At 56.1% G+C, this 57,671-nt stretch carries 48 protein-coding genes and 2 pseudogenes (1 of these 50 running past the window's edge); 10 read left to right on the top strand and 40 right to left on the bottom strand.

All coding sequences use genetic code 11. The annotated features are described in order from the left end of the window. The 6 genes from AC2LB6_RS17925 to AC2LB6_RS17950 form a co-directional block, all read right to left on the bottom strand. The coding region (locus tag AC2LB6_RS17925; protein WP_490094517.1) for a lytic murein transglycosylase at nucleotides 1–399 on the bottom strand (399 nt) is incomplete at its 3' end. Nucleotides 400–551: 152 nt separating this feature from the next. Next, complete coding sequence (gene narI, locus AC2LB6_RS17930; protein ID WP_490094518.1) at nucleotides 552–1,229, bottom strand: respiratory nitrate reductase subunit gamma; 678 nt, start codon at nucleotides 1,227–1,229, stop codon at nucleotides 552–554. Then, nucleotides 1,226–1,954, bottom strand: a complete 729-nt coding sequence (gene narJ / locus AC2LB6_RS17935; RefSeq protein ID WP_490094519.1) for a nitrate reductase molybdenum cofactor assembly chaperone — start codon at nucleotides 1,952–1,954, stop codon at nucleotides 1,226–1,228. Before narJ ends, narI begins: the two co-directional genes overlap by 4 nt. Further along, entirely contained in the window at nucleotides 1,951–3,495 is a 1,545-nt protein-coding gene (gene narH / locus AC2LB6_RS17940; protein ID WP_490094520.1) for a nitrate reductase subunit beta, read from the bottom strand. Before narH ends, narJ begins: the two co-directional genes overlap by 4 nt. Further along, nucleotides 3,492–7,253, bottom strand: coding sequence for a nitrate reductase subunit alpha (locus AC2LB6_RS17945; protein WP_490094521.1), 3,762 nt, complete (start codon nucleotides 7,251–7,253; stop codon nucleotides 3,492–3,494). The genes narH and AC2LB6_RS17945 overlap by 4 nt, the downstream gene beginning before the upstream one ends. Before the next feature lie 101 nt (nucleotides 7,254–7,354). Beyond that, nucleotides 7,355–8,746, bottom strand: a complete 1,392-nt coding sequence (locus AC2LB6_RS17950; protein ID WP_490094522.1) for a NarK family nitrate/nitrite MFS transporter — start codon at nucleotides 8,744–8,746, stop codon at nucleotides 7,355–7,357. Nucleotides 8,747–9,061: 315 nt separating this feature from the next. On the opposite strand from AC2LB6_RS17950, the gene narL reads away from it, so the two are divergent. Both narL and mutS read left to right on the top strand, forming a co-directional pair. Further along, nucleotides 9,062–9,709, top strand: a complete 648-nt coding sequence (gene narL, locus AC2LB6_RS17955; RefSeq protein WP_490094523.1) for a two-component system response regulator NarL — start codon at nucleotides 9,062–9,064, stop codon at nucleotides 9,707–9,709. Nucleotides 9,710–10,014: 305 nt separating this feature from the next. Next, nucleotides 10,015–12,576: a DNA mismatch repair protein MutS gene (gene mutS, locus AC2LB6_RS17960; protein WP_490094524.1), complete on the top strand. Its 2,562-nt coding sequence runs from the start codon at nucleotides 10,015–10,017 to the stop codon at nucleotides 12,574–12,576. A gap of 132 nt (nucleotides 12,577–12,708) precedes the next feature. Here mutS and rpoS read toward each other — a convergent pair whose 3' ends face one another. The 13 genes from rpoS to cysG all read right to left on the bottom strand — a co-directional run bounded on the left by rpoS (nucleotide 12,709) and on the right by cysG (nucleotide 24,073). Further along, the gene (rpoS, locus tag AC2LB6_RS17965) at nucleotides 12,709–13,701 is read right to left on the bottom strand and encodes an RNA polymerase sigma factor RpoS (RefSeq protein WP_490094525.1); all 993 of its coding nucleotides are present in this window, start codon (nucleotides 13,699–13,701) and stop codon (nucleotides 12,709–12,711) included. Nucleotides 13,702–13,758: 57 nt separating this feature from the next. After that, nucleotides 13,759–14,859, bottom strand: a complete 1,101-nt coding sequence (gene nlpD / locus AC2LB6_RS17970; RefSeq protein WP_490094526.1) for a murein hydrolase activator NlpD — start codon at nucleotides 14,857–14,859, stop codon at nucleotides 13,759–13,761. A 162-nt stretch (nucleotides 14,860–15,021) separates the two neighbouring features. After that, entirely contained in the window at nucleotides 15,022–15,648 is a 627-nt protein-coding gene (locus AC2LB6_RS17975; protein WP_490094527.1) for a protein-L-isoaspartate(D-aspartate) O-methyltransferase, read from the bottom strand. After that, the gene (surE, locus tag AC2LB6_RS17980; protein WP_490094557.1) at nucleotides 15,642–16,403 is read right to left on the bottom strand and encodes a 5'/3'-nucleotidase SurE; all 762 of its coding nucleotides are present in this window, start codon (nucleotides 16,401–16,403) and stop codon (nucleotides 15,642–15,644) included. The genes AC2LB6_RS17975 and surE overlap by 7 nt, the downstream gene beginning before the upstream one ends. Nucleotides 16,404–16,594: 191 nt before the next feature. Further along, nucleotides 16,595–17,635, bottom strand: a complete 1,041-nt coding sequence (truD, locus tag AC2LB6_RS17985) for a tRNA pseudouridine(13) synthase TruD (protein ID WP_490094528.1) — start codon at nucleotides 17,633–17,635, stop codon at nucleotides 16,595–16,597. After that, nucleotides 17,632–18,114 carry a 2-C-methyl-D-erythritol 2,4-cyclodiphosphate synthase gene (ispF, locus tag AC2LB6_RS17990; RefSeq protein ID WP_008927107.1) on the bottom strand — a complete coding sequence of 161 codons (483 nt, stop codon included), beginning with the start codon at nucleotides 18,112–18,114 and terminating at the stop codon, nucleotides 17,632–17,634. The genes truD and ispF overlap by 4 nt, the downstream gene beginning before the upstream one ends. Next, the gene (gene ispD, locus AC2LB6_RS17995) at nucleotides 18,114–18,830 is read right to left on the bottom strand and encodes a 2-C-methyl-D-erythritol 4-phosphate cytidylyltransferase (RefSeq protein WP_490094529.1); all 717 of its coding nucleotides are present in this window, start codon (nucleotides 18,828–18,830) and stop codon (nucleotides 18,114–18,116) included. The genes ispF and ispD overlap by 1 nt, the downstream gene beginning before the upstream one ends. A 3-nt stretch (nucleotides 18,831–18,833) precedes the next feature. Beyond that, nucleotides 18,834–19,151 (bottom strand): cell division protein FtsB, encoded by a 318-nt coding sequence (gene ftsB / locus AC2LB6_RS18000; RefSeq protein WP_010248545.1) that lies wholly within the window; start codon nucleotides 19,149–19,151, stop codon nucleotides 18,834–18,836. 169 nt (nucleotides 19,152–19,320) lie between these two features. After that, on the bottom strand, nucleotides 19,321–19,641 hold the full coding sequence (locus AC2LB6_RS18005) for a DUF3561 family protein (protein WP_003849111.1): 321 nt from the start codon (nucleotides 19,639–19,641) through the stop codon (nucleotides 19,321–19,323). A gap of 54 nt (nucleotides 19,642–19,695) precedes the next feature. Continuing rightward, nucleotides 19,696–20,301: an adenylyl-sulfate kinase gene (gene cysC, locus AC2LB6_RS18010; RefSeq protein ID WP_490094530.1), complete on the bottom strand. Its 606-nt coding sequence runs from the start codon at nucleotides 20,299–20,301 to the stop codon at nucleotides 19,696–19,698. Then, the gene (gene cysN / locus AC2LB6_RS18015; RefSeq protein ID WP_490094531.1) at nucleotides 20,301–21,728 is read right to left on the bottom strand and encodes a sulfate adenylyltransferase subunit CysN; all 1,428 of its coding nucleotides are present in this window, start codon (nucleotides 21,726–21,728) and stop codon (nucleotides 20,301–20,303) included. Before cysN ends, cysC begins: the two co-directional genes overlap by 1 nt. An 11-nt stretch (nucleotides 21,729–21,739) precedes the next feature. Then, nucleotides 21,740–22,648, bottom strand: coding sequence for a sulfate adenylyltransferase subunit CysD (gene cysD / locus AC2LB6_RS18020; RefSeq protein WP_033733611.1), 909 nt, complete (start codon nucleotides 22,646–22,648; stop codon nucleotides 21,740–21,742). A gap of 9 nt (nucleotides 22,649–22,657) precedes the next feature. Then, the gene (gene cysG, locus AC2LB6_RS18025) at nucleotides 22,658–24,073 is read right to left on the bottom strand and encodes a siroheme synthase CysG (RefSeq protein ID WP_490094532.1); all 1,416 of its coding nucleotides are present in this window, start codon (nucleotides 24,071–24,073) and stop codon (nucleotides 22,658–22,660) included. 364 nt (nucleotides 24,074–24,437) lie between these two features. Between cysG and AC2LB6_RS18030 the strand changes: the two are divergent. Both AC2LB6_RS18030 and AC2LB6_RS18035 read left to right on the top strand, forming a co-directional pair. Beyond that, nucleotides 24,438–25,452 (top strand): annotated as a pseudogene (locus tag AC2LB6_RS18030) (aminopeptidase). Nucleotides 25,453–25,461: 9 nt separating this feature from the next. Next, the gene (locus AC2LB6_RS18035; protein ID WP_490094533.1) at nucleotides 25,462–25,746 is read left to right on the top strand and encodes a YciI family protein; all 285 of its coding nucleotides are present in this window, start codon (nucleotides 25,462–25,464) and stop codon (nucleotides 25,744–25,746) included. A 60-nt stretch (nucleotides 25,747–25,806) separates the two neighbouring features. On the opposite strand, the gene AC2LB6_RS18040 is transcribed toward AC2LB6_RS18035, so the two are convergent. Genes AC2LB6_RS18040 through cysJ form a run of 3 tightly spaced genes read right to left on the bottom strand, consistent with a single transcriptional unit; the run spans nucleotide 25,807 to nucleotide 30,070 of the window. Next, nucleotides 25,807–26,541, bottom strand: coding sequence for a phosphoadenylyl-sulfate reductase (locus AC2LB6_RS18040; protein WP_090965720.1), 735 nt, complete (start codon nucleotides 26,539–26,541; stop codon nucleotides 25,807–25,809). Next, nucleotides 26,538–28,259, bottom strand: coding sequence for an assimilatory sulfite reductase (NADPH) hemoprotein subunit (gene cysI, locus AC2LB6_RS18045; RefSeq protein WP_490094534.1), 1,722 nt, complete (start codon nucleotides 28,257–28,259; stop codon nucleotides 26,538–26,540). Before cysI ends, AC2LB6_RS18040 begins: the two co-directional genes overlap by 4 nt. Further along, nucleotides 28,259–30,070, bottom strand: a complete 1,812-nt coding sequence (cysJ, locus tag AC2LB6_RS18050; protein ID WP_490094535.1) for an NADPH-dependent assimilatory sulfite reductase flavoprotein subunit — start codon at nucleotides 30,068–30,070, stop codon at nucleotides 28,259–28,261. The genes cysI and cysJ overlap by 1 nt, the downstream gene beginning before the upstream one ends. Nucleotides 30,071–30,369: 299 nt before the next feature. On the opposite strand from cysJ, the gene queD reads away from it, so the two are divergent. Continuing rightward, entirely contained in the window at nucleotides 30,370–30,729 is a 360-nt protein-coding gene (gene queD, locus AC2LB6_RS18055; RefSeq protein ID WP_490094536.1) for a 6-carboxytetrahydropterin synthase QueD, read from the top strand. A 96-nt stretch (nucleotides 30,730–30,825) separates the two neighbouring features. Here the strand turns inward: queD and queE are convergent, their stop codons facing one another. The 3 genes and pseudogenes from queE to AC2LB6_RS18070 all read right to left on the bottom strand — a co-directional run bounded on the left by queE (nucleotide 30,826) and on the right by AC2LB6_RS18070 (nucleotide 33,251). After that, on the bottom strand, nucleotides 30,826–31,497 hold the full coding sequence (gene queE, locus AC2LB6_RS18060) for a 7-carboxy-7-deazaguanine synthase QueE (protein ID WP_490094537.1): 672 nt from the start codon (nucleotides 31,495–31,497) through the stop codon (nucleotides 30,826–30,828). 601 nt (nucleotides 31,498–32,098) lie between these two features. After that, nucleotides 32,099–32,551: a hypothetical protein gene (locus tag AC2LB6_RS18065; protein ID WP_136197239.1), complete on the bottom strand. Its 453-nt coding sequence runs from the start codon at nucleotides 32,549–32,551 to the stop codon at nucleotides 32,099–32,101. After that, a pseudogene (locus AC2LB6_RS18070) lies at nucleotides 32,548–33,251 on the bottom strand (hypothetical protein). Before AC2LB6_RS18070 ends, AC2LB6_RS18065 begins: the two are co-directional and overlap by 4 nt. 230 nt (nucleotides 33,252–33,481) lie before the next feature. On the opposite strand from AC2LB6_RS18070, the gene AC2LB6_RS18075 reads away from it, so the two are divergent. Next, complete coding sequence (locus AC2LB6_RS18075; protein WP_136197245.1) at nucleotides 33,482–33,619, top strand: Rop family plasmid primer RNA-binding protein; 138 nt, start codon at nucleotides 33,482–33,484, stop codon at nucleotides 33,617–33,619. A 116-nt stretch (nucleotides 33,620–33,735) separates the two neighbouring features. Here the strand turns inward: AC2LB6_RS18075 and eno are convergent, their stop codons facing one another. The 5 genes from eno to rlmD all read right to left on the bottom strand — a co-directional run bounded on the left by eno (nucleotide 33,736) and on the right by rlmD (nucleotide 41,500). Continuing rightward, nucleotides 33,736–35,031 (bottom strand): phosphopyruvate hydratase, encoded by a 1,296-nt coding sequence (gene eno / locus AC2LB6_RS18080; RefSeq protein WP_090965729.1) that lies wholly within the window; start codon nucleotides 35,029–35,031, stop codon nucleotides 33,736–33,738. A gap of 76 nt (nucleotides 35,032–35,107) precedes the next feature. Beyond that, a complete protein-coding gene (pyrG, locus tag AC2LB6_RS18085; protein ID WP_003854607.1) occupies nucleotides 35,108–36,745 on the bottom strand; it encodes a glutamine hydrolyzing CTP synthase in 1,638 nt (545 codons plus the stop codon). A gap of 230 nt (nucleotides 36,746–36,975) precedes the next feature. Beyond that, on the bottom strand, nucleotides 36,976–37,764 hold the full coding sequence (mazG, locus tag AC2LB6_RS18090) for a nucleoside triphosphate pyrophosphohydrolase (RefSeq protein WP_490094538.1): 789 nt from the start codon (nucleotides 37,762–37,764) through the stop codon (nucleotides 36,976–36,978). Between the two features lie 158 nt (nucleotides 37,765–37,922). Further along, entirely contained in the window at nucleotides 37,923–40,154 is a 2,232-nt protein-coding gene (gene relA, locus AC2LB6_RS18095) for a GTP diphosphokinase (RefSeq protein WP_490094539.1), read from the bottom strand. A 29-nt stretch (nucleotides 40,155–40,183) separates the two neighbouring features. Beyond that, the gene (gene rlmD, locus AC2LB6_RS18100) at nucleotides 40,184–41,500 is read right to left on the bottom strand and encodes a 23S rRNA (uracil(1939)-C(5))-methyltransferase RlmD (protein WP_490094540.1); all 1,317 of its coding nucleotides are present in this window, start codon (nucleotides 41,498–41,500) and stop codon (nucleotides 40,184–40,186) included. A gap of 94 nt (nucleotides 41,501–41,594) precedes the next feature. On the opposite strand from rlmD, the gene barA reads away from it, so the two are divergent. Beyond that, nucleotides 41,595–44,324, top strand: coding sequence for a two-component sensor histidine kinase BarA (gene barA, locus AC2LB6_RS18105; RefSeq protein WP_490094541.1), 2,730 nt, complete (start codon nucleotides 41,595–41,597; stop codon nucleotides 44,322–44,324). A 163-nt stretch (nucleotides 44,325–44,487) separates the two neighbouring features. On the opposite strand, the gene AC2LB6_RS18110 is transcribed toward barA, so the two are convergent. The 6 genes from AC2LB6_RS18110 to AC2LB6_RS18135 all read right to left on the bottom strand — a co-directional run bounded on the left by AC2LB6_RS18110 (nucleotide 44,488) and on the right by AC2LB6_RS18135 (nucleotide 51,467). Continuing rightward, nucleotides 44,488–45,627: a glycerate kinase gene (locus AC2LB6_RS18110; RefSeq protein ID WP_490094542.1), complete on the bottom strand. Its 1,140-nt coding sequence runs from the start codon at nucleotides 45,625–45,627 to the stop codon at nucleotides 44,488–44,490. A gap of 73 nt (nucleotides 45,628–45,700) precedes the next feature. After that, on the bottom strand, nucleotides 45,701–46,585 hold the full coding sequence (garR, locus tag AC2LB6_RS18115) for a 2-hydroxy-3-oxopropionate reductase (RefSeq protein ID WP_161732815.1): 885 nt from the start codon (nucleotides 46,583–46,585) through the stop codon (nucleotides 45,701–45,703). Between the two features lie 19 nt (nucleotides 46,586–46,604). Then, nucleotides 46,605–47,375, bottom strand: coding sequence for a 2-dehydro-3-deoxyglucarate aldolase (gene garL, locus AC2LB6_RS18120; protein ID WP_490094543.1), 771 nt, complete (start codon nucleotides 47,373–47,375; stop codon nucleotides 46,605–46,607). A 45-nt stretch (nucleotides 47,376–47,420) separates the two neighbouring features. After that, entirely contained in the window at nucleotides 47,421–48,752 is a 1,332-nt protein-coding gene (gudD, locus tag AC2LB6_RS18125) for a glucarate dehydratase (RefSeq protein WP_490094544.1), read from the bottom strand. A gap of 10 nt (nucleotides 48,753–48,762) precedes the next feature. Continuing rightward, nucleotides 48,763–50,109 (bottom strand): enolase C-terminal domain-like protein, encoded by a 1,347-nt coding sequence (locus AC2LB6_RS18130; protein WP_490094545.1) that lies wholly within the window; start codon nucleotides 50,107–50,109, stop codon nucleotides 48,763–48,765. Continuing rightward, nucleotides 50,106–51,467: an MFS transporter gene (locus tag AC2LB6_RS18135; protein WP_187508600.1), complete on the bottom strand. Its 1,362-nt coding sequence runs from the start codon at nucleotides 51,465–51,467 to the stop codon at nucleotides 50,106–50,108. Before AC2LB6_RS18135 ends, AC2LB6_RS18130 begins: the two co-directional genes overlap by 4 nt. Before the next feature lie 573 nt (nucleotides 51,468–52,040). Here AC2LB6_RS18135 and garD point away from each other — a divergent pair. Next, nucleotides 52,041–53,600: a galactarate dehydratase gene (gene garD / locus AC2LB6_RS18140; RefSeq protein WP_490094546.1), complete on the top strand. Its 1,560-nt coding sequence runs from the start codon at nucleotides 52,041–52,043 to the stop codon at nucleotides 53,598–53,600. Nucleotides 53,601–53,667: 67 nt separating this feature from the next. Here the strand turns inward: garD and AC2LB6_RS18145 are convergent, their stop codons facing one another. From AC2LB6_RS18145 to syd, 4 genes are all read right to left on the bottom strand, one after another. Beyond that, nucleotides 53,668–54,114: a flavodoxin gene (locus AC2LB6_RS18145; RefSeq protein ID WP_490094547.1), complete on the bottom strand. Its 447-nt coding sequence runs from the start codon at nucleotides 54,112–54,114 to the stop codon at nucleotides 53,668–53,670. Between the two features lie 12 nt (nucleotides 54,115–54,126). After that, the gene (truC, locus tag AC2LB6_RS18150; RefSeq protein ID WP_490094548.1) at nucleotides 54,127–54,906 is read right to left on the bottom strand and encodes a tRNA pseudouridine(65) synthase TruC; all 780 of its coding nucleotides are present in this window, start codon (nucleotides 54,904–54,906) and stop codon (nucleotides 54,127–54,129) included. Next, complete coding sequence (locus AC2LB6_RS18155; protein WP_490094549.1) at nucleotides 54,906–55,235, bottom strand: YqcC family protein; 330 nt, start codon at nucleotides 55,233–55,235, stop codon at nucleotides 54,906–54,908. The genes truC and AC2LB6_RS18155 overlap by 1 nt, the downstream gene beginning before the upstream one ends. Nucleotides 55,236–55,822: 587 nt before the next feature. Continuing rightward, nucleotides 55,823–56,371, bottom strand: a complete 549-nt coding sequence (syd, locus tag AC2LB6_RS18160; RefSeq protein WP_490094550.1) for a SecY-interacting protein — start codon at nucleotides 56,369–56,371, stop codon at nucleotides 55,823–55,825. 62 nt (nucleotides 56,372–56,433) lie between these two features. On the opposite strand from syd, the gene queF reads away from it, so the two are divergent. Together queF and ppnN are read left to right on the top strand one after the other, a co-directional pair. After that, a complete protein-coding gene (queF, locus tag AC2LB6_RS18165; RefSeq protein ID WP_490094551.1) occupies nucleotides 56,434–57,279 on the top strand; it encodes an NADPH-dependent 7-cyano-7-deazaguanine reductase QueF in 846 nt (281 codons plus the stop codon). Between the two features lie 169 nt (nucleotides 57,280–57,448). Continuing rightward, a protein-coding gene (ppnN, locus tag AC2LB6_RS18170; RefSeq protein WP_010672144.1) for a nucleotide 5'-monophosphate nucleosidase PpnN crosses the window boundary here: on the top strand, nucleotides 57,449–57,671 show its start. The gene runs 1,142 nt beyond the window's last position; only the first 223 of its 1,365 coding nucleotides appear in the window; the start codon lies at nucleotides 57,449–57,451; its stop codon lies off the right edge, out of view.

A 57,671-nucleotide genomic window follows, 5' to 3' on the forward strand; every position in this document is an offset into this window, starting at 1 on the left:
ATACTGGTTCCAGAACGCCACGCCGTTTTGCACGTTATCCGGCGTAATAAACTTGTTGCGATAGCGGATCCAGGCCCCGTTAGGTCCCGGCGCGGGCGTATAACTCGGCGCCTGACGATCCATCAGCCGCAGCACATAATCCAGTCGCTTAGCCTGACCAATGATGTTGTGCAGTTGCTCACGATCAAAGTCATGCTTCTCTACCATCTTATCGATAAATTGCTCTGCTGCCGGATTACCGGCGAAGTCACCAAACATCGCCTGTCCGCTGTGCGAAGGCTGCAGTAAAAAACCGCCCTGTGGCGCAGCCAGCATCTTCTGCTGGGTCGGAACTTCAGGTTTGCTGCTGCAGGAGGCCAGAAGCGGGATGAACGCAAGGAGGGCTAACTTGAGACGCATCGGTTATCCATAAACGAGGGGGTAAATTCAGATGCGGTAATAGTAGTCGTTCAGCGCGGTGACATACAGTCCATAATCTTAAAAAAACGTCAACGCAGCGGTGGGTTAAAAAGGGCTGCGGGGACGGTATTTCTCCCGCAGCCATCCTGCATTTAGCGGCGGTTTCTCACCAACTGATAACGACGGGTCAGATACTCAACCGGCGCGCTCCAGATATGCACCAGGCGGCAGAACGGGAACAGCAGGAACAGCGTCATGCCCAGCACCATGTGCACGCGGTAGATAAATGCTACGCCTTCCAGATGCTGCGACGCGCCACCGTGGAAGGTCACCACCGCCTGCGCCCAGCCCACCAGCTTCATCATCTCACTGCCGTCCATATGCTGGGCGGAAAACGGAATGGTCAGCAGACCCAGCGTGGCCTGAGCCACCAGCAGCGTCAGGATCAGAATGTCGCCGACGCTACTCGTTGCCCGCACCCGTGGATTGGTCAGGCGTCGCTTCAGCAGCAGCGCACCACCCGCCAGCGTCATCGCACCAAACAGGCCACCGGCAACCATCGCCAGCTTCTGCTTAACGTCGATCGGCAGGAACGATTCATACATCCAGTGCGGCGTCAGCATCCCGACGATATGGCCGAAGAAGATACCGATGATGCCGATGTGGAACAGGTTAGAGGCAAGCCGCATCCCTTTTTTGTCCAGCATCTGACTGGAACCGGCCCGCCAGCTGTACTGCCCGTAGTCATAGCGCAGCCAGCTGCCCACCAGGAAGACCGTTCCGGCCAGGTAGGGGTAAATATCGAAGAAGAAGGTATTAATAAAATTCATGCTGATTCTCCTGTGGTGCGCGCCGTCGCCGCGGTGATATCCAGATACTGCGGCGCGACCGCATCGGCGAAGCGACGCTGATGCATAGCCTGCTGTGCCGAGGCACAGCCCTGTTCGCCGAGAAATTTAATCTGCTCCTCTTCCCAGACCGCATCGAGTGCTGCCGGGGTATCATCGCGCGCTTCCAGCGCCACCTGGGGCTTGAGGGCCGTAGGATCGACCGCGCTACCGGACAGCGTCAGTAACACGGTGAACAGATCAGCATAAGGACTCTGACGCTCTTCCAGCCGCGCAGCCAGCAATGCCAGGATCGGCACGATGTCGTCCAGCCCCTGACGCGCGGCCTCATCGCTTTTACAGGCGAGATATTCCAGGTAGAGCGGCAGATAATCGGGCAGCTCTTTGCTGTCCAGCTCCAGACCGTCGGCCCGGTACTGTTCCAGCAGATCGACCATCGCCTGACCGCGATCGCGGGACTCACCGTGCACATGTTCAAACAGCAGCAGCGAGGTGGCGCGGCCACGATCAAACAGTTCGCAGTATTCAGCCTGTACGTCGAGTAGTGGCCGGGCACAGAGCTGATTGATAAAACGCACCAGCCGTGCGCTCTGCTGCAGGTTGAGTTCACTGGCGTCATCCAGCGCCGCGATCAGGTCGGGAGAGTGGGTAAACAGCGCCTCGTCCGGATAGTCCAGCAGCCGCGAAAGAATCCGTAACGTCATCATGAGGCATCCTCTGGGCGGATGGTTTTCTTACTGATGTCGATGGCATCAATACGGCGGCTGTTGAACAGGTTGAATTTGCTGTCACTGCCGTGACAGCCATCACCAAAGCTAAAGCCGCAGCCTTTGCTCTCCGGGAAGGCTTCACGCGCCAGTTCGCGATGGCTGGAGGGCACCACGAAGCGATCTTCATAGTTCGCGATCGCCAGATAGCGGTACATCTCCTGCGCCTGGGCTTCAGTCAGACCGACCTGCTCAAGCGCCCGGATATCATGTTCACCGTCCACGCTTTCTGCGCGCTTGTAATGGCGCATCGCCAGCATGCGTTTCAGTGCCAGCAGCACTGGCGCGGTGTCGCCTGCGGTCAGCAGGTTCGCCAGATACTCAACCGGAATGCGCAGGCTTTCCACATCCGGCAGTACGCCGGTATGCGCCATTGCCCCGCCATCCACCGCAGACTGAATCGGTGACAACGGCGGTACATACCAGACCATCGGCAGCGTGCGGTATTCAGGGTGAAGCGGCAGCGCCAGCTTCCACTCCATCGCCATTTTATAAACCGGTGAACGCTGGGCCGCGTCGATCACGCTCTGTGCTACACCATCTTTCATTGCCTGCGCGACCACCGCCGGATCGTTAGGATCGAGGAAGATATCCAGCTGGCTCTGATAGAGATCTTTCTCGTTTTCCGCTGCGGCCGCCTGTTCAATGCGGTCAGCGTCATAGAGCAGCACGCCGAGATAGCGGATACGGCCAACACAGGTTTCTGAGCAGACGGTGGGCTGGCCCGCTTCGATACGCGGATAACAGAAAATACATTTTTCTGATTTGCCGCTTTTCCAGTTGAAGTAGATCTTCTTGTACGGACAGCCGGTGAGGCACATCCGCCAGCCGCGACATTTATCCTGGTCGATCAGCACGATGCCATCTTCGCCGCGCTTGTAGATCGCGCCGCTTGGGCAGGTCGCCACACACGCCGGGTTGAGACAGTGCTCACACAGGCGTGGCAGGTACATCATGAAGGTGTGCTCAAACTGGCCGTAAATCTCCTTCTGGATGTTATCGAAGTTCTTATCCTGTGAACGTTTGGCAAACTCGCCGCCGAGGATCTCTTCCCAGTTCGGGCCGTTTTCGATCTTTTTCATCCGCTGACCAGTGATCAGCGAGCGCGGACGTGCGATCGGCTGATGTTTACCGGCAGGCGCATTGTGCAGATGCTGATAATCAAAATCGAACGGCTCGTAATAATCATCCAGCGCAGGCACATCCGGGTTGGCGAAGATCTTCGACAGCAGGCCGACGCGACTGCCCATGCGCGGCTCCAGTTTGCCGTTGATCTTACGGATCCAGCCGCCCTTCCACTTCTGCTGATCTTCCCAGGCGTGCGGATAGCCGACGCCAGGTTTGCTTTCGACATTGTTGAACCAGGCGTATTCCATGCCCTCGCGGCTGGTCCAGACGTTTTTACAGGTCACCGAGCAGGTGTGGCAGCCGATACATTTGTCGAGGTTCAGCACCATGCCGACCTGTGAACGAATTTTCATGGTTTTACCTCCTGCTGGCTGCCCTGGCTGGCATCGTTGCCTTCCCCATCTAACCAGTTAACGTTGTTCATTTTTCTCACCACCACGAACTCATCACGGTTGGAGCCGACGGTGCCGTAGTAGTTAAAGCCCCAGGAAAGCTGCGCATAACCGCCGATCATGTGGGTCGGTTTCGGGCAGGTTCGTGTCACGGAGTTATGAATGCCGCCGCGCTGGCTGGTGATCTCCGAGCCGGGGATATTCACGATGCGTTCCTGAGCGTGGTACATCATGGTCATACCGGCCGGGATGCGCTGGCTCACGACCGCACGCGCAGTCAGCGCACCGTTGGCGTTGAATGCCTCGATCCAGTCGTTATCCACAATGCCCAGCTCGCGGGCGTCATCTTCACTCATCCAGACGATCGGTCCGCCGCGTGACAGCGTCAGCATCAGCAGGTTGTCGCTGTAGGTGGAGTGAATGCCCCACTTCTGGTGTGGCGTCAGGAAGTTCAGCGCCTTCTCCGGATTACCGTTGGGCTTGCTGTTCAGCAACGGCTTCGCCGCGCGGGTATCGATTGGCGGACGGTAGACCATCAGGCTCTCACCGAAGGCGCGCATCCACTCATGATCCTGATAGAGTTGCTGACGGCCGCTCAGGGTACGCCACGGGATCAGCTCATGAACGTTGGTGTAGCAGGCGTTGTAAGAGACATGTTCATCTTCCAGACCTGACCAGGTCGGGCTGGAGATAATCTTGCGCGGCTGCGCCTGGATATCGCGGAAGCGGATCTTCTCATCTTCTTTGTTCAGTGCCAGATGCGTGTGGTCACGACCGGTAATTGCGCCCAGCGCCTGCCAGGCTTTCACTGCTACCTGACCATTGGTTTCCGGTGCCAGCGCCAGGATCACTTCTGCTGCATCGATCGCCGTGTCGATATTCGGCCGTCCCGCTGCCGGGCCATCCGCTTTGACGTAGTTCAGTTGCTTGAGGAAATCGACCTCTTTGCTGGTGTTCCAGCTGATGCCTTTGCCGCCGTTACCCTGGGTATCCAGCAACGGTCCCAGCGAGGTAAAGCGTTCCCAGGTTGCCGGATAGTCGCGTTCCACCACCATAATGTGTGGTGCGGTTTTGCCCGGGATCAGGTCGCACTCGCCTTTTTTCCAGTCTTTCGCCTCAAACGGCTGCGCCAGTTCTGCGGGTGAGTCATGCAACACCGGTAACGTAACCACATCAGTTTCAACGCCTAAATGGCCAGGGCAGAGATCGGAGAAGGCTTTTGCGATGCCTTTATAGATCTCCCAGTCGCTCTTTGAATCCCAGGCAGGATCGACGGCCGCAGACAGCGGATGAATAAACGGATGCATATCCGAGGTATTCATATCGTCTTTTTCATACCAGGTAGCGGTTGGCAGCACGACGTCAGAGTAGAGACAGGTGCTCGACATACGGAAGTCGAGTGTGACCACCAGATCCAGCTTGCCTTCAGCACCCTGATCCAGCCATTCCACTTCTTCCGGTTTCACGCGCCCCTGCTGACCTAAATCTTTACCCTGAATGCCGTTTTCGGTGCCCAACAGGTACTTCAGCATGTACTCATGCCCTTTACCTGACGAGCCGAGCAGATTGGAACGCCAGACAAACAGGTTACGCGGGAAGTTCTGCGGGTCGTCCGGCTGTTCAGCGGCAAATCGCATGGTGCCCTGCTTCAGGCTCTCCACGGTATAATCCAGCGGTGACTGACCGGCGGCTTTCGCCTGCGCCGCGATATGCAGCGGGTTGACGTTAAGCTGAGGCGCGGAAGGCAGCCAGCCCATGCGTTCGGAACGGACGTTAAGGTCGATCAGGCTGCCGCTGTAGCGGCTTTTGTCCGCCAGCGGTGACAGCAGTTCGCTGGTGGCCAGGGTTTCATAGCGCCACTGACTGGAGTGGTTATAGAAGAAGGAGGTGCTGTTCATCTGACGTGGCGGACGCTGCCAGTCGAGACCAAAAGCCAGCGGTGCCCAGCCGGTCTGCGGACGGAGTTTCTCCTGACCGACATAGTGCGCCCAGCCACCACCGCTCTGACCCACACAGCCGCAGAAAATCAGCATGTTCATCAGGCCACGGTAGTTCATGTCCATGTGATACCAGTGGTTCATACCGGCACCGACGATGATCATTGAGCGGCCACGGGTTTTCTCGGCGTTTTCGGCAAACTCGCGGGCAATGCGGATGATGTTCTGACGGGAAACGCCCGTAATCTGCTCCGCCCAGGCCGGGCTATAGGCTTTGATCTCATCGTAGTTTTGCGCGCAGTTGGCATCATCCAGACCGCGATCCAGACCATAGTTCGCCAGGGTCAGATCGTAGACGCTGGTGACCAGCGCCTCACTGCCATCTGCCAGTTGCAGACGTTTTACCGGCAGTTTGTGCAGCAAAATCTCATCCAGCGCGACGCTATTGAAATGCTCGCTGGTGATGCCACCAAAGTAAGGGAAACCGACTTCAACCACCTCATCGTGACGGCCAAGCAGGCTGAGCTGCAGCTCCACCTCTTTTTGTGACAGGCCGTCGCGCTGCTCAAGGTTCCATTTGCCTTTTTCGCCCCAGCGGAAGCCGATAGAGCCCTGCGGCGCAATCAGTTCACCGGTCGCCTCATCCAGCGCCACGGTTTTCCATTCCGGATTATTTTCCTGACCCAGGCCATCGACCAGATCGCTGGCGCGCAGCTGACGGCCCGCAGCGTAGTAACCGCCCTCACGTGGCTCCAGCATGACCAGCATCGGCATATCGGTATAACGGCGCACGTAATCGCGGAAATAGCCGACTTCGCGATCAAGGTGAAACTCTTTCAGCATCACGTGGCCCATCGCCAGCGCCATCGCGCTGTCGGTGCCCTGCTTCGGACTCAGCCACTGGTCGCAGAGCTTCGCGACTTCGGCATAGTCCGGGGTGATGGCCACGGTTTTTGTCCCTTTATAACGGACTTCCGTGAAGAAGTGGGCATCCGGGGTACGGGTCTGCGGCACGTTCGAGCCCCAGGCAATGATGTAAGAGGAGTTGTACCAGTCGGCCGATTCCGGTACGTCGGTCTGCTCGCCCCAGGTCATCGGTGACGCAGGTGGCAGGTCGCAATACCAGTCGTAAAAGCTCAGGCAGGTGCCACCAATCAGTGACAGGTAACGTGCGCCGGCAGCGTAAGAGACCATCGACATCGCCGGAATCGGCGAGAATCCCATAATACGGTCAGGGCCGAAGGTCTTCGCGGTGCAGATGTTCGCGGCAGCGATCATCTCGTTCACTTCCTGCCAGCTGGAGCGGACAAAGCCACCACGTCCACGCGCCTGCTTGTAACTTTTGGCCTTTTCAGGATTGCTGATGATGGATGCCCAGGCATCTACCGGATCGCTGTGCTGCGCTTTCGCGTCGCGCCACAACTGAATCAGCTTCTTGCGCATCAGCGGATATTTCAGGCGGTTAGCACTGTAGAGATACCAGGAGTAGCTGGCACCGCGTGGGCAGCCGCGCGGCTCATGGTTGGGCAGATCGGGACGGGTACGTGGATAGTCGGTCTGCTGGGTCTCCCAGGTGACCAGACCGTTTTTCACGTAGATTTTCCAGCTGCATGAGCCGGTACAGTTAACACCGTGGGTGGAGCGCACGATTTTATCGTGCTGCCAGCGGCTGCGATAGCCATCTTCCCAGTCGCGATTGCTGTTTAAGGTCTGGCCATGCTGGCCGGAAAACGGCTCGGCCAGCTGTTTAAAATAACGAAATCGATCAAGAAACTTGCTCATCCGGAATACTCCTGAAGGCTTTGTATGACATTGCTGACTCTGCATCTGTCGCGACACAGAAAGGAAAATTGTGCCGGTGTGCCACACCGGCTTTATCGTTATCAGGCGCGGGATTTTCGTCCGTAAACCAGCCAGGTCACCGCGATACAGCAGAGGTAAAAGACCAGGAAGATTTTCATCGCGCCAGCGGGTGAGCCGGTCATAGCGAGCGACAGGCCAAAGGTCTGCGGAATAAAGAAGCCGCCCAGCGCGCCAATGGCGGAGATAAAGCCGAGCGCAGCCGAGGTTTCCGTTCCAGCTTCACGCTGCGCATGCGTATCGTCGCCGCCTTCGGCTTTGATACGTTCCAGCGTCAGCTTGCGGAATAGCACTGCAATCATCTGGTAGGTAGAGCCGCTGCCAAGACCGGAAGTCAGGAACAGGCCCATAAAAACGGCGAAGAAGGCGACGAACGAGCCATCATGTCCGTCACCCGGCAGAGTCAGGAACAGCAGCGCGGCAAACAGCGCCATCAGGATGTAGTTGACCAGCGTGACGCGGGTTCCGCCGAGGCGGTCAGAAATGATGCCGCCTGCGGAACGGGCCAGTGCGCCAATCAACGGACCGAAAAAGGCGTAATGCATGATCACAACATCAGGAAATTGCGTCTTCGTCAGCATGGCAAAACCGGCAGAGAAACCGATAAAGGAACCAAAGGTCGCCAGATAGAGCAGCGCCATAACCCACAGGTGGGGACGTTTCAGCACCGGCAACTGCTCACGCAGCGAGGATTTCGCTGCTGCCAGGTCGTTCATGCCGAACCAGGCTGCCAGCGTGCCGATCGCCAGGAACGGCACCCAGATCCAGGAGGCATTCTCCAGCCAGAGGCTGTCGCCAGTGACGGTGGTATGACCCACATCGGCAAAACCAAAAATGGCGCAGGAGATCGCCAGCGGCGCGACAAACTGCATGACGCTGACGCCGAGATTACCGAGGCCGCCGTTGATGCCCAGCGCGCCGCCCTGACGGGCTTTGGGAAAGAAGAAGCTGATGTTGCCCATGCTTGAAGCGAAGTTAGCACCGCCAAAACCGCACAGCAGGGAAATCACCATAAAAGTCGCGAATGAAGTCTGACTGTCCTGTACGGCAAAACCGAGCCACAGGCACGGGATGATCAGGATACCGGTGCTGAAGGCGGTCCAGCGGCGTCCGCCAAAGATCGGAATAACAAAAGAGTAAGGGACACGCAGCAACGCGCCGGACACCGATGGCAGCGCGGTCAGTAAAAAGAGCTGTTCGGTGCTGAAATTAAAACCCACTTTATTCAGGTTAACCGCGACGGTGCTGAACAGCATCCAGACGCAGAAGCCCAGCAGCAGACAGAAAACAGAAATCCACAGGTTACGGCTGGCGATACGTTTACCGCGTGAGTGCCAGAACGCATCGTTTTCCGGTTGCCAGTCCTGAATTAACGCGCCGCGCGTCGGGGTTTGCAAAGGGGCGGATTGGGTCATAAATCTCTCATCAGCAGAATAATAATTGTGCATATCCTGCGCATCCGGCCTGCCGGCTTGCTTGATACAAATCAACGGCAAGGCAGGTTATAAAGGCGCACCAATCCCTGACCATCCCTGTTAAGTAGTTGACTGCTCGCGGATAACCCTTATAAATCATGCGGTTTAATGGCGTCTGAAAACGTCATCAGCAAAAGGGTGCCCGAATGGAAATAAAGGAGTAGTCCATTGGGGGTATATAGCGACCCCGCTTCACCGGTAAGATAGGCCTCTCCGCCCGTTCAGGGCTGGCATACGCGACACACAGGAGCCATTGTGACTGCCGGGAAATTTACGCTCTTATTAATCGACGACCATCCCATGCTACGTAACGGGCTGAAGCAGCTGATTGCGCTGGATGAGCGACTGCAGGTGGTTGCCGAAGCGGGTAATGGCATCGATGGACTGGCGCTGGCACAACAGCACGATCCCGACCTGATCCTGCTTGATCTTAATATGCCGGGTCTGAATGGACTGGATACCCTGACCCAGCTGCGTGAAATCGCTCTCTCTGGCCGGGTGGTGGTGTTCAGCGTTTCAGATAATGAAGAGGATGTAGTCAGCGCGCTGAAGCGCGGCGCAGATGGTTATCTGCTGAAAGATATGGAACCGGAAGCCTTGCTGAAAGCGCTGCATCAGGCGGCCGCCGGACAGATCGTGCTGAGCGAAGCGTTGACCCCGATTCTGGTTGCCCGATTACGCGAAGCGCAGCCTGCTCAGACGCGCGATATCAATCAGCTGACCCGCCGTGAACGCGAAATTCTGCAACTGATCAGCGACGGGATGACCAACAAAGCGATTGCCCGCAAACTGGACATCAGTGAAAGCACGGTCAAAGTCCACGTCAAATATCTGCTGAAGAAGATGAACCTTAAATCCCGGCTTGAAGCCGCCGTCTGGGCGCTGCAGAACGGGCTGCACTGACCTCAACTATCCCCGAAGCACTTCATTGCCGCCTTGCCCGCCCTAAACTGTCGCAGAAATCGCGAGCCGCCTCGCAGCCCCGCGTCAGAGTAATGAAAAAAGGCACTTTTCTGTCGCCAGCCGCCGCCACTTTTGCCAGGATGCCCTTCAGGTTACACGCCGTCAGGATCAGGGCGATGTATCAGGCTGGCATATGCCCTGCCCTATTCGTTATCATCTGACTATCCTGCGCGCCTGGAATCCCTTTCGGTTTCATGGGCGTTGACCGCCAGAAATTTACCGCATTAAAGATGAGTTAAAACCTTATGCAAGAGCCAACCGAAAAGGACTTTCCTTCTCACACGCCAATGATGCAGCAGTACCTGCGCCTCAAGGCAGAGCATCCTGACATTCTGCTGTTTTATCGTATGGGTGACTTCTACGAGCTGTTTTATGACGACGCAAAACGCGCCTCGCAGCTGCTGGAGATTTCTCTCACCAAACGCGGTGCATCAGCGGGCGAACCGATCCCGATGGCTGGCGTGCCCTATCATGCGGTTGAAGGCTATCTGGCTAAACTGGTGCAGCTGGGCGAGTCCGTTGCCATCTGCGAGCAGATAGGCGATCCGGCGCTGAGCAAAGGCCCGGTCGAGCGCAAAGTAGTGCGCATCGTCACGCCAGGCACCATCAGTGATGAGGCGCTGTTGCAGGAGCGGCACGACAATCTGCTGGCGGCAATTGTGCAAAGCCCGCGCGGTTTTGGCTATGCCACGCTGGATATCAGCTCAGGCCGTTTCCGCCTCAGCGAACCGGCCGATGCAGAAACCATGGCAGCAGAGCTGCAGCGTACCAATCCGGCTGAGCTGCTCTATCCCGAAGATTTTCAGGCCATGTCGCTGATCGATCAGCGACGGGGCCTGCGCCGCCGTCCGCTGTGGGAGTTTGAGATCGACACCGCGCGCCAGCAGCTGAACCTGCAGTTTGGCACCCGCGACCTGAATGGCTTCGGCGTGGAGAACGCGCATCTCGGACTGAGCGCGGCGGGCTGCCTGCTGCAATATGTCAAAGATACCCAGCGCACCACGCTGCCGCACATCCGCTCGCTGAGCATGGAGCGGCAGCAGGACAGCATCATCATGGATGCCGCTACCCGCCGTAATCTGGAGATCACTCAGAACCTGGCAGGCGGCACCGACAACACCTTAGCGGCCGTGCTGGATAAAACCGTCACTCCGATGGGCAGCCGGATGCTGAAGCGCTGGCTGCATATGCCGCTGCGCGATGCGCGCATCATTAACCAGCGTCAGGAGTCGATTGCTGAGCTGCAAAATCTCAGCGACGTGCTGCAGCCAGTGCTGCGTCAGGTCGGCGATCTTGAGCGAATTCTGGCCCGCCTGGCGCTGCGTACAGCACGTCCGCGCGATCTTGCCCGCATGCGTCATGCGTTTCAGCAACTGCCAGAATTGAACCAGCTGCTGGCCGATGTCGAAGCACCGCAGTTACAGAAACTGCGCGCGCAGATGGGCGAGTTCACCGCGTTACGTGAACTGCTGGAGCAGGCGGTGATTGAATCACCGCCTGTGCTGATCCGTGACGGCGGAGTGATTGCGCCCGGTTACAACGCAGAGCTGGATGAGTGGCGCGCGCTGGCCGATGGCGCAACCGACTATCTCGACCGGCTGGAGATTCGCGAACGCGAAAAGCTCGGACTGGATACTCTTAAGGTCGGCTTTAACGGTGTGCATGGCTATTACATCCAGGTCAGCCGCGGACAGAGTCATCAGGTTCCGATGCACTATGTCCGTCGTCAGACGCTGAAAAACGCTGAGCGCTACATCATCCCGGAACTGAAAGAGTACGAAGACAAGGTCCTCACCTCTAAGGGCAAAGCGCTGTCGCTGGAGAAAAGCCTGTATGAGGCGCTGTTCGATCAGCTGCTGCCGCATCTGGAAGCGCTGCAGCTCAGTGCCGCCGCGCTGGCAGAGCTGGATGTGTTGAGCAACCTGGCGGAACGCGCCTGGTCACTGAACTATTGCCGCCCGGTGTTGCAGGATAAAGCCGGGATTAAAATCAGCGGCGGTCGCCATCCGGTGGTTGAACAGGTTCTGAAAGAGCCGTTTATTGCCAACCCGCTGTCACTGGCCCCGCAGCGCAGAATGCTGATCATTACCGGCCCCAACATGGGGGGTAAGAGTACGTATATGCGACAGGCCGCGCTGATTGCGCTAATGGCATGGATTGGCAGTTTTGTTCCGGCCGATGAGACACTGATTGGCCCGCTGGATCGCATCTTTACTCGCGTCGGTGCTGCGGATGACCTCGCCTCCGGGCGCTCGACTTTTATGGTTGAGATGACCGAAACCGCCAACATTCTTCACAACGCCACCGAAAACAGCCTGGTGCTGATGGATGAGATTGGACGCGGAACCTCCACCTACGACGGTTTGTCGCTGGCCTGGGCCTGCGCCGAAAACCTGGCGAACCGCATCAAGGCGATGACGCTGTTTGCCACCCATTACTTTGAACTGACTACCCTGCCGGAAAAAATGGAAGGCGTGGTCAACGTCCATCTGGATGCCGTTGAGCACGGTGACACCATCGCCTTTATGCACAGCGTGCAGGAAGGGGCCGCGAGTAAGAGTTATGGCCTGGCGGTAGCAGCGTTGGCTGGCGTGCCTAAAGAGGTGATTAAGCGGGCGCGCAACAAGCTCAAGGAACTTGAGAACGTTTCAAACCACTCAGCTTCATCGACGGTCGATGGTTCTCAGCTGCCGCTGCTGGTTGAAGAGACATCGCCTGCCGTGGAGGCGCTTGAGGCACTGGATCCGGATACGCTGACACCGCGTCAGGCGCTCGACTGGATTTATCGTCTTAAATCGCTGGTCTGATAATACGCTGCACCGCTTAATGCGCGGTGCGGTGCTTCTGTTCACCCGCACATTACTTTTCTGCAGACATAAAAAAAGCGATGGTTTCCACCATCGCTTTTTGCATTCGTACTCAGAGCGTCTTATAAACGATTATTCACGAAACAGTGCTTCAATGCTGAGGCCCTGCGCCTGCAGGATTTCGCGCAGACGGCGCAAACCTTCAACCTGAATCTGGCGTACACGCTCGCGGGTTAAGCCGATTTCACGACCAACATCCTCAAGCGTTGCCGCTTCATAGCCCAACAGGCCGAAACGACGAGCCAGCACTTCACGCTGCTTGGCGTTCAGCTCGAACAGCCATTTGACGATGCTTTGTTTCATATCATCGTCCTGCGTGGTGTCTTCCGGGCCGTTGTCTTTCTCATCGGCCAGAATATCCAGCAGCGCTTTTTCAGAATCACCACCTAATGGCGTATCAACCGAGGTAATGCGTTCGTTAAGACGTAACATGCGGCTTACGTCATCAACCGGTTTGTCCAGCTGTTCGGCGATCTCTTCCGCACTCGGCTCATGGTCGAGCTTGTGAGAAAGTTCACGCGCAGTACGCAGATAAACATTCAGTTCTTTTACAATATGAATCGGCAGACGAATGGTACGGGTTTGATTCATGATCGCCCGTTCAATAGTCTGACGAATCCACCAGGTGGCGTACGTTGAGAAACGGAAACCGCGCTCCGGGTCAAATTTCTCTACGGCGCGAATCAGGCCGAGGTTACCTTCTTCAATCAGGTCCAGCAGAGCTAAACCACGATTGCTGTAACGACGGGCGATTTTCACCACCAGGCGTAAGTTACTTTCGATCATACGGCGACGGGAAGGAATATCACCCCGCAATGCACGGCGAGCGAAGAAAACTTCTTCCTCTGCCGTTAACAACGGAGAATAGCCAATCTCCCCGAGATAGAGCTGCGTCGCATCTAATACACGCTGCGTCGCACCTTGTGATAGCAACTCTTCTTCCGCTACGTCACTATCACTGGCTTCGTTTTCGACGATTGACTTTTCGTCGAAAATTTCAGCTCCGTTCTCATCGAATTCCGCGTTCTCATGTAACTCGTTTACTTTCAGCGTATTCTGGCTCATAAGCGGCTCCTACCCGTGATTCCAGGGCAGAACATAAAAAGAGTTTGTTCTGCCGGATTATCGCTGCGGTAAATAACGCAACGGGTTTACGGATTTCCCCTTGTAACGAATTTCAAAGTGTAATCTGACTGAACTGGTTCCGGTGCTACCCATGGTAGCGATGTTTTGCCCCGCCTTAACTTCCTGTTGTTCCCGAACCAGCATTGTATCGTTGTGGGCGTAGGCGCTCAGGTAATCATCGTTGTGTTTAATGATGATTAAGTTACCGTAACCCCGGAGTGCGTTACCTGCGTAAACCACTCGTCCTGAAGCAGTGGCGACCACAGATTGTCCGCGCGTCCCGGCGATATCGATACCTTTATTGCCACCTTCGGCGGCAGAGAAGTTATCGATAATCTTCCCGTCAGTCGGCCAGCGCCAGCTTCCGACCGGCGTTGAACTGTTGGTTGTACTGCTAACCGTTGGGGGTGCGGTAACTACTGGAGCTGTTGTCGTTGCAACATTTGCTCCTTTCGAAGGCAACAATTTGCTGCCACCCGAATTACCCGAATCATCAGAATACGTAATAACAGGTTGCTGTGCAACAGCAGGCGATTTAATTTGTGGCGCCGCCGGAACCCCGCCCTGCGTTGCATCAGCAACGGTAATGGGATTGCCGCCTGTAATCGGCTGACCCGACCCATTTCCAATCTGTAACGTCTGACCGACATTCAGGCCGTATGGCGCAGGAACGTTGTTACGCTGGGCTAAATCACGGAAATCATTGCCGGTAATCCAGGCAATATAAAATAAGGTGTCGCCACGCTTAACGGTATAGGTTTCACCGGAGTAGCTACCCTTAGGAATATTCTGATAACTGCGGTTGTACACTATCCGGCCATTCTGCGTCTCAACATTACTATTGGTACTAATCATTCCACCGTTACTGGGGACAGATGCTGAATTTTTGCTTAACATTTGTCCCTGGGATGGCGCGACAGGAACACCACCTGAAACCGTGTCGGATCCAGCCTGGCTGTTAGTCATGCCGCCATCATCGCCAACGCGACTGATGGGTGCCTGTGAATTGTCGCTGGAGCTGCAGCCTGCCAGCCAAAAACCTACCAGTGAAAGCGCCGCCAGACGGCGTAACTGAAAAAGTGTGCTTCCCGTGCTCATTAATCCCCCGTGATGGCAACTCTGATCTATCTGTTTCACTGTACCTGTCAGCAGAATACTCTGCGCAGCGTAATAAAATCTGCATTTTTGTTGAATAAACCGGATAGTAACAACATCAGGTACGTGGTGCCATGAAACAGTTGTGAAGAAATACGAAGAGTGTCAGGCCAGATCGCCCTGCACCAGTGGAACAAAACGCACGGGCTCAATAATCTCTTCCGTGACCTCTTCGCCCTGACGACGCAGGCGTTTCAGTACCTGCTGATCCTCGCCGACCGGCAGCACCATAATGCCGCCTTCTGCCAGTTGTGCTATCAGCGCAATCGGAATTTCCGGTGGTGCGGCGGTGACAATGATGGCGTCGAACGGACCACGTGACGGCCAGCCCTGCCAGCCATCGCCATGCCGGGTCGAGACATTATGCAGATCCAGCTGCTTCAGGCGGCGCTTAGCCTGCCATTGCAGTCCTTTGATACGTTCCACTGAATAGACATGGTCCACCAGATGAGCAAGGATCGCCGTCTGGTAACCTGAACCCGTACCAATCTCCAGTACGCGTGAATGCGGATTAAGTTCCAGTAGCGCGGTCATCCGCGCAACCATATAAGGCTGGGATATCGTCTGGCCGGAGCCAATAGGCAAAGCAACGTTGTCCCAGGCTTTATGCTCGAACGCCTCGTCGATAAAACGTTCGCGCGGCACCTCGCTAATGGCTTTCAGCAGGTTTTCATCATCAATGCCCTGCTGACGCAGTTGTGACAGCAGTGTCTCAATACGCCGATTCACCATGCCAGGTTCACCTCAGCTTTTGCCAGCCAGTTACTGAGCACGTCCTGCGCGCTGTGCGCCGTTAAGTCGACATGCAGCGCGGTGACAGACACGTAGCCCTGATCGACGGCAGCAAAATCCGTATCTGGACCCGCATCGAGCTTTTCGCCCGGTGGTCCAATCCAGTAGAGAGTGTTGCCGCGCGGATCCTGCTGCGCAATCACCTGATCTGCCGGATGGCGGCTGCCACAGCGCGTCACACGGATGCCTTTGAGTTCGGACAGCGGCAGATCGGGGACGTTGATGTTGAGAATGCGGCCGGTGCGCAGTGGTTCATGCGTCAGCGCCCTGAGGAGAGCGCAGGTCACCGCCGCCGCGGTGTCGTAGTGCTGATGGCCATTGAGCGAAACCGCGATTGCCGGTAAGCCAAGATGTCGCCCTTCCATCGCCGCCGCCACTGTGCCGGAATAGATCACATCGTCACCCAGATTGGGGCCGGCATTAATGCCTGACACCACGATGTCGGGACGCGGCTGCATCAGCGCATTCACTCCCAGATAGACGCAGTCGGTCGGCGTCCCCATCTGAACCGCGATATCGCCGTTTTCATGGGTGAAAGTGCGCAGTGGCGTTTCCAGCGTTAATGAGTTCGAGGCACCGCTTCGGTTACGATCGGGGGCAACAACCTGTACGTCAGCAATCTGCCGCAGGGCTTTCGCCAGAGTCTGAATACCTGGCGCATGAATGCCGTCATCGTTGCTGAGCAATATCCGCATTTCGTTCTGACCTTTTTTTATTCGACTGGTCGCCATGTCTGAACCTGTTTTAACGGCATGGCAACAGGCAGGGAATGGACAGCGATTTTTGCATTCTAGCGAGGCGCGCAAGGAAGTGGTAGGCGTAAATCACACGACGGTGGGGGTTTGCCGCAACATTACCCACACTGCAGGTCAGGTTGCGGCGAAGATTATTCATCAATCTGATCGGGCGAGTCCGCAGGGGTAAGCAACTCACGGACCACGCTGGTGGCAAAGCTACCTGCGGGCAGCCAGAATGACAGCTCCAGCGTGACGTCATCCCACCAGCTCCACTGCATATCACGCGGCACCATCAGCATGGCGCGGCGGGCTGCATCGACCTTCTCACGTTCAATCAGTCCCAGCAGCAGCATGTCATCCGCCAGCGACTGCTGTTCAAAGGCCAGCGCGTCAGCCTGCGGGCCCGGCTCACCGCGTCCGGGCAGCGGCGCGGTAATGCGCAGCTCATGCTGATCAACCCGGCGCTGTGATTCTTCCAGTTCATCAGGCTGGGCGACAAACCAGCTGCCGCGTCCGGTCAGCTGTAAAGCATCGCCGTTAAGCACCTGAGTCAGGCCGCCCTGCTGCTGCAGACGCGCACTAGTCACCTGATTAAACAACGCACTGCGCGCGGCAGAGAGCATCAGGCTGCGCTTGTTGCGGTCACGAACAATGATCTCATTTCGCGCCCATTTCTCCGCCATCAGCAGGTTATTGCCACCGCGACCAAAGCGCTGTTCACCAAAATAGTTGGGTACGCCCGAATCGCAAATCTGCGCCAGACGCGTTTCAACCGCATCACGATCGCTAATCTGGCGGATGACCAGCCGGAACGCATTTCCCGCCAGTGCGCCGATGCGCAGCTTACGCTTGTGGCGCACCGCCTGCAGGATTTCGACCCCTTCCAGCGCAAAACCGCGCAGATCGGGCATCGTATTACCCGGCAGACGAAAACAGAGCGTCTGTTCCGTCACTGCATGGCGGTCTTTCATCCCGGCATAACTCATGTCGCGCTGATGAATACCGAGATACTTAGCCAGTGCCTCAGCCACAAAGCGGGTATTGGCCCCGACTTTACGGATGCGCACCAGTAAGTGCTCACCTTCACCATCCGCGCCATAACCGAGATCTTCAACCACCACGAAGTCTTCCGGATTGGCTTTGATCACGCCAGAGGCCACAGGTGTGCCGTGCAGGTAATTCAGAATCATTGGCTGTCAGCTTTCAGGACTAACGCGACCGCTTCACAGGCGATGCCTTCGCCGCGCCCGGTAAAGCCAAGCTTCTCGGTGGTGGTCGCTTTGACATTGACCGCATCCATATGGCAGCCCAGATCTTCTGCGATGTTGATGCGCATCTGTGGCACGTGCGGCAGCATTTTCGGTGCCTGAGCAATAATCGTGACGTCGACATTACCGATGCGATAGCCTTTGGCTTCGATACGACGCCAGGCCTCACGCAGCAGGCCGCGACTGTCTGCCCCTTTAAAGGCCGGATCGGTGTCGGGGAACAGCTTGCCGATATCGCCCATCGCTACTGCGCCCAGCAGCGCGTCAGTCAGCGCATGCAGCGCCACATCGCCATCCGAATGGGCGATAAAACCGTGTTCAAACGGGATCCGCACACCGCCAATCACTAACGGACCCTCTCCGCCAAAGGCGTGAACGTCAAAACCGTGACCGATACGCATCATGCGCTCTCCTTTAATTGAATCTGACTCAGATAAAAAGCCGCCAGCGCCAGATCTTCTGGCCGGGTGACTTTGATGTTATCACTGCGTCCGCTGACCAGCAGCGGATGGTAGCCGCAATACTCCAGCGCCGACGCTTCATCGGTGATGGTAGCGCCTTCTGTCAGCGCCCGCGTCAGGCAGGCAGTGAGCAGAGCATGAGGGAAAAATTGCGGCGTTAAGGCGTGCCAGAGATCGTCGCGTTCCACGGTATGTGCCACCGCAGCTTTGCCCGGCTTGCCCCGTTTCATGGTGTCACGCACTGGCGCGGCCAGAATGCCGCCTACGTGGCTCTGTTCACGCACATTAAGCAGTTTCTGGAGATCGTCGGGATGCAGGCAGGGACGCGCAGCGTCATGGACCAGCACCCAGGCGGAACCCTGTGCGGCCTGCAATCCGGCCAGCACCGATTCAGCGCGGGTCTCTCCGCCTGTCACCCTGATCACACGCGGATCGCGTGCCAGCGGCAGTGAAGCGAAGTACTGGTCATCAGGGCTAAGGGCGACAATCACCTGTTTGATAGCGGGATGGGAAAACAGACGCGCAATGCTGTGTTCCAGAAGGGTGTGCTGACCAATCGTCAGATATTGCTTCGGACAAGTTGCCTGCATGCGGCTGCCGATCCCGGCAGCGGGCACCACGGCAATCACATCCGCAAGGGAGGCCAGAGTGTTCATGTTTTATCGTTGTTGGTTGAGCGCTGCTTGTTGCGCGTTGCGTTTGTTCTGGTCAGGAACCAGACGATAGAAGGTCTCACCAGGCTTAATCATGCCCAGTTCATTGCGTGCGCGCTCCTCGATCGCTTCCGAGCCGCCATTGAGATCGTCAATTTCGGCAAACAGCTGATCGTTTCGCGATTTAAGTTTGGCATTGTTTGCCTGTTGCACCGCGACATCATCATTGACGCGCGTGTAGTCATGGATGCCATTTTTCCCCAGCCACAATGAATATTGCAGCCAGCCAAGCAGCACCAATAACAGTAACGTCAGTTTTCCCATCCCGCCCCCTAAAAACGGCCCAATCATCCCATAACTTTGCACAGGACTCCACACCAGCGGCGAAAATGGCGCGCTTTGCTGCGCCTCTGCGCAATCAGTAACGATTCTGACGGGAAAAGATTTGTAACCTGCCGATGCGTTTGCACATCAGCGCGGACGCCGTTAAGGCTTACCAGCCGGAGAGAAAGGAGAACATTAACCAGAAGAGAGTCACCACCATAATGACCGTGGCGAGGGCGGCCCAGATCCAGTGCCCGCTCAGCAGCGTATTCAGTGCGATGCCCGTGACCACGGCAACCGGCAGCAGCGCCAGAAAGAATGGCCAGGTATAGAGAAAGAAGAACAGCGTGTTAGAGCCGAACAGCAGGAAAGGAAGCGCCAGCGCACACCAGTACGCGAGTAAGCCGATAACACCGCCCGGCAGCAATGAGCGTGGCTCATCCTGGGAGGAGTCATCTTTACGAGCGAGCATGGGTGTGATGTTTTGCATAGGCATCCTGTTATTGCGAGGGCGGCAAATCCGAAGCGATTTGCCGCTGTCTCTTCAGGATCTGATGATATCGCGGCCGCGCAGCACGTCTAACAATTGGGCGGCCAGTTTTGTAACCAATTGTTCGCCATCCAGCAGGATTTCCGGGCTTTCGGGCGCTTCATAGACGCTGTCGATACCGGTGAAATTACGCAGTTCACCGGCGCGCGCTTTGCGGTATAAGCCCTTAGGATCGCGCGCTTCGCACACCGCTAACGGCGTATCGACAAACACTTCGATAAACTGCCCCGGCTCCAGCAGGTCACGCACCATCTGACGCTCGGCGCGATGCGGCGAAATAAAGGCCGTGAGCACCACAAGTCCGGCATCCACCATCAGTTTCGCCACTTCACCGACGCGACGGATATTCTCCTTGCGGTCATCATCGCTGAAGCCGAGGTCACGACAGAGGCCGTGACGAACATTGTCACCATCCAGCAGATAGGTGCTGACACCGATGCGGTGCAGCGCCTGCTCCAGCGCACCTGCGACCGTCGATTTCCCCGAGCCTGAAAGCCCGGTGAACCATAGCACCACGCCCCGATGGCCGTGCTGCTGTTCGCGTGAGGCACGTGTTACCGGATGGTCATGCCACACCACGTTATCATCATGCTGAGCCATTATTGACCGCCCAGCAGGTCGCGCGCGTTCCAGTGTGGGAAGTGACGGCGAACCAGCGCATTCAGTTCCAGCTCAAACGCGCTGAACTCACCGGTGTTAACCGGAGCATCATGGTTTGACTGATGAATCATGCCGGCACCCACGGTGACGTTGGTCAGGCGATCGATAAAGATCATGCCGCCAGTCACCGGGTTCTGCTGATAGCTGTCGAGCACCATCGGTTCGTCAAAGGTTAACTCAATGCGACCGATACCGTTCAGCGGCAGCGCATCGACCTGACGCGTCTCAAGCGAGTTGATCTCGACCTGATGCAGCACCTTCTCTACCCGGCCACGGGTTTTTTTACCGGCGATTTTCAGGTCATAGCTCTGACCGGCCTGCAGCGGCTGTTCTGCCATCCAGACCACGTCAACGCTGGCAGACTGAACTGCAGACAGCGTTTCGCTGGCATCGACCAGCAGATCGCCACGGCTGATATCAATCTCATCCTGCAGTACCAGGGTGATCGCTTCGCCTGCGCCTGCTTCCTGCAGATCACCATCAAAGGTCACTATGCGGGCAATGGTCGACTCTACGCCAGACGGCAGCACTTTAACGCGCTGGCCGACCTGCACGCTTCCTGACGCCAGGGTGCCGGCATAGCCACGGAAATCCAGGTTAGGACGGTTAACATACTGCACCGGGAAACGCATCGGCTGATGATCGACGACACGCTTCAGCTCCACGGTCTCCAGCACATCCAGCAGCGTCGGGCCGCTGTACCACGGCATGGTCTGACTGGCGGAAGCGACGTTGTCCCCTTCCAGCGCCGACATCGGCACAAAGCGGATATCGAGGTCGTCCGGCAGCTGAGCAGCAAAATCCAGGTAATCCTGTTTGATCTGTTCGTAGCGCGCCTGATCGTACGCCACCAGATCCATCTTATTGATCGCTACTACCAGATGTTTGATCCCCAGCAGCGTCGAGATAAAGCTGTGACGGCGGGTCTGATCCAGTACGCCTTTACGCGCATCGATCAGCAGGATCGCCAGGTCGCAGGTTGATGCTCCGGTCGCCATGTTGCGGGTGTACTGCTCATGTCCCGGCGTATCGGCGATAATAAATTTACGCTTTTCAGTCGAGAAGTAGCGGTAAGCCACATCAATGGTAATGCCCTGCTCACGCTCAGCCTGCAGGCCATCCACCAGCAGCGCCAGATCGAGTTTCTCGCCCTGGGTGCCGTGACGTTTGCTGTCGTTGTGCAGCGAGGAAAGCTGATCTTCATAGATCTGACGGGTATCGTGCAGCAGACGCCCGATCAGGGTACTTTTTCCATCGTCGACGCTGCCGCAGGTCAGAAAACGCAGCAGGCTCTTATGCTGTTGAGCAGTCAGCCAGGCTTCAACGCCGCCCTGGTCGGCAATCTGTTGTGCAATTACGGTATTCATCTGGCGTCTCCTTAGAAATAGCCCTGACGTTTTTTCAGTTCCATCGAACCGGACTGATCGCGATCGATCATGCGGCCCTGACGCTCGCTGGTGGTGGAAACCAGCATCTCTTCGATGATCTCCGGCAGCGTCTGCGCTTCGGACTCTACCGCGCCGGTCAGCGGCCAGCAGCCGAGTGTCCGGAAACGGACCATCCGCTGGGTGATCTCTTCACCCGGCTGCAGGTTGATACGATCGTCATCGATCATCATCAACATGCCATCACGCTCCAGCACCGGACGTGGCGCGGCGAGATAGAGCGGCACGATCTCGATGTTTTCCAGGAAGATGTACTGCCAGATATCCAGTTCGGTCCAGTTCGACAGCGGGAAGACGCGGATGCTCTCGCCCTTGTTGATCTGGCCGTTGTAGTTGTGCCACAGCTCAGGACGCTGGTTTTTCGGGTCCCAGCGATGGAAACGGTCACGGAATGAGTAGATACGCTCTTTGGCGCGTGACTTCTCTTCATCACGACGTGCGCCGCCAAAGGCTGCATCAAAACCATATTTGTTCAGCGCCTGCTTCAGCCCTTCGGTCTTCATGATGTCAGTGTGTTTGGCACTGCCGTGGACAAACGGGTTAATCCCCATCGCCACGCCTTCCGGGTTGCGGTGAACCAGCAACTCAGCGCCCATCGCTTTCACGGTGCGGTCGCGAAATTCGTACATTTCACGGAATTTCCAGCCGGTATCCACATGCAACAACGGAAACGGCAGCGTGCCCGGATAAAAGGCTTTGCGCGCCAGATGCAGCATCACCGAGGAGTCTTTACCGATGGAGTACATCATCACCGGGTTGCTGAACTCCGCCGCGACTTCGCGAATGATGTGGATACTCTCCGCCTCCAGCTGACGCAGATGAGTGAGTCGTTTTTGGTCCATGATTTTCCCTCAAGCCAGATTGACAACGGCGGACTCGCGAGCCCCCTGCTGTGCTGAATGTTTAAACCAGGCGAGTTGCCCGTGCAGATTAACCACCTCTCCGATCACCAGCAGCGCCGGGGTAGGTGCCGAGGCGGCCAGCGCCTCAAGTTGTTCTAAGGTGCCGGTCAGCACCTGTTGATCCTGCCGGGTGCCGCGACTGATCACCGCTACCGGCGTTGATGGCGCGCGACCATGCTGAATCAGCGCCGCGCTGATGGCCGCCGCTTTAACCGTTCCCATGTATATCGCCAGCGTCTGACGCGCACGCGCCAGCGAAGGCCAGTCAATGTCATCTCCATCGGGACGGCAGTGACCGGTAATAAACATCACGCTCTGCGCGTAGTCGCGGTGGGTCAGCGGAATACCGGCATAGGCCGTCGCACCGGCAGCCGCAGTGACGCCCGGCACGACCTGGAACGGAATACCCGCCTGCTGAGCCGCCTGCAGCTCTTCGCCGCCCCGGCCAAAAATAAAGGGATCGCCGCCCTTCAGGCGCACAACACGCTTGCCTTTCAGCGCCAGTGAAACCAGCAACTGATTGATCTCTTCCTGCGGCAACGTGTGCGCGCTGGCCCGTTTGCCGACGCAGATGCGATCGGCGTCTCGGCGCACCAGATCCAGCACCTCTTCGCTGACCAGATGGTCATAGAGCACCACATCGGCTAACTGCATCACCTGCAGGCCGCGCAGCGTCAGCAAGCCGCTATCGCCCGGCCCGGCACCTACCAGGAAAATCTCGCCCTGACGGGTCGGCTCTTCCTGCAGCTCACGGTCCAGCGTGCGTTTCGCCTCTTCGACGTTACCGGCTGACATCTCACTGGCGAACCGGCCGTTAAAAGCCCGTTCCCAGAAGCGTCGACGGTCAGACATACGGCTGAAGCGCTGTTTGACTTTATCGCGCCAGAGCCCGGCCACTTCCGCCATCTGACCGAGACTGGCGGGCAGCAGCGTTTCGATTTTTTCGCGCAGCATGCGTGCCAGCACCGGTGCGGTGCCGCTGGAGGAGATCGCCACCACCAGCGGTGAACGGTCAACAATCGAGGGGAAGATAAAGGTGCATTTTGGCTGGTCGTCGACAACGTTAACCAGCTTGTGCCGCGCATTAGCGGCTTCAAAAACCTGGGTGTTGAGATGATTGTCGTCGGTGGCAGCAATCACCAGGAAAACGCCATCCAGCTGGGACGGATCAAATTCGGTCGCCAGCCACTCCAGCTCCTGCTTATCCAGCAGTTCCTGCAGTTCAGGACAAAGTTCACGAGATGCGATCAGAACGCGCGCACGCGCACGACGCAGCAGTTCAATTTTTCGCGACGCAATATCTCCACCGCCGACAACCAGAACCGGGCGGCCAGAGAGATCGGCAAAAAGAGGCAAATAGTCCACGTTAACCCTGATGTTTTAACTTTGTATTAACGCGACTATACGTCGCTGGGTTTATCGAGATGAAATTACGAATTGGAATGAGTAGTTACCGAATGGAATAACGACTCCGCAAAGCACAGAACAATTTGGTCTTAGCAGATGAAATTTAATGGCTTTTCGTGAACAGGTTCACAGATTCTCATCCGTGCCTGCGACTGTAAAAGCAGATAAGTGCCAGCGATAAATGCGCGTTGCTTCTTTCTGTTAAAGCAGCGCCCGATTCCGCTAACCAGGTCGCAGAACAAAAAGGGTATAATGCGCGCAGCATGACTGGCCCTGGCCGGTATGCAGAACGCCTCCCGGATAATGAAAAAAAGGATGCATTATGTTTTGTTCCCTCCACTTGAGGGTAGCGACAGTTTTGTTTAGCGCACTCATTTCCCCGCTGGCTCTGGCCACATCGACTGGCCAGTTTGCCGAACAGCAGGTCCGGCACATTGCTACTTAATTTCCCTGGCCGCATGAGCGGCAGTCCGGCTGAGCTGATGGCCGCTGACTACCTGCAGCAGCAATTTACCGCGCTGGGTTATAAAACCGATACCCGCCAGTTCAACACCGGCTATAAATGGCAGGAAGATGACGGCACGCAGCGCTGGCATAAGCTCACGGCCACTTCGGTGATTGCCGCGCGTGCAGGCAGCGTGCCGCAGGAAATTCTGATCGTGGCGCATCTGGATACCTGGACGCCGCAAAACAGTAACCAGGCCCATCACAATCTGGGCGGCTTACGCCTGCAGGGCGTCGATGACAATGCGTCAGGTCTTGGCGTGATGCTGGAACTGGCGCAGCAACTGAGTCGTAAGCCGCTGCACTATGGCATTCGCTTTGTGGCGCTGAGCGCCGGAGAAGCGGATCTGCACGGCATGGATGATTATGTTGAGCGCATGAGCACGCGCGAGAAAAAGAACACGCTGCTGGTCATCGATCTGAACAGCCTGATCACCGGCGATCATCTCTATTTCAACAGCGGCATGAACACGCCCCGGGCGGTGCGCAAGCAGACCAGCGATCGCGCTCTGCTACTGGCCCGTCAGCAGGGCATTCCCGCCGCCAGTCATCAGCTGAATAGCAAGGACTTCAACGGCCTGAATGCCTTCGACAAGGCAGGCTTTCCGTTACTGGATGTCACCGCCAGTAACTGGACGCTGGGTAACAAAGATGGTGCGCTGCAGCGTCATCACAGCCCGCACTTTCCTGATGGCGTGACCCGTCATCAGACTGACCTGGATAATCTGAACTATCTCGACCGCTGGCTGCCGGGTCAGATAGCCCTGAGAACCCGCGACAGCGTCCGCGTGCTGCTGCCGCTGATCAGCGAACTGACCAATCCCAAAGTGTGAGGTTCTGAGATGTACGTGGTCTTTCTGAATTATGTTCGTCCGTTAGAAGACGTTGAAGCGCTGCTCGCAGGCCATATCGAATGGCTCGACCGCTATTTTAATGCGGGCAGTTTTATTGCCGCAGGACGTAAAGATCCGCGCACAGGCGGTATGCTGCTGGTCAGGGAGATGGAACGTGAGGCGCTGGATGCGATCTTAGCGGAAGATCCGTTTGTCGCGGTGGCAGAGTATGAGGTGACGACAGTGAATGTGACCCGTGCAGCGGAAGCATTTGCCGGATTAAAAGGCGTTTAACTTCCCGCCTGACGGTCACGAAGCACTTCTCTCCCTGATTTCAGGGAGAGAGGCACGGCATTAGCCTTCGTGCAGACCACACTCGCGCTTGAGACCGAAGAAGCGTGTCTCTTCTTCTGCCATACCCGGCTCCCACTTGCGCGTAGTGTGGGTATCGCCCACCGAAAGATAGCCTTCATCCCACAGCGGATGGTACTTCAGCTTGTGCTGTTCCAGATACTGATGAATCTGGCGGTTATCCCAGTCGATAATCGGCAGCAGCTTGAAGACGCCACGCTGCACGCCCAGCACCGGCAGATTCGCCCGGCTGCCTGACTGGTCGCGGCGCAGGCCGGCAAACCAGGTCTGCGCGCCCAGGGATTCGATAGCGCGGTTCATCGGCTCGACTTTGTTGATCTCATTATATTTCTCAATTCCCTCGACGCCCTGCTCCCACAGCTTGCCGTAGCGCGCTTCCTGCCAGGCCGGTGAGGTTTCGGCGCGGAACACTTTGAGGTTGAGATTGAGCTGGTCTGCCAGCTCATCAATAAAACGATAGGTCTCAGGGAACAGATAGCCGGTGTCGGTCAGAATCACCGGAATATCGGGCTGCTGACGCGTCACCAGATGCAGCGACACCGCGGCCTGAATACCGAAACTGGAGGAGAGCACATAGGCACCTGGCAGATTCTCCAGCGCCCAGCTGACCCGCTCTTCCGCTGATGACTTCTCCAGCTGCGCATTGGTCGCAGCCAGCGCCATGGCACGCTGGACTTTGGACATCTCATTCAGTGCTGCGAGGTCGGGCTGACTCATTTTACTTCCTCCCAAAAATCGCGTGCCGGGTCCAGCACCGGCGCAACAATGCCCGCGCGGATGGTGAAGTCACCAAAGCCTTCTGCGGCCTGGCGCTCGGTGGCCCAGCGTCCCACCAGCTCATCAATGGTGGCGAGAATTTCGCTTTCGTTAATGTTTTCACGATACATGCGGGGAATACGCGTTCCGCTGCGGTTTCCGCCCAGATGCAGGTTGTAGCGGCCTGGCGCTTTACCCACCAGACCCAGCTCAGCCAGCATGGCACGGCCGCAACCGTTCGGACAACCGGTAACGCGTAACACTATGTGCTCATCGCCGACGCCATGCGCGTGCATGATCCCTTCCACTTTGGTCACAAACGCTGGCAGGAAACGTTCGGCTTCTGCCATCGCCAGCGGACAGGTCGGGAACGCGACGCAGGCCATCGAGTTTTCGCGCTGAGGCGTGACGTGGTCCATCAGACCATGTTCACGGGCGATCGCTTCGATCTTCGCTTTTTCACTTTCCGGCACGCCCGCCACAATCAGGTTCTGGTTGGCGGTCAGGCGGAAATCGCCCTGATGGATTCTGGCAATTTGCGCGATGCCGCTTTTCAGCGGTCGGCCCGGATAGTCGAGCAGGCGGCCATTTTCAATAAACAGCGTGAGGTGCCATTTGTTGTCGATGCCTTTAATCCAGCCAATGCGATCGCCACGGGTGGTGAACTCATAGGGACGGATCGGCTCAAACGTCAGGCCAGCGCGTTTTTCAACTTCCGCTTTAAAGGTCTCGACGCCAACGCGTTCCAGGGTGTACTTGGTTTTAGCGTTTTTACGGTCGGTACGGTTACCCCAGTCGCGCTGAGTGGTGACGACCGCCTCGGCCACATCAAGGATCTTCTCAACCGGGAAGTAACCAAACTCGCTGGCGGTGCGCGCGTAAGTCGCTTTGTTACCGTGCTCGATTGACAGGCCGCCACCTACCAGCAGGTTGAAGCCCACCAGCTTGCCGTTCTCGGCGACCGCGACAAAGTTGAGATCGTTGGCGTGCAGATCCACATCGTTATGCGGCGGGATCACCACGGTGGTTTTGAATTTACGCGGCAGATAGGTTTCACCGAGGATCGGCTCTTCGTCGGTGGTCGCGACTTTTTCTTTATCCCACCAGATCTCTGCATAAGCACGGGTGCGGGGCAACAGATGCTCAGAGAGCTTCTTCGCCCACTCATACGCTTCCTGATGCAGCTCCGATTCAACCGGGTTCGAGGTACAGAGCACGTTACGGTTCACGTCGTTGGCGGTCGCCAGCGCATCCAGCCCCACTTCATGCAGCATCTGATGGGTCGGCTTGACGTTCTTCTTCAGAATGCCGTGAAACTGGAAGGTCTGACGGTTGGTCAGACGGATGCTGCCATAAATGGTTTTATCGGTAGCAAATTTGTCGATGGCCAGCCACTGGGTTGGCGTAATGATGCCGCCCGGTAGTCGGCAGCGCAGCATCATGGCGTGGCGCGGTTCCAGCTTCTGCTCCGCACGTTCGGCGCGAATGTCGCGATCGTCCTGCTGGTACATGCCGTGAAAACGGATCAGCAGGAAGTTGTCGCCGGTAAAGCCGCCGGTCAGACCCTCTTCCAGATCTTCTTTGATGGTGCCGCGCAGATAGTTGCTCTGCTTCTTCAAACGCTCAGCGTCTGTTAATTTGCCTTCTACAACCAGCGGTCCAGGGTGTTTATCACTCATTAGTAAACGTCTCGCTGATAACGGCGCTCAATGCGCAGCTCACTTAAAAATTCGTCGGCCGTTTCACGATCCATTCCGCCGTGTTCGACCACCACATCCAGCAATGCCTGCTCGACGTCTTTTGCCATACGATTTGCGTCGCCACAGACATAAAGATGCGCGCCCTCTTCAATCCAGCGCCAGACTTCGGCCCCTTTCGCGCGAATCTTATCCTGTACGTAAATCTTCTCTGCCTGATCGCGTGACCAGGCGAGGTCGATATTCGTCAGCAGTCCATCCTTCACATATTTCTGCCACTCCACCTGATAGAGGAAATCGTCGGTGAAGTGCGGATTACCAAAGAATAGCCAGTTTTTGCCGCTGGCACCGTCGTTGTCGCGCTGCTGCATAAAGGCGCGGAACGGCGCGATGCCGGTGCCCGGGCCAATCATGATCACCGGCGCGTCCGGATTAGCTGGCAGGCGGAAATTGTCGTTGTGCTCGATGAAGACGCGGACCTCGCCCTCTTCTTCGATGCGATCGGCCAGCCAGGTCGATGCACCGCCGCCGCGCTGGCGACCTTCAATATCAAAGCGCACGGCACCTACGGTGATGTGCACTTCGGTATCGGTTTCGGCCTGCGAAGAGGCGATAGAGTAGAGACGCGGCGTCAGCGGTCGCAGCAGGCCGGTCAGCTGATCTGCGGTGAGTTCAGCCGGGGCCAGACGCACCATATCCACAATCGGATAGTGCTGCGCATACTGCTGCAGCCTGGCTTTATCATCCACCAGCGACAGCAGCTCGGCGTTGCGGGACAGTTGGGCGTATTGCGCCACGATCTGCGCAGTATTCACCGTCAGCTCGAAATGCTTTTGTAGCGCCTCAGCCAGCGGCAGGGTTTTGCCCTGAACCTCTACTGACTCATCGCCTTTCAGCCAGACCAGTTCCAGCAGCTCGCTGACCAGCGCCGCGTCATTTTCATACCAGACACCCAGCGCATCGCCAGGCTGGTAGCGCAGACCGGAGTCGCCCAAATCGATTTCGATATGGCGCACATCTTTGTCTGAGTCACGTCCGGTAATTTTCTGATTCACCGCCAGACTGGCGCTGAGCGGAGACTCTTTGCTATAGGGACTGGTAGTGACTTCGTTGACGCTGCCTGCCGCTGTCGCCGCAGCCTGCGCCGGGGATTCGGTCGGCACGCGCTTTTTCAGAATCTCCGTCAGCGCACTGCGCCAGGCGGTAGCCTGCTCTGCATACTCGACATCCGCATCAACGCGATCCAGCAGACGTTCGCCGCCCAGCTCGGCCAGACGGCTGTCAAAATCTTTACCCGCCTGACTGAAGAATTCATAGGAGGTGTCACCCAGGCCAAACACCGCAAAAGCTGCACCGGCCATTTTCGGTGCCTTTTTCGACATCAGGAATTTATGCAGCGCCACCGCCTCTTCCGGCGGCTCACCTTCGCCCTGGGTGGAGGTCACAACCACCAGCATTTTTTCCTGGCCAATCTGTTTGAACTTGTAATCACCTGCATTCACCAGGTTTACGTTCAGCTTCGCGGCCAGCAGGTCATCACGCAGTTGCTCAGCCAGACGACGGGCGTTACCGGTCTGGGAGGCCGAAAGCAATGTAATAACTGGCGCTTCAGCGGCGGGAGCGGGTGGTGCGTTGCTGGCGACGGCGCTACCCGGCGTCTGTTCTACCCGGCCCCAGAAATAGCCTGACAGCCACGCCAGTTGAGTTGGGGAATAATCTGTCGTCGCCGCCTGTAAGCGGGCGAGTTGTTCCGGGGAGAGCGGAAGCATTGAACCAGGTGCCTGAGTCGTCATCGCGTTAAAAATTCCAGTATCAGAAGTCCGGACCGTAAAGTGGCGGAAGAGTGCGTAGGTTACCGGTCCGTATATTAACGATTAAATACACCTTCGACATATCAAATAACCAAAATGACTAAATGGTTTTCCAGGTAGGAATAATCGTTAAAAGTGGTAAGTAAAGCGGTGATATATCAGTAAATTAGCTGGACGCCAGTGTTCAATCTGGCCGGAAAAGTATCGCTTTGTGCGGTGCGGGTGCGAAAAAAGCGGTAATCAGGTAGAATTCAGCGGTTTTTTAATGTCTGAGAACCACTATGTCTACCACCTTGTTTAAAGAGTTCCAGTTCGAAGCCGCGCACCATCTTCCGAATGTGCCGGCCGGACACAAATGTGGCCGTCTGCACGGTCATTCGTTCCTGGTTCGTCTGGAGATTACCGGCGAAGTGGATGCGTATACCGGCTGGGTTATGGATTTCGCTGAACTGAAGGCGGCGTTTAAGCCCCTCTATAATCGGCTGGACCACTACTATCTGAATGATATTCCTGGCCTGGAAAATCCCACCAGCGAAGTGCTGGCGAAATGGATCTGGGATCAGATGAAGCCGCAACTGCCGCTGTTAAGCGCGGTGATGATCAAAGAAACCTGCACTGCAGGCTGCGTTTACCGCGGCTAGGCCTGTCGGATCGAACCCTTCGATCCGACGCTATTCCCCTCTCCGTCACGCATCTGAATCACCTCTTCCCTGCGGTTAACCATTCAACGTGCTTTATCAGGCGATATTGAGGTATTTATGGGTCTGCATCGACAGGCGCCAGTTGCGTTCAATGCAGGTCTCAATACAGAGTCGGGTGGCATCATCTTTGCGGCTGATCGGCTGTAACGCGATGATCCGGGCTTTGGTATCGTCTATCCCTGCCAGCAGCAGATCCAGCGCTTCCACATCACGCTCGCGCGCCACCGGATGTTTGATTTCATCAGCCCGGCTCAGCGCCTGGGGCAGAACATCATAACCGCCGCGCATATTTACCTTCGGGGAAACGGTCACCCAGGTCTGTTCGGAACAGTGAACCTCGTGGGTGCCGCTGGTTTCAATCTGACACTGAAAACCGTGCTGCTCCAGCGCAGTCGTTAACGGACGCAGGTCGTAAATCGCCGGTTCGCCGCCGGTGATTACCACGTGGCGCGCCGTCCAGCCCTGCTGCTCAATGGCACCAACCAGGGTCGCCGCATCGGCATCACCCCAGGCATCGCTCTCCACCGTCTTGATCAAAATATCGCCCAGCGACGTCTCCCGATCTGTCCGCTTTTCCCAGGTGTGTTTGGTATCGCACCAGCTACAGCCCACCGGGCATCCCTGCAAACGAATAAAAATGGCAGGTACGCCGGTGTAATAACCTTCGCCCTGCAGTGTCTGGAACATTTCGTTAATCGGGTAGAACATTTTTTACTCGCCTGGAGAAATCGGGGCGCTGATTATGCCAGCGTGTGCCGCACAACAACAGCTGCGTGACACGAAAAAAATCTGACAGGACTTAAATATCCCTACAGTTTTCGATGGGTCGCTCCATCATGCATTCTCATGTTCCTGCTTTACGGTTGCCGGTGTCAATCCGCTGATATTTCATACCATGTCTGACACTCGGTTCCGCTTGGGTAGTTCGCTCCAGGCTGGATTATATCCACGAACTCCCCGTTTAGTCCGACCACCACGCCGTTCAGGTAACTGTTCTCCTGAGTCCCCCCTGAAAGGCACAACGAATCGCCAGTAGCGGTAGCCATTGGTAAATGGGAAATTAGCGAGATGTGACTAAACTCGTATAGGTTTATATAAATATAAACGACTACCTGAAGATATCAGCCTTTAGAGGCTGAACCAGCCATACATATTTGGTGAATGTTGCCGCTAGAGTCCAGTTACCGTCCGGTTTCGAAGAGTTCCAGCTCTATAAACCCGAACTAACCCGCCTTTCGGGATTTTTTTTCGTTTCTGAGCAAGAAATTACGCCCAGATAAAAAGGATCTCTAAAAGATCCTTTTTAAATTCATTGGAATTCATCATATGGCGTCCCAAACTTTCGATATATCTGCACGAAAACCTCGTCTGGAGACTGAAATTTTACGAGCGATATTACGTCATTATCTGGGTCATTATGTTTTTTCCAGCACTCAGCCTCAACATCACAAGAAGTTTGAGGTTCATACCCTTTATTTTTCAGATAGTTTCTGATTTCTTCGCTATCTGTCACGTTATAAAAATGCACAGTAAATACATGAGCATCAGGACCGGTAATATTACTAAAATCAAATTGATACTTATCTGAAATTCTTGGCATTTCCTTTAGCAGACCTGGCGTATAGAATTCATATTCCATCCAATCTTTTTCAGTGTAAGTTGCTGATCCAGAGAAGAATAATTTTAAAAAAAACCAACCAGTAACCAGAAAAAAACCTAAAACAAAAACGCCAGATACTTTGACGATTATGCGTTTATTCATAATCCCATCCTGCCATTATCGGATCCCATAACTACAAACGTTTTGTCATGCCGGGGAAGTATTACATTCCCGGACAGAAAATCGTTGTAGGGGACAACTGTCCGCATGAACGCCGGTAATACCCCTTTGCGGGGACCTGAGTTGGAAATTTTTCCGGGTCGGGGAACAGCAGAGGCTGAAAGGTATCGTTTTTCCAGCTGCCAATTTTACCGTAGTAATCCCATCGTTTCAGGGCTTCTTCTTTACTTACAGGGCGAAGCATCCCGAAAGGGTTCTGAACAGACACCGCCCGGTAAAAACCCAGCAAATCTGAAACCAGATCCTCACCGCTGAAACCACTGTCAGTGGCCAAATTATTGGGAAATGAACTCTGAAAAGCTTCAAACTTTCGCGCCATACTCATCATCATAGCCAGCGCAATGCTCTTCTGCTCCCAGTAAGGCCGTCCGCACCGAATACGCCAGGTCATCATCTTACCCGACCGTAGCACGCCAAAGGGTGACGTCATCCCCTGTGAATAGCTTACGTCATAAAACTCCTGTCTTGATGATTCACCCTTCCTCATCAGCTCCAGAAGCATACGAATATCTGTCCCCTGTGCATGCCCCAGATCTACCCAACCAAGCACTTCTGTGTAAATTAATCCTCCTTTTTGACTCCCGACATATCGCCCATTAATAATTTCTGCTCGTTTACTCATCCTGAATATCCTTTCCATATGTTTGTTATTTCGGCTGTCAATGTACCATAACATCCGGTTACAGCACCGCCTCAGACGCCCAGAGCGCGCTCCTGTGACCCATCCGTTAAATCCGACTCTTAAACGCCCCTGGATCGCGCCGGTGAGTTTTGCGCAGGCGCATTATTATGCATCAGAATGACTGGCTGACGTTATCGCACGAAATTTACCACGTAAGGGGGAAAACATGGATGAAAAAACAGGAAACCACCGCGCTGAGCATGGCGAAATTTATCCGGGGGCAAACCCTGCTACTTTTAGAAAAGCTCGACGCGCCCGACCTCGATGACGAAACGGCAGACTGTGAAAAGCTGTACGAACAGGCATAAGTGCTGCATCAAAAGCTGAGCGGATGGCGCTCAAATCAGAAGGGGCGAAAAGCCCCGCACAAGGCGGGGCTTCAGAGGCCGATGATGTCACTTAGCGCGACATCAACGCACAGTCATTACTGACCTTTAACTTCTTTCAGACCGTTGAATGGCGCTTTAGAACCCAGCGCTTCTTCGATACGGATCAGCTGGTTGTACTTAGCAACACGGTCAGAACGGCTCATTGAACCGGTTTTGATCTGGCCCGCTGCAGTACCTACTGCCAGGTCAGCGATGGTCGCATCTTCGGTTTCGCCTGAACGGTGAGAGATCACGGCAGTGTAGCCCGCGTCTTTCGCCATTTTGATCGCAGCCAGAGTTTCGGTCAGAGAACCGATCTGGTTGAATTTGATCAGAATGGAGTTAGCGATACCTTTATCGATACCTTCTTTCAGGATTTTGGTGTTGGTGACGAACAGGTCATCGCCCACCAGCTGGATTTTGTCGCCCAGAACTTTGGTCTGGTAAGCGAAGCCATCCCAGTCAGATTCGTCCAGGCCATCTTCGATAGACACGATCGGATACTGTTTAGTCAGATCTTCCAGGAAGTGGGTGAACTCTTCTGACGTGAACGCTTTACCGCCTTCACCGGCCAGAACGTATTTGCCATCTTTGTAGAACTCAGATGCCGCACAGTCCATCGCCAGGGTGATGTCTTTGCCCAGCTCGTAGCCTGCTGCTTTTACCGCTTCAGCGATAACAGCCAGTGCTTCGGCGTTGGAACCCAGGTTTGGTGCATAGCCGCCTTCGTCACCGACTGCAGTGCTCATGCCTTTGCTTTTCAGCACTTTCGCCAGGTGGTGGAAAACTTCAGAACCCATACGGATCGCTTCTTTCAGTGTAGGAGCGCCTACTGGCTGGATCATGAATTCCTGGATGTCGACGTTGTTGTCGGCATGTTCGCCGCCGTTGATGATGTTCATCATTGGCAGTGGCATAGAGTATTTGCCTGGGGTGCCGTTCAGTTCAGCGATGTGCTCATACAGCGGCTGACCTTTAGAGGCTGCAGCAGCTTTAGCCGCTGCCAGTGAAACGGCCAGAATGGCGTTAGCACCGAAGTTAGATTTGTTCTCAGTACCGTCCAGGTCGATCATGATCTTATCGATGTTCGCCTGATCTTTCGCGTCTTTGCCTTTTACCGCTTCAGCAATCGGACCGTTTACTGCAGCAACGGCTTTGGTTACGCCTTTGCCCAGATAACGTGATTTGTCACCGTCACGCAGTTCCAGCGCTTCGCGTGAACCGGTAGAGGCACCTGATGGCGCAGCGGCCAGGCCTACGAAACCGCCTTCCAGATGCACTTCAGCTTCAACAGTCGGGTTACCACGTGAGTCGATAATTTCGCGACCGATGACTTTTACGATTTTGGACATTACGATTTTCCTCAGTACAAGTTAGTCAATCCTAAGACAAGCAACGCGCGAAAAGTTCGCGCGCTGCCTGTGAAGCTTACTTCGCTAAACGCTTCTGATGCTCATGCGCGGCTTTAACAAAGCCGGCAAACAACGGATGGCCGTCGCGTGGGGTCGAGGTAAACTCTGGGTGGAACTGGCAAGCCACAAACCACGGATGGTTCGGGAGCTCGATAATCTCAACCAGTTGATCATCACCCGAGCGACCTGCTACGCGCAGACCGGCTGCTTCAATCTGCTTTAACAGCATATTGTTCACTTCATAGCGATGGCGATGGCGCTCAACGATGGTGTCAGAGCCGTAGAGCTGGCGAACCTGGCTGCCCGGCGTTAACTGACACTGCTGGCTACCCAGACGCATGGTACCGCCCAGATCGCTCTGCTCGCTGCGGACTTCGACGTTGCCATCTTCGTCACGCCATTCGGTGATTAACGCCACCACCGGGTATTTACAGTCTGGCACAAATTCAGTGGAGTTGGCGCCAGGCATGCCAGCGACATTGCGGGCAAACTCCATCAGCGCGACCTGCATACCCAGGCAGATGCCGAGGTAAGGCACGTTGTTTTCACGTGCGTACTGCGCGGTCATCAGCTTGCCTTCCACACCACGGTAACCGAAGCCACCTGGAATCAGAATCGCATCCAGATCTTTCAGTAATTCGACACCACGTGACTCAACGTCCTGTGAATCGATCAGTTTGATGTTCACAGTGACGCGATTTTTCAGGCCGCCATGTTTCAGCGCTTCGATCACTGACTTGTAGGCATCCGGCAGCTCAACATACTTGCCCACCATACCGATGGTGACTTCACCACCCGGATTGGCTTCTTCGTAGATCACCTGCTCCCACTCGGCCAGGTTGGCTTCCGGTGCATTCAGGTTGAAGCGCTTGCAAATATAGTCATCCAGGCCCTGCGATTTCAGCATGCCAGGAATCTTGTAGATGGAATCAACATCTTTCAGCGAAATAACCGCTTTTTCAGGGACGTTACAGAACAGGGCGATTTTGGCGCGTTCATTGGCCGGTACGGCACGGTCAGAACGGCAAATCAGCACGTCTGGCTGGATCCCAATCGACAGCAACTCTTTTACAGAGTGCTGAGTCGGTTTGGTTTTCACTTCACCCGCAGCCGCCATGTAAGGCACCAGCGTCAGGTGCATATACATAGTGTGTTCGCGGCCCACATCCACGGCCATCTGGCGAATCGCTTCCAGGAACGGCAGTGATTCGATATCCCCGACCGTGCCGCCGATTTCGACCAGCACTACATCATGACCTTCACCACCTTCAATAATGCGTTCTTTGATGGCGTTGGTGATGTGCGGAATAACCTGAATGGTTGCGCCCAGATAGTCGCCACGGCGCTCTTTGCGCAGGACTTCTGAGTAGATTCGGCCAGTGGTGAAGTTGTTACGACGCGACATTTTGGTGCGGATGAAGCGCTCGTAGTGACCCAAATCCAGATCGGTTTCAGCGCCGTCATCAGTGACGAAAACTTCACCGTGCTGCGTCGGACTCATGGTGCCTGGATCCACGTTGATATACGGGTCCAGCTTCATGATGGTCACGTTCAGACCACGGGCTTCAAGAATGGCTGCGAGGGAGGCTGCGGCAATGCCTTTACCCAGAGAGGAAACGACCCCGCCGGTCACAAAAATATAATTCGTTGTCATGCTGAACCTGAGAGTTTAGGTTTAAAGACGGTGGAATAACCAGGACGGGAAAACAGTATACTGGAAACCGCTATCAGCCACAATTGATGAATCACAGCCATCCTCCAACGCATTGCTGCGCCTTAACATAGCGGATAGCCGTCGATGAAATGTTGATGTGCGTCACAAAGTTGCCGCCGCGCTGAATCGAGTAAGCGCAAACGGCGACTTAATGCACAGCGCTGGAATAATCAGCGCTTTTCGCCTGCTTTCACCTGCTGCCAGGCCGCTTCCATCTGCTCCAGCGTGGCACCCGGCATGCTCAACCCCTGTGCAGCGATGATCGTTTCAACTTCACGGAACCGGCGCTCAAACTTATCATTGGCCTTTTGCAGCGCAGTTTCGGCTTTGCTGCCGAGGTGGCGCGACAGGTTAACGGTGGCAAAAAGCAGGTCGCCAATCTCCTCTTCCAGCTTCTCGCCATCCACCACGCTCTGCTGTGCCTCGTGCATCACTTCATCAATCTCTTCATGCACTTTCGCCACCACTGGCCCCAGCGTGGTCCAGTCGAAGCCGACATTGTGACAGCGCTTCTGAATCTTGTGGGCGCGCATCAGCGCAGGCAGGGCTTTAGGGATATCGTCCAGCGCGGAATGCTGGGCTTTGTCAGCCCGCTCAGCGGTTTTAATCGTTTCCCAGTTTTTCAGCACTTCGCTGCTGGTTTCTGCCGTGGCATCGCCAAAAATATGCGGATGACGGCGCTCCAGCTTATCGCTGATCGCGTGGCAGATATCCTCAAAATTAAAGCGCTCCTGTTCGCTGGCCATCTGCGCATAGAACACCACCTGAAACAGCAGATCGCCCAGCTCGCCGCGCAGGTCGTCAAAATCTTCGCGCTGAATGGCATCCAGCACTTCGTAGGTCTCTTCCAGCGTATAGGGCGCGATGGTGGCGAAGGTCTGTTCACGATCCCACGGGCAGCCATGTTGTGGATCGCGCAGGGTTTTCATTATGCCAAGCAGGCGCTCAATAGCGTTCATTCAGAGGAGTCCTTGAGTAATCATGTGACAGGCAACGGGCGAAGAGGCAAGGCGTGCAACACTGACGGATGCGGTGAAAAGCATCCGCCAGTGTGTTGTGGTGCAGCAAACGCCCGCGCAAGCTCTTGTCGCCTGTTGCCGCAGTGCCTGACTGAATATCAGTGCAGGCGGCGGGCGTCAATGATATCAGAGACCTGGTTCAGGCGCGCCAGGACACGTCCCAGTACCTGATGGTTATAGATCTCGATATCCATGTCGATGGTCGCCAGCTGCTTTTTGGTGTCGCTGCGGCTTGAAACGCCCAGTACATTCACTTTCTCGTTGGCGAGAATAGTAGTGATGTCGCGCAGTAAGCCGCTGCGATCGTTGGCGGTGACGCGCACCACCAGCGAGTAACCGCTGGAGTAGCTTTCACCCCACACCGCATCGACGATACGTTCCGGCGCATGCGAAGTGAGTTCAGCCAGCTGATCGCAGTCGGCGCGGTGAATCGAGATGCCGCGCCCCTGCGTGATGAAACCGACAATATCATCCCCCGGAATCGGCTGGCAGCAGCGGGCAATGTGATGCATCAGGTTGCCCACGCCCTCCACAACGACGCGTCCGCTCTCTTTCCGTGAAGAGGGGGTGTACGATTTCTGGGTCAGCTGACGCAACGCTTCGCGGTCTTCCTCTTCGGCACTCGGCTTGTTGAGCTTCGCCTGCAGGAAGTTAACCATCTGGTTAAGACGAATATCCCCGCCGCCAATCGCCGCCAGCAGCTCTTCAAGCGAGGTAACGTTATAGCGCGGCAACAGCAGTTTTTCCGCTTCGCGCAGGCTGATATCGAGCTGATTCAGTTCATTATCCAGAATCTGGCGTCCGGCGATGATGTTCTTATCACGATCCTGTTTGCGGAACCAGTTGTGGATCTTCGAGCGTCCACGGCTGGTGGTGATATAGCCCAGATTCGGGTTGAGCCAGTCCCGGCTTGGGTTCGGCTGCTTCTGGGTGATAACTTCAACCTGATCGCCCATCTGCAACTGATAGGTGAACGGCACGATGCGGCCACCAATTTTCGCGCCGATGCAGCGGTGACCGATGTCACTGTGAATATGGTAGGCGAAGTCGAGCGGCGTCGATCCGGCGGGCAGGTCCACCACGTCGCCTTTCGGGGTAAAGACGTAGACGCGGTCATCAAACACCTGACTGCGGACTTCTTCCAGCAGCTCACCGGAGTCCGCCATCTCTTCCTGCCAGCTGATGAGCTTACGTAGCCAGGCGATACGCTCTTCGTGACCGGCTGCGCCACGCGCGCTGCTGGAGGAAGGCCCCTCTTTGTATTTCCAGTGAGCCGCCACGCCCAGCTCTGCATCTTCATGCATCTGGCGGGTACGGATCTGGATCTCCACCGTTTTGCCCTGCGGCCCTAACACCACCGTATGAATCGACTGATAGCCGTTGGGTTTGGGGTTAGCGACGTAGTCATCGAATTCGCTGGGCAGATGGCGATAGAGCGTATGCACCGTCCCCAGCGCGCCGTAGCAATCCTGCAGGCGATCGGCGACGATGCGCACCGCCCGCACGTCAAACAGCTCATCAAAGGCCAGCGATTTTTTCTGCATCTTGCGCCAGATGCTGTAGATATGTTTGGGACGGCCATAGACTTCGGCGCGCACGCCCTCTTTGACCATCTCTTTGCGCAGATTGCTGACAAAGTTCTCGATGTACTGCTCACGGTCAATACGCCGCTCATGCAGTAATTTGGCGATGCGCTTATATTCGTCAGGATGCAGGTAGCGGAAGCAGTAATCTTCCAGCTCCCATTTGAGCTGACCAATACCGAGACGGTTGGCCAGTGGCGCATAGATATTGGTGCTCTCTTTGGCGGCCAGTACCCGCTCATCTTCCGGCGCATCTTTCATTTCGCGCAGGTTCATGATGCGTTCAGCCAGCTTCAGCACTACGCAGCGGAAATCTTCCACCATCGCCAGCAGCATGCGGCGGACGTTATCCACCTGTTCAGAGGCCATGGAGTCATTGTGAATCGCTTTCAACTGGCGGATGGCGTCCATGTCGCGCACGCCATGTACCAGCGAAACAATGCCTTTGCCGACAGCGGTTTCCAGCTCCTCTTCGCTCACCACTTCATCATTAGCCAGCGGGAAAATCAGCGCCGCACACAGGCTTTCGATATCCATGCTGAGCATTGAGAGGATTTCCACCATCTCGATACCACGCCACAGCAGCAGCGACTGATCGGGATGGCCCTGCGTCTGCGCTTCGCAGTAGCGCCAGGTCTCGGCAACGCGTTGACATGATTGCGGGTTGGCAATACCGAGACTGGCGATCCACTGGTCGAGGGCGAAATCCCCCTCAGTATTTAAATGCGCACTTCTGACCGCAACCATAACCTCTCCTGCACAACGACATACATCGCTTATGTTTTTCTGAACAGCACCATGGATTCGAGATGACGGGTATGTGGGAACATATCCAGCATCGCGACCCTTTCCAATTGGTAGCCTGCCGACAGCAATGTCTGGCTGTCGCGGGCGAGTGTGGTGGGATTACACGAAACATAGACCACGCGTTCTGGTGCAAGTTTAACCACATGCGCCATTACGCCCGCAGCCCCGGCGCGTGCCGGATCGAGTAATACCTTGTTAAATCCCTGTGCCGCCCACGGCTGGCGCGACACCTCTTCTTCCAGATTATGCTGAAAGAAACTGACATTTTTAAGATTATTCAAATCAGCATTATACGCTGCCTGCCGCACTAATGCTGCAATCCCCTCCACACCAACCACATTATGTACGAAGATTCCTATAGGAAGTGTGAAGTTTCCCATGCCGCAAAACAGATCCAGTACCCGGTCTTCTGGCTGCAGATCGAGCCAGGCGATCGCCTTCGCGACCATCTGCTGATTAACACTATCGTTAACCTGAATAAAATCCTGTGGGCTGAAGGTTAGCTTAAGCTGGTGAGATTGATAAAACGGCGTCCACTCACTTAACGCACTCAATTCTTCCTCGCCCGCATCCAGGAACAGCATCAGTTGATGCTTATGCGAAAACTGTTCCAGTTTTTCACGGTCTTCTGCATGCAGCGCATCAAGATGGCGCAGAATCATCAGCGGGCCGTTGTCGGCCAGCACCAGTTCCACATGCCCGAGACGCCTGACGGCGCGTAAGTCGCTGAGACACTGGTGCAGTGGAACCAGTAATGCCTCCAGTTCGGGCACTAAAACGGGGCAGTGCTGAATATCGACCAGATCGTTGCTGGCTCCCTGGCGGAATCCCATCTGCAGCCGCTGTGCTTTATTTTGCCATTGCAGACCGAGACGGGCGCGACGGCGATAGCCCCAGGGCTGACCGGCGATCACCTCATCCACGGCCACGTTCTGTGCCGACGCCTGGCTCAGCATCCGGCTCAGCGCCTGGGATTTGCTCTGCTGTTGCAGCGCCACATCGGCATGCTGTTGCTGGCAGCCGCCGCAGCGATCGTAGTGAGGGCAGCGCGGTGCTATGCGGTCAGGGCTGCGGCTAATCAGTCGTGTCACTTTCGCCCGGGCAAATTGACGTTTATCCTCTGTCAACATGACCTCCGCCTGTTCACCCGGCAGAGCACCCGTGACAAAAAGGGTTTTGCCTTTGTGGCGCGCCACCCCCTGTCCGAACGGGTCGAGCTCCTCAATGGTGACAGTGATCCGTTGTTGCGTCGTCACGCGCTGTTTTGCAACGTAGAATTGCGCCATAGTGTTATTAATTCTCTTTATCGAAAACGACCTGCATAGTTTTTGTCGACAGCATGCACAGGGACGTTAATGCCGGAGTAGCCAGGCGACTATTATGACCAAATACAGCCTGCGGGCGCGAATGATGATTTTAATTCTGGCACCTACGCTGATGGTTGGCCTGTTGCTCAGCTCATTTTTTGTGGTGCACCGCTACAATGAACTGCAGCGCCAGGTGATCGATGCCGGAGCCAACATCATCGAACCGCTAGCGATCTCCAGCGAATACAGCATGACCTGGCACAACCGTGACGCCATGCGTGAACTGGTCAGCCTGCTGCACCGCCGTCACTCCGGTATCGTCCGGGCGATCTCGGTGTTTGATAATCACAACCAGCTTTATGTCACCTCCAATCACAAGCAAAACCTCAGTCTGCTGCAACAGGATGATATCCGCGGCCTGCCCGACGATGTCTCAATGGAGCGTCACGGCAGCATACTGATTCTGCGCACGCCGATTACCAGCGAGCGTTACGATGTGGATGAATTACCGGATGAAGATGCCAAGCCATCGGGCAATCCGCTGGGCTATGTGGCGATAGAGCTGGATCTGCAGTCGGTGCGGCTACAGCAATATAAAGAGGTGTTTGTTGCCACGCTGATGCTGCTCTTCTGCCTCTGTCTCGCCATGCTCTTTGCCTATCGTCTGATGCGCGATGTGACCGGCCCGATCCGCAATATGGTCACCACCGTTGACCGCATCCGTCGCGGCCAGCTCGACAGTCGCGTTGAGGGCTACATGCTGGGTGAACTCAGCATTCTGAAAAACGGGATTAATGCGATGGCGATGTCGCTGACCGCCTATCACGAAGAGATGCAGCACAATATCGACCAGGCGACCTATGACCTGCGGGAGACGCTGGAACAGCTGGAGATTCAGAACGTTGAACTCGATCTGGCGAAGAAACGCGCCCAGGAAGCGGCGCGCATCAAATCTGAGTTTCTGGCCAACATGTCCCATGAGCTACGGACACCGCTGAATGGGGTGCTGGGCTTTACCCGGCAGATGCTGAAAACCCAGCTGCGCACCACCCAGCGTGACTATATGCAGACCATCGAACGTTCCGCTAACAACCTGCTCAGCATTATCAATGACGTGCTCGATTTCTCGAAGCTGGAAGCGGGAAAGCTGATGCTGGAGGCGATCCCCTTCCCGCTGCGCGCTACGCTGGATGAAACCCTGGTGCTGCTGGCTCCGTCGGCGCATGACAAAGGGCTGGAACTGACGGTGGTGTGTGACAGCAGCGTGCCGGACAACGTGATTGGCGATGCGCTGCGCCTGCAACAGATTCTGATTAATCTGATCGGTAACGCCATCAAGTTTACTGAGAAAGGATACATCGGCCTGCGCGTCGCACAGCGGGTGATTACGCAGTCGCGCGTTGAGCTGGAGATTCAGGTTGAAGACACCGGCATCGGCATTTCTGAGCAACAACAGACACAACTGTTCCAGGCGTTTCGTCAGGCTGACGCCAGCATTACACGCCGTCATGGCGGAACCGGGCTGGGGCTGGTCATCACCCAGAAACTGGTGCGGGAGATGGGCGGTGAAATCACCTTCAGCAGCCAGCCGGATCAGGGCTCTGTCTTTGTGATTCGCGTGCAACTGGATCTCAATCCCAATGCGCCAGGCATGCCGCGCGTGCTGGAGGCACTCTCAAATGCGCGTATTGCCTATGTGGAAGCGGATGCTAACGTTGCCAGCCCGGCGCTGGAGATGCTGAGCGCCACTCCGCTGCAGATCGATTACAGCGAAACGCTGGAGGGATTAAAAGAGTCTCACTATCCACTGCTGCTGATGGCGATGCCGGTCGATATCAGCCAGCCCGAACTGCTCAATGAGCGCCTGATTAATGGGCTGCTGGATCGGGCTGACAACGTGCTGATGGCGCTCCCCAGCCCGATGATGTTGCTGGCTGATGAGCTGAAGGTGCGCGGCATTGACGGCTGTATCGCTAAACCGATCTCCCTGACGCGACTCCTGCCGATGTTACTGGATCTGCATACTCGTCAGATCAGTGAGCTGCCGCTTTCACCGCGTCTGCCACTGACGGTGATGGCAGTGGATGATAATCCCGCCAACCTCAAGCTGATTGGCGCGCTGCTGGAGGAGCAGGTGCAGAACATCCTGCTGTGCAGCAGTGCCGAACACGCCATTCGCGAGGCGCGCCAGCAGTCACTGGATGTGATTCTGATGGATATTCAGATGCCTGAGATTGATGGCATTCGCGCCAGCGAAATTATCCGCAGCATGCCGCATCACGCCAGCACGCCGATTGTGGCGGTGACCGCCCATGCGATTGATGGCGAGCGTGAGCAGTTAATCAAGGCAGGCATGAATGACTACCTTGCCAAGCCGATTGATGAGAGCAAGTTAAGACAGCTGCTGGCGCGCTACACGCCGCCGCCGGTGGCCTCCGTACCGGAACTGCTGCCGATATTACCGACGCTGGACTGGCAACTGGCGCTGCGTCAGGCAGCGAACAAACCCGAACTGGCGCGCGATCTGTTGCGGATGCTGCTGGAGTTTTTACCAGAAGTACATGCGAAGATGGCGCAGTTTATGGCGGCCAATGAGGTCAATGCCCTGCGTGAGATTATTCACAAGCTGCACGGCAGTGCCAGCTACAGCGGCGTGCCGCGCATGAAGCAACTCTGTCATCAGCTGGAGCGAGGGCTGCTGGAAGCCAGCGATATTGCCGCGCTGGAGCCAGAATTGCTGGAGCTGCAGGATGAGATGGAGAACGTTGCCAGAGAAGCCCGGCAGCTATTAGGGATGGTGTAAGGCTTCTGCGCATCTGTCACTATCGCAGAAGCTCACCGGGCCGCGCGTCAGTGCTCACTGACCGTAGCCCAGCGCGGTAAAAAAGTGCGGCAATAGCGGTGAGCCTGAGCATTCCCGCCACGATTAAAACTGGGCGCATTACGAAGCAGGGTAAGGCTAAAGGTCAGTGAAACCCGGCAAGTTTTAAGGTAGCGGCCACATTACGCGCCGTCATCTCAACATTCTTTCCGGCACTGGCGAGCGCCTCATCCAGAGAACAAATGCTGTAGAGCACGCTGAATACCGCATCGATTCCATGCTGATGCACCACGCCGACATCCGCCGTCAGGCTTCCGGCAATGCCGATCACCGGCTTGTTAAAACGTTTTGCCACGCTGGCAACACCAATCGGCACCTTGCCGTTGATACTCTGGCTGTCGATGCGCCCTTCACCGGTAATCACCAGGTCAGCATCTTTCACCTCATCAGCCAGCCCCAGCGCCTCCGTGACAATCTCAATACCGCGCCGCAGTTCCGCCTGACAGAAGGCGTGCAGCGCCGCACCCATACCGCCCGCAGCACCGCCGCCTGGAATATGCAGCACATCGATATCGAGATCGCGGTGAATTATCGCGGCGTAATGGGTCAGCGCCTGATCAAGCTGCTGCACCAGCGCCGGCGTCGCCCCTTTCTGCGGACCGAAAATGGCCGATGCGCCCTCTTTGCCGGTCAGCGGATTGGTGACGTCACAGGCCACTTCAATACGGCACTGATGAATGCGGGCATCAAGCGCGTCAATATCAATGCTGGCGAGGTCTGGAAGCGCGCCGCCACCGTGACCAATCTCGTTGCCCCGGGCGTCCAGCAGCCGGGCACCCAGCGCCTGCATCATCCCGGCACCGCCATCATTGGTGGCGCTGCCGCCGATACCAATGATGATGTGGCCGACGCCCTTATCCAGCGCATGTCTGATCAACTCGCCGGTGCCGAATGAGGTCGTGATCAGCGGATCACGTTGTGAAGCAGGCACCCTCTCCAGTCCACTGGCCGCTGCCATTTCGATATAGGCAGTGGACTCATCGCCGGACAGGCCATAAAAGGCGTCGACCTGCGTGCCCAGCGGCCCGGTCACCTTCAGCCTGACGATTTTTCCCTTCGTCGCCGCTACCATCGCTTCTACCGTGCCTTCGCCGCCGTCGGCGACCGGTATTTTCACGTAATGCGCATCGGGGAAGATGTCACGGAAACCCGCTTCAATCGCCGATGCCACATCCAGGGCGGATAAACTCTCTTTATATGAATCCGGTGCGATTACGATTTTCATAGGCAATCCGAGCGCAGTTAATTTATTAAAACGGCTCTGAACCCGTCCGGTTTCGGGAGACCGGCACCGGGTTTTAGCGGGCGATCTCAACCTTCGCTAACTTCTCATAATAGCAGGCCAGCGCGCTGTGGTCGGCGTTACCCTGTCCGTCATTGCGCAGCGCCTGCATCATCTCCATCACCGCCGCCGTCAGCGGCAGATGCGCGCCGATGCTGTGCGAGGTATCCAGCGCATTCGCCAGATCTTTGATATGCAGGTCAATTCGGAAGCCCGGCTTGAAGTTGCGATCCATCACCATCGGCGCTTTGGCATCCAGTACCGTGCTGCCAGCCAGGCCGCCACGAATGGCCTGATAAACCAGATCCGGATTCACACCCGCTTTGGTTGCCAGCGATAACGCTTCAGACATCGCCGCAATGTTCAGTGCAACAATCACCTGGTTAGCCAGTTTGGTCACGTTGCCTGCGCCGATGTCGCCGGTATGCACCACCGATCCCGCCATCGATTTCATAATGTCGTAACAGGAATCGAACACGGCTTTATCACCGCCGACCATCACGGAGAGCGTTCCTTCAATCGCTTTTGGCTCGCCACCACTGACCGGCGCATCGAGCATTTTTATCTGCTTTTCTGCCAGCGCATCATGTACTTCACGGCTCGCCAGCGGTGCAATCGAACTCATGTCGATGACCACCAGGCCTGGCTTCGCCCCTTCGATGATGCCGTTTTTCCCCAGGCAGACGTCGATGACCTGCGGCGAGTTCGGCACCATGGTAATCACCACATCGCACTGCTCAGCCACCTCTTTTGGCGTTTTCGCCACGGTCGCGCCCAGTTTAGCCAGTTCCGCTTCGTTTTCGGTGTTATTGTCGCGTACCACCAGCGAATAACCGGCTTTCACCAGATTTTTACTCATGGGTTTGCCCATGATGCCCAGGCCGATGAATCCAATTTTCATTGCGTTTCCCCTTAATTGATTAGCGCTTAAATTTGTCGCATAACGCCTGCGAGGCGTTGCGGAACATCCCGACATCGCTGCCGACGGCCACAAAGGTGGCGCCCCACTCCAGATAGCGACGCGCGTCCGCTTCCACCGGCGCCAGAATGCCGCTCGGCTTACCGGCAGCTTTGGCACGTTCAAAAATGTGTTTAATCACTTTCAGCACTTCAGGATGCGCAGGCTGGCCGAGATAGCCCAGCGCAGCGGAAAGATCTCCCGGTCCGACAAAAATACCATCCACGCCGTCCACCGCTGCGATGGCGTCAATATTGTCGACCGCCTGCTGGGTTTCGATCTGCACCAGCACCGTGATGTTGTCATTGATAGTGCTGTTGTAATCCGGCAGGGTGCCGTACATGTTGCTGCGGTGCGACACAGAAACGCCGCGGATCCCTGCTGGCGGATAGCGGGTTGAGGCGACCGCCCGCAGGGCTTCCTCTTCGGTCTCGACAAACGGCACCAGGAAATTGTTAAACCCGATATCCAGCAGACGCTTGATGATCACCGGCTCGTTGCAGGGCGGACGCACCACAGGCGCACTGTGGCTGCCTTTCAGCGCCATCAGCTGCGGCACAAACGTCGTGATATCGTTGGGCGCGTGCTCTCCATCCAGGACCAGCCAGTCAAAACCGGCCAGCCCCAGGATTTCAGTAGAGACTGGACTGGCCAGCGCGCACCAGCTGCCAATCAGAGTGTCGCCCGCTAACAGGCGACGACGAAATCCATTCGGCCAGGCTGCATTACTCATGGTTGAACTCCTGTAACGATGGCTCCGCACGGGGAGCCGAAAAGGTTAACGAACCAGGCACGGGCGCTTATTGTCGAACGTCCATCCCGGCACTAAAAACTGCATCGCTTCGGCATCGTCACGCGCGCCCAGTCCCTGCTTCTGATAGAGCACATTGGCCTGCATCACCTGATCCATATCCAGCTCTACGCCGAGACCCGGTTTCTGCGGCACCTGCACCATGCCACCCTTGATCTGGAACGGCTCTTTAGTCAGGCGCTGATTGCCCTCCTGCCAGATCCAGTGGGTATCAATGGCGGTAATCGCGCCCGGTGCGGCAGCGGCAACGTGAGTGAACATCGCCAGCGAAATGTCGAAGTGGTTATTGGAGTGCGAGCCCCAGGTCAGGCCAAAGTCGTGACACATCTGCGCCACGCGCACTGAACCCTGCATGGTCCAGAAGTGTGGGTCAGCCAGCGGAATGTCCACCGACTGCAGCGACAGGGTATGCCCCATCTGCCGCCAGTCGGTGGCGATCATATTGGTAGCGGTAGGCATGCCGGTGGCGCGTCGGAACTCGGCCATCACTTCGCGGCCTGAGTAGCCCTGCTCTGCTCCACAAGGATCTTCTGCGTAGGCCAGCACATCTTTGAGCTGTTTGCCGAGCATGATCGCCTCATTGAGCGACCAGGCCCCGTTAGGATCGAGCGTGATACGGGCTTCAGGAAAACGTTTTGCCAGCGCAGTAACCGCTTCAGCCTCTTCACCGCCGCGCAGCACGCCACCTTTGAGTTTGAAATCGTTGAAGCCATATTTCTCATAGGCCGCTTCCGCCAGACGCACCACGGCATCAGGGGTAAGCGCTTCTTCATGACGCAGGCGATACCAGTCGCATGGATCGTTCTGCTGGTTGTGATAAGGGAGCGACGTTTTATTGCGGTCACCGATGTAGAACAGGTAGCCGAGCATCTCAACGCGGTCGCGCTGCTGCCCGTCGCCCAGCAGCGAGGCGACGTTAACCCCCAGGTGCTGGCCCAACAGATCAAGCAGCGCCGCTTCAATGCCGGTCACCACATGGATCGTGGTGCGCAGATCAAACGTCTGGCTACCGCGCCCGTTCGCATCGCGGTCCGCAAAGGTGGTGCGCACCAGGCTGAGGGTATTTTTGTACTCACCCAGCGTTTTACCGATCACCAGTGAGGCGGCATCTTCCAGCGTCTGGCGGATTTTCTCGCCGCCCGGAATTTCGCCGACGCCGGTGTGTCCGGCGTTATCTTTGATAATCACAATATTGCGGGTAAAGAATGGCGAATGAGCGCCGCTGAGGTTCAGCAGCATGCTGTCGTAGCCTGCGACCGGGATAACCTGCATGGCGGTCACTTTCGGTGTTGAACTCATCTCCTGCTCCTTATGCTGTTGCCCGGCCAAATGCCGGACGCTTGCGATCAAAAGTCCAGCCGGGGACCAGATACTGCATCGCTGTGGCGTCGTTACGCGCACCGGCGGGCAGTGACTGATAAAGCTGATGGGCTTTGTTTACCTGCTCCCAGTCGAGCTCAATGCCCAGGCCAGGCGCATCCGGTACGGCAATTTTCCCGTTGCGGATTTGCAGCGGATTTTTGGTCAGGCGCTGATCGCCCTCCTGCCAGATCCAGTGGGTATCAATCGCGGTAGGATTGCCTGGCGCCGCTGCACCAACATGGGTGAACATCGCCAGTGAAATATCAAAGTGGTTATTGGAGTGGCAGCCCCAGGTGAGTCCCCACTCATCGCACAGCTGTGCAACCCGCACGGCCCCGCTCAGCGTCCAGAAGTGAGGATCCGCCAGCGGAATATCGACCGCATTGACCATTACTGCATGATTCATCTCGCGCCAGTTGGTGGCGATCATATTTGTGGCGACGGGCAAGCCAGTTGCGCGCCGGAACTCGGCCATCACCTCACGCCCGGAATAGCCCTGCTCTGCGCCGCATGGATCTTCAGCGTAGCTCAGCACATCCTTCATCCCTTTACACAGCGTTATCGCCTCATCCAGCAGCCAGGCCCCATTGGGATCGACCGTGATGCGGGCGTCGGGAAAGCGCTGCTTCAGGGCTGTCGCCGTGGCGATCTCCTGCTCGCCGGGGAGCACGCCACCTTTGAGCTTGAAATCTTTAAAGCCGTACTTATCCTGTGCCGCCTCAGCCAGCCGCACCACGGCATCGCTAGTCAGCGCTTCCTGATGACGCAGGTGATACCAGTCATGGCTGGCTTGATCACCACTCAGATAAGGGAGGTCGGTTTTGCGACGGTCGCCGAGATAGAACAGATAGCCCAGCACCGTGACTTCATCGCGCTGTTTGCCCGGCCCCAACAGTTCAGCCACCGGTACGCCCAGGCACTGTCCCAGAAGATCGAGCAGTGCCGCTTCAAGCGCAGCCACCGCATTGACCCGCAGTTCAAAGGTCCAGGCGCCGTTACCAAAGGTAGTGAAGTCAGCCGACTGATTCCCCTTGTGCACCTGCTGCACCAGACGGTTCATTCGGGCAATCTGCTGGCCTTTCACCTGCGGGATCGCCTCTACCAGCGTCTGATAGATGGTGTCGCCGCCGGGGGCTTCACCGACGCCGGTGTGACCGGCGCTGTCGGTGAGAACCACAATGTTGCGGGTAAAGCAGGCGTTGTGCGCACCGCCAATATTGAGCAGCATGCTGTCATAACCGGCGACCGGAATAACCTGCATCTCAGTAATCACGGGCGAACTTTGTGTATTCATAATGCGTCCTTACCGGGCCAGGTTTTCAGTTCGACACGTTTGATATCGCCAGCAATGACCAGGAAACTAAATGCCGCGACAAAGGCATGAATGCCGACATAGACCAGCGCGCCTTCAAAGGATCCGCTGGTGGCAATGATGTAGCCGATGGCGATAGGGGTCACGATGCCAGAGAAGTTACCGAACATGTTGAATAAGCCGCCGCTCAGACCACTGATCTCTTTCGGCGCGGTATCCGCCATTACCGCCCAGCCCAGCGCACCGATGCCTTTACCAAAGAACGCCAGTGCCATAAAGAACACCACCACCCATTCGGTATCCGTGTAGTTACACATCACCATCGAAATGGAGAGCAGCATGCCGAGTACGATAGGCGTTTTACGTGCGATATTGAGCGAGCCGGTTTTACGCATCAGCCAGTCAGAAATCACCCCGCCCAGTACGCCGCCGAGGAAGCCGCACACTGCCGGAATCGAAGCAATAAAGCCCGCTTTGAGAATCGACATGCCGCGCGCCTGCACCAGATAGACCGGGAACCAGGTAATAAAGAAGTAGGTTAAGGCGTTAACACAATATTGACCGAGGTAGATGCCCAGCATCATGCGTGACGTCAGTAGCTGTTTGATCTGGAACCACTTCTCGCTCCAGCTCACTTTGCGGCTATCCTTTTTCACATCCATGTTGATCAGCGCGCCACCCTGCTCCATGTACTCCAGTTCAGCCTTGTTCACGCCAGGGTGATCGGTAGGATCGTGGATGACTTTCAGCCAGATGAAACTGAGGATGATGCCCAGGCCGCCCATGAACCAGAATACGTGCGCCCAGCCCACAGAAGAGACCAGCCAGCCCATAATGGGTGCGAAGATGACGGTGGCGAAGTATTGCGCCGAGTTGAAGATCGCTACCGCCGTGCCGCGCTCCTGCGCCGGGAACCAGGCAGCCACAATGCGGCTGTTGCCCGGGAAGGAAGGTGCTTCGGCCAGACCGACCAGGAAACGCAGAATAAACAGTGACATGATGATGCCGAAGCCGCTGAATAGATCGACGAACCCTTGCAGGAAGGTAAACAGCGACCAGGTAAAGATACTCCAGAAGTAGACGCGTTTTGAGCCGAAGCGATCGAGCAGCCAGCCGCCCGGAATCTGACCAATAACGTACGCCCATGAGAAGGCAGAGAAGATATAGCCCAGTCCGACCGAATCAAGGCCGATATCTTTGGACATCGCCGAACCGGCAATCGAAATGGTTGCACGGTCGCCGTAGTTGAATGAGGTGACGATAAATAACATCACCACAATCCAGTAACGGGCATTGGTGCGTTTCTGCACCGTTTCCGCTGTCTGGCTGAAACTATTCATGATGCACTCCTGAAATATAGCGTGAGCTACATTCGCTCTGACTGCATACACATCGCGTTGGGTATCAGAGAGAAGTTGGGTTAAACACGGCGATCTTGTTGTTTTGGCAAACCTTTATTTATTCATCCGGCTGCAGTCAGAAGCGGCAGTGATGCGCCTCTTCAACCTCTGCGGATGAGTAATACGTCGTGACAGATAACCTGACTTTGGCTAACGGAACTCAGTATAAGAACAGCCTTTGGTGAGCACATTGGCGCATCGCCCTGGAATAACCGATTTATAGAAGTGAATGTATGGCGGATGCACAAAACCCTGCGGTGTGGCTCACGAAAGTGGCAAATACCCGGTCGAAATCTGCCCTGAATAACGCTTCTACCCGCTGTTTGTGAGGCTCTTCACTTGCTTTTGGATAATCGACTCAAAACAGCCGGTTGAATTAACTTAATGGTGGTCATTTGCACAATGCGCCCCTTGACCCGCCTCCCTATACTGAAGCTGGCAAACAAGCGTGTGACAGGTCAGAACATTACAGCGTGCCGCACAAGTACGGTACGACAGACAGGAAGGTGAGCGATGAACCCCAAAACAGATGAACAACCGCTCTATATCAAAGTCCATGAGCACGACAACGTGGCGATTGTGGTCAACAATCTGGGTCTGCCAGCCGGCACGCAGTTTGCGGATGGCCTGACACTCACAGAGCATGTGCCGCAGGGCCACAAAGTGGCGCTGAGCGCGATTAATCAGGGTGCAGAGATCGTGCGTTATGGCGAAGTCATAGGCTATGCATTACGGGATATTGCCCAGGGTAGCTGGATTGATGAGTCTCTTGTCGCGCTGCCGGAGGCCCCTCCGCTGGAGAGTCTGCCGTTAGCCACGCAGGTTCCGCCTGATTTGCCGCCGTTGGACGGTTACACCTTTGAGGGTTACCGCAATGCGGATGGCAGCGTGGGTACGCGTAATCTCCTCGGCATCACCACCAGCGTCCACTGCGTAGCGGGTGTGGTGGATCATGTCGTGCAGATCATTGAACGGGATCTACTGCCGCGCTATCCGAATGTCGATGGCGTGGTCGCCCTTAACCATCTTTATGGCTGCGGCGTGGCGATCAACGCACCGGCTGCAGTCGTGCCAATTCGCACTATTCATAACCTGGCGCTGAATGCCAATTTTGGCGGCGAAGTGATGATCGTCAGTCTGGGTTGTGAAAAGTTGCAGCCGGAACGTTTGCTGACCGGCACACCTGACGTACAGGCGATTTCGCTGGACGATCATGACATCGTGCGTTTGCAGGATGAAAAGCTGGTGGGTTTCGGTGCAATGGTGAATGAGATTCTGCAGGTGGCGGAACGTCATCTCCAGCGGCTCAATCAGCGCCAGCGTGAAACCTGCTCCGCGGCAGAACTGATTGTCGGCATGCAGTGTGGTGGCAGCGATGCGTTCTCGGGCGTGACGGCGAATCCGGCAGTGGGCTTCGCCTCTGATCTGCTGGTGCGCTGCGGCGCTACCGTGATGTTCTCGGAAGTGACAGAAGTGCGTGATGCCATTCACCTGCTGACACCACGGGTGATTAATCAGGAAGTTGGTAAGCGCTTACTGGAGGAGATGGCCTGGTATGACAATTACCTCGACCAGGGCCAGACCGATCGCAGCGCTAATCCGTCGCCGGGCAATAAAAAAGGCGGGCTGGCAAATGTGGTGGAAAAAGCACTTGGGTCGATCGCCAAATCGGGCCGCAGCGCCATTGTCGAAGTGCTCTCGCCCGGTCAGCGGCCTACGCTGCGTGGATTGATTTATGCGGCGACGCCCGCCAGCGATTTTGTCTGCGGTACGCAGCAGCTGGCGTCGGGTATTACTCTGCAGGTGTTCACTACCGGGCGCGGCACACCTTACGGTCTGGCCGCAATTCCAGTGATCAAGATGGCGACGCGCAATGCGCTGGCAGAGCGCTGGCACGATCTGATGGACATCAATGCCGGAACGATTGCGACGGGTGAAGAGAGTATTGAGCAGGTGGGATGGCGACTGTTTGAGTTGATTCTGGACATTGCCAGCGGCAGGAAGCAGACCTGGTCCGATCGCTGGGGTATCCGTAATCAGCTGGCGGTGTTTAACCCGGCACCTGTCACCTGATATCGCGGGACATGCACGCCAGGCTTATCCTGATGCTGCTAAGGCAGAGATAAGCCTGGCGTCGCTATCAGAGCTGCGCGCCCCAGGCTTCAACCCACGGAGAAGTCACCGCTTCCGGCTCAGGATTTTCAGTGGCATCAACCAGTAATACCTCACCGACCCGCTGCGCGCCCTGCTCCTGCAGCAGCGCATCAAAGGTTTTACCCGCGCCACAGAAATGGTCATAACTGCTGTCACCCAATGCAATCACGCCGTAGCGCAGCGCGGGCTGATGACCCAGCTTATCTTTAATCGCATGGAACAGACCTGAAATCGTGTCGGGGAAATCGCCCTGCCCTGTGGTTGACGTGACGATTAACGCCACATCGCTGGCATAATTCTGCCAGTCAGCCAGCGTCGGATCATCAAATACGGTGACGCTGTGTCCCTGCTGTTGCAGTAACGGCTCCGCTTCTTCCGCCACCAGCAGTGCATTGCCGTATACCGTACCCACAAAAATGCCAATCTTTGCCATCTGCTTTCTCCCTTATTCTGAAACGTTATCCTGTCCTGGCGCTGCGTCAAACTCAACCCGCGGCACCTCAGGAATCTGATCCTGCCAGCCAAACTGATTCATCAGGTTCTGCCAGACGCCATCCAGTCCGGCGCGAATCAGCAAAGGTTCACCGGTCACCGGATGGGTCAATGCCAGGCTGCTGGCGTGCAGCATCAATCGGTTAGCGCCGAAATGTTCGGCGGCTCCCCGGTTCTGACGCAGGTCACCGTGCGCGGAATCACCAATAATCGGATGACGCAGGTGTGACATATGGCGACGCAGCTGATGCTTGCGACCGGTTTTAGGGGCCATTTCAACCAGGCTGTAACGCGACGTGGGATAACGACCAATGCCGACCGGCATCTCAACGGTGGCCAGTGACTGATAATCGGTAACCGCAGGCTGTGCAGTGCGAGCTTCAGTGGCGTGCTTGTCAGCAATTTTATCCAGCTCTTCAACCAGCGGATAGTCGAGCGTCCCGCTGCTCTCCAGCCAGCCGCGTACCACGGCGTGGTAGGTTTTCTGCATCTGGTGCTGTTCAAACTGCAGGGAAAGCAGACGTCCGACTTCACTTGAAAGCCCCATCAGCAGCACGCCTGAAGTAGGCTTGTCCAGCCGATGCGCGGTAAAAACATGCTGTCCGATCTGATCACGAACGGTCTGCATCACAAACACCGTTTCATGGCGATCCAGCCAGCTGCGATGAACCAGCCAGCCGCTGGGTTTGTTGACGGCAACCAGCCACTCATCCTGATAGAGTATCTCCAGCATCAGTGGGCAGCATCCTTGATCAACGTATCCAGCTGACGCAGGGTCAGCAACAGCGGCGCAATACCCGGCTGGTCAGGCACCAGCACCACCTCATAATAGGGGGCAACGGCAAAGTTTTGCGGTAACGGATGTCGGGCCGCAATCAGGGCATGCATCCGCGGGACTAACACCCACTGGAGCCACTGCAGCGGCTCCAGCGTATCCAGGCAAAAGGGTTCACGGCTCTCGAGCGCCCCCTCGGCCGGCGGGGTACTCTGCCAGAGATGGTGCTCACGCATCACCGCTTCCAGTTGCTCCAGCCGTTGCGTAATCAATTGTTCAGGCGTCATGCGCCACCTCCAGCGAGCAGTCAAAAATGGGCGGCAAGCATATCACTTGTTGGCACAGGCACAAAAAAAGGGAGCACTGTATAAACAGTGCTCCCGGTTCGTTTGCAGCCATCCTGCTACGTTTATGCTCCCTGCTCTTCCATGACAACTTGTCCAGTGCGAACTCCTGTCGCGCATCGTCCTGATGTATCCTTAGCGTCCTGGCCCACCACCTCTTCTGAGGGGTTCTCATTCTCCACCCTGGAGGTGTCCCTTACTCAATCCTGAGCGATCCTGTTTCGTCCTGAAACCTTCCGTGTGCCGTAAGCTCCGTTACGTTCCTGCCTCATGGCTTATCATCATCCTGACGATATCTGTTTCCTGAGCGTCCTGCAGTGCGAAACATTTTGACAGAACTCGTTATGCGCACAAGGTACTCACAGCAGAACTTTACGAAATGTGCTGCGTAAATTCAGATAAACGCCATTAAGTTGATGATTCACAATATTTTTACATCCCAGCCTTCCGGATGTCTCACCTGTTATATGGCGATCTCTCACAGCAGATGTAAGAGATGTCTCACAAGGCCGGCAGTCAATCACTGCAACTCAGATGATAACCGGTTGTAATGACTTAAGAAATATCTCAAGTGTTTCCACTAATATCACACGCTGTTTACCACCGGGCTGCTCCAGAATCACTTCGCCATTGAGATTAGAAAGCGAGATAATCTCTTGTTCTGACTCGGTGGTGGCGATAAACAGCGTAGGCGACTGTTTCAGGCGGCGCTGCATTACCAGATGCCCAATCAGATTCTCCTGTAACCGCAGGAAATCCTCTTCACTCCACACCTGCAACAGAGTCAGCTGATTCTCACCAAAACGGGCCTGCATATCCCCGGCAAACTGTGTGGTATAGAAATCCGTGATCGACGGCTGGAGCTGGATGTCGATTGCCCGCTCAATCGCATCCAGCGTCGGGGGCAGACTAAACGGCTGCGGCTGCCAGACGACCCGCTGATCGCGATCCTCCAGGGCACAGGGAGACGCGACGCCAAAGAGATCGCTGCTGGCCGGCCCATGCCCTGCCTGCTGAAGCCAGTGCTGGCAGTATCGGGAGGTAAAGTCGCGCAACGCGGCGGCAGTTTGCTGCATCATTCATATTCTCACTTCTGATGGGTTACACTTAGCCACTTTGATAAATTTTGGTGGTAACTGCAATGACTACTCACGAACAGGATCAGGCACTCAGCAACCTGACGCTGGGCAAACCCACAGCCTATCACGATCAGTATGACAACAGCTTACTGCAGTCGGTGCCACGCAGTCTGAACCGTGAACCGCTTGGTCTGTTTCCCGACAGCCTGCCCTTTACCGGCAGCGATATCTGGACCCTGTATGAACTCTCGTGGCTCAACAGCAAAGGTTTGCCTCAGGTTGCCGTCGGCGAAGTGGTGCTGGACGCGCAGAGCCGCAATCTTATCGAGTCGAAAAGCTTCAAGCTTTACCTGAACAGCTTCAACCAGACCCGCTTTGCTGACTGGGGCGAGGTTCGTCAGACGCTGGAGCGGGATCTGAGTGCTTGTGCAGAAGGTGAAGCCCGGGTCGCGCTGTTCCGTCTCAATGAGATAGAAGGTCAGCCCATCGGTCATTTTGAGGGGAGCTGCATTGATGAGCAGGATATCGCCATCGAGGATTACCGCTTCAATGCTGATTATCTGGCGGATGCTACAGGCAGCGAAATCGTACAGGAGACGCTGGTCAGCCACCTGCTCAAGTCAAACTGCCTGATTACCAATCAGCCTGACTGGGGCTCGGTAATGATCCGCTACAAAGGCCCGCGTATCGACCGTGAAGCGCTGCTGCGCTATCTGGTCTCATTCCGCCAGCACAATGAATTTCACGAACAGTGCGTCGAGCGCATCTTTAATGATGTGATGCGTTTTTGCCATCCGGAAGCGCTGACGGTTTATGCGCGCTATACCCGTCGTGGCGGGCTGGATATCAACCCGTGGCGCACCAACGTGCCCTTCTCACCCGGTTTTTCACGGCTGGTTCGTCAGTAGTTTGCGAGACTTCTCGCAGGCTGCGTGCAGGAAGCGTAGTTCCGCTTGAGCTGTGCGGGCCGACAAGGCTACTCTGGTGATGGCGGCTACCTGTGGGTTGCCGACCAGGGATTTTCGTCACTGCCGTTGCAGTGCCAACACGCACCCAGGCGGGTGTAAAGGAGTTCATTTGATTACCCATATCAGCCCTCTTGGCTCAATGGATCTGCTTTCACAGCTGGAAGTCGATATGCTCAAGCGCACAGCCAGCAGCGACCTCTACCAGCTGTTTCGCAACTGTTCTCTTGCCGTGCTTAACTCCGGCAGCCAGACTGACAGCAGCCAGGAGCTGCTCTCCCGCTTTGAAAATTTCGACATCAATGTGTTGCGCCGTGAGCGCGGCGTCAAACTGG

The organism is Pantoea sp. RCC30.1 (genome assembly GCF_058148845.1).

Bases quoted from the DNA above. Each gene is read 5' to 3' on its own strand.
- narI (WP_490094518.1), bottom strand. From the start codon at position 1,229: ATGAATTTTATTAATACCTTCTTCTTCGATATTTACCCCTACCTGGCC.
- narJ (WP_490094519.1), bottom strand. From the start codon at position 1,954: ATGATGACGTTACGGATTCTTTCGCGGCTGCTGGACTATCCGGACGAG.
- narH (WP_490094520.1), bottom strand. From the start codon at position 3,495: ATGAAAATTCGTTCACAGGTCGGCATGGTGCTGAACCTCGACAAATGT.
- AC2LB6_RS17945 (WP_490094521.1), bottom strand. From the start codon at position 7,253: ATGAGCAAGTTTCTTGATCGATTTCGTTATTTTAAACAGCTGGCCGAG.
- AC2LB6_RS17950 (WP_490094522.1), bottom strand. From the start codon at position 8,746: ATGACCCAATCCGCCCCTTTGCAAACCCCGACGCGCGGCGCGTTAATT.
- mutS (WP_490094524.1), top strand. From the start codon at position 10,015: ATGCAAGAGCCAACCGAAAAGGACTTTCCTTCTCACACGCCAATGATG.
- rpoS (WP_490094525.1), bottom strand. From the start codon at position 13,701: ATGAGCCAGAATACGCTGAAAGTAAACGAGTTACATGAGAACGCGGAA.
- nlpD (WP_490094526.1), bottom strand. From the start codon at position 14,859: ATGAGCACGGGAAGCACACTTTTTCAGTTACGCCGTCTGGCGGCGCTT.
- AC2LB6_RS17975 (WP_490094527.1), bottom strand. From the start codon at position 15,648: ATGGTGAATCGGCGTATTGAGACACTGCTGTCACAACTGCGTCAGCAG.
- surE (WP_490094557.1), bottom strand. From the start codon at position 16,403: ATGCGGATATTGCTCAGCAACGATGACGGCATTCATGCGCCAGGTATT.
- truD (WP_490094528.1), bottom strand. From the start codon at position 17,635: ATGATTCTGAATTACCTGCACGGCACACCTGTGGCCTCTGGCGTGATC.
- ispF (WP_008927107.1), bottom strand. From the start codon at position 18,114: ATGCGTATCGGTCACGGTTTTGACGTTCACGCCTTTGGCGGAGAGGGT.
- ispD (WP_490094529.1), bottom strand. From the start codon at position 18,830: ATGAACACTCTGGCCTCCCTTGCGGATGTGATTGCCGTGGTGCCCGCT.
- ftsB (WP_010248545.1), bottom strand. From the start codon at position 19,151: ATGGGAAAACTGACGTTACTGTTATTGGTGCTGCTTGGCTGGCTGCAA.
- AC2LB6_RS18005 (WP_003849111.1), bottom strand. From the start codon at position 19,641: ATGCAAAACATCACACCCATGCTCGCTCGTAAAGATGACTCCTCCCAG.
- cysC (WP_490094530.1), bottom strand. From the start codon at position 20,301: ATGGCTCAGCATGATGATAACGTGGTGTGGCATGACCATCCGGTAACA.
- cysN (WP_490094531.1), bottom strand. From the start codon at position 21,728: ATGAATACCGTAATTGCACAACAGATTGCCGACCAGGGCGGCGTTGAA.
- cysD (WP_033733611.1), bottom strand. From the start codon at position 22,648: ATGGACCAAAAACGACTCACTCATCTGCGTCAGCTGGAGGCGGAGAGT.
- AC2LB6_RS18035 (WP_490094533.1), top strand. From the start codon at position 25,462: ATGTACGTGGTCTTTCTGAATTATGTTCGTCCGTTAGAAGACGTTGAA.
- AC2LB6_RS18040 (WP_090965720.1), bottom strand. From the start codon at position 26,541: ATGAGTCAGCCCGACCTCGCAGCACTGAATGAGATGTCCAAAGTCCAG.
- cysI (WP_490094534.1), bottom strand. From the start codon at position 28,259: ATGAGTGATAAACACCCTGGACCGCTGGTTGTAGAAGGCAAATTAACA.
- cysJ (WP_490094535.1), bottom strand. From the start codon at position 30,070: ATGACGACTCAGGCACCTGGTTCAATGCTTCCGCTCTCCCCGGAACAA.
- queD (WP_490094536.1), top strand. From the start codon at position 30,370: ATGTCTACCACCTTGTTTAAAGAGTTCCAGTTCGAAGCCGCGCACCAT.
- queE (WP_490094537.1), bottom strand. From the start codon at position 31,497: ATGTTCTACCCGATTAACGAAATGTTCCAGACACTGCAGGGCGAAGGT.
- AC2LB6_RS18065 (WP_136197239.1), bottom strand. From the start codon at position 32,551: ATGAATAAACGCATAATCGTCAAAGTATCTGGCGTTTTTGTTTTAGGT.
- AC2LB6_RS18075 (WP_136197245.1), top strand. From the start codon at position 33,482: ATGAAAAAACAGGAAACCACCGCGCTGAGCATGGCGAAATTTATCCGG.
- eno (WP_090965729.1), bottom strand. From the start codon at position 35,031: ATGTCCAAAATCGTAAAAGTCATCGGTCGCGAAATTATCGACTCACGT.
- pyrG (WP_003854607.1), bottom strand. From the start codon at position 36,745: ATGACAACGAATTATATTTTTGTGACCGGCGGGGTCGTTTCCTCTCTG.
- mazG (WP_490094538.1), bottom strand. From the start codon at position 37,764: ATGAACGCTATTGAGCGCCTGCTTGGCATAATGAAAACCCTGCGCGAT.
- relA (WP_490094539.1), bottom strand. From the start codon at position 40,154: ATGGTTGCGGTCAGAAGTGCGCATTTAAATACTGAGGGGGATTTCGCC.
- rlmD (WP_490094540.1), bottom strand. From the start codon at position 41,500: ATGGCGCAATTCTACGTTGCAAAACAGCGCGTGACGACGCAACAACGG.
- barA (WP_490094541.1), top strand. From the start codon at position 41,595: ATGACCAAATACAGCCTGCGGGCGCGAATGATGATTTTAATTCTGGCA.
- AC2LB6_RS18110 (WP_490094542.1), bottom strand. From the start codon at position 45,627: ATGAAAATCGTAATCGCACCGGATTCATATAAAGAGAGTTTATCCGCC.
- garR (WP_161732815.1), bottom strand. From the start codon at position 46,585: ATGAAAATTGGATTCATCGGCCTGGGCATCATGGGCAAACCCATGAGT.
- garL (WP_490094543.1), bottom strand. From the start codon at position 47,375: ATGAGTAATGCAGCCTGGCCGAATGGATTTCGTCGTCGCCTGTTAGCG.
- gudD (WP_490094544.1), bottom strand. From the start codon at position 48,752: ATGAGTTCAACACCGAAAGTGACCGCCATGCAGGTTATCCCGGTCGCA.
- AC2LB6_RS18130 (WP_490094545.1), bottom strand. From the start codon at position 50,109: ATGAATACACAAAGTTCGCCCGTGATTACTGAGATGCAGGTTATTCCG.
- AC2LB6_RS18135 (WP_187508600.1), bottom strand. From the start codon at position 51,467: ATGAATAGTTTCAGCCAGACAGCGGAAACGGTGCAGAAACGCACCAAT.
- garD (WP_490094546.1), top strand. From the start codon at position 52,041: ATGAACCCCAAAACAGATGAACAACCGCTCTATATCAAAGTCCATGAG.
- AC2LB6_RS18145 (WP_490094547.1), bottom strand. From the start codon at position 54,114: ATGGCAAAGATTGGCATTTTTGTGGGTACGGTATACGGCAATGCACTG.
- truC (WP_490094548.1), bottom strand. From the start codon at position 54,906: ATGCTGGAGATACTCTATCAGGATGAGTGGCTGGTTGCCGTCAACAAA.
- AC2LB6_RS18155 (WP_490094549.1), bottom strand. From the start codon at position 55,235: ATGACGCCTGAACAATTGATTACGCAACGGCTGGAGCAACTGGAAGCG.
- syd (WP_490094550.1), bottom strand. From the start codon at position 56,371: ATGATGCAGCAAACTGCCGCCGCGTTGCGCGACTTTACCTCCCGATAC.
- queF (WP_490094551.1), top strand. From the start codon at position 56,434: ATGACTACTCACGAACAGGATCAGGCACTCAGCAACCTGACGCTGGGC.